This is a genomic window from Amycolatopsis speibonae (assembly GCF_042647925.1).
GTDB classification, from domain to species: Bacteria; Actinomycetota; Actinomycetes; order Mycobacteriales; family Pseudonocardiaceae; genus Amycolatopsis; species Amycolatopsis speibonae.
The window spans coordinates 224,524-280,828 of sequence record NZ_JBHRWK010000022.1; the positions used below are offsets into that span (position 1 = coordinate 224,524).

The 56,305-nt window shown below is 68.4% G+C and carries 54 protein-coding genes (2 of these 54 running past the window's edge); 31 read left to right on the forward strand and 23 right to left on the reverse strand.

Translation table 11 applies throughout. The features are described 5' to 3' along the window. The 3 genes in view from ACFOSH_RS17005 to rsgA are tightly spaced (at most 60 nt apart) and all read right to left on the reverse strand, a layout consistent with a single transcriptional unit that may run on beyond the window. A protein-coding gene (locus tag ACFOSH_RS17005; protein ID WP_378239876.1) for a hypothetical protein crosses the window boundary here: on the reverse strand, positions 1-107 show its start. It extends 766 nt beyond the left edge of the window; only the first 107 of its 873 coding nucleotides appear in the window; the start codon lies at positions 105-107; the stop codon falls past the left edge of the window. Further along, entirely contained in the window at positions 107-1,003 is an 897-nt protein-coding gene (locus ACFOSH_RS17010; RefSeq protein ID WP_378239877.1) for a hypothetical protein, read from the reverse strand. The genes ACFOSH_RS17005 and ACFOSH_RS17010 overlap by 1 nt, the downstream gene beginning before the upstream one ends. 60 nt (positions 1,004-1,063) lie before the next feature. Next, a complete protein-coding gene (gene rsgA / locus ACFOSH_RS17015; protein ID WP_378239878.1) occupies positions 1,064-2,074 on the reverse strand; it encodes a ribosome small subunit-dependent GTPase A in 1,011 nt (336 codons plus the stop codon). A gap of 101 nt (positions 2,075-2,175) precedes the next feature. On the opposite strand from rsgA, the gene ACFOSH_RS17020 reads away from it, so the two are divergent. Further along, a complete protein-coding gene (locus ACFOSH_RS17020; RefSeq protein WP_378239879.1) occupies positions 2,176-2,934 on the forward strand; it encodes an SOS response-associated peptidase in 759 nt (252 codons plus the stop codon). Further along, a complete protein-coding gene (locus ACFOSH_RS17025; RefSeq protein ID WP_378239880.1) occupies positions 2,931-3,539 on the forward strand; it encodes an alpha/beta hydrolase family protein in 609 nt (202 codons plus the stop codon). The genes ACFOSH_RS17020 and ACFOSH_RS17025 overlap by 4 nt, the downstream gene beginning before the upstream one ends. Here ACFOSH_RS17025 and ACFOSH_RS17030 read toward each other — a convergent pair. Both ACFOSH_RS17030 and ybaK read right to left on the reverse strand, forming a co-directional pair. Further along, positions 3,489-4,052: a hypothetical protein gene (locus ACFOSH_RS17030; protein ID WP_378239881.1), complete on the reverse strand. Its 564-nt coding sequence runs from the start codon at positions 4,050-4,052 to the stop codon at positions 3,489-3,491. The genes ACFOSH_RS17025 and ACFOSH_RS17030 overlap by 51 nt on opposite strands. Positions 4,053-4,395: 343 nt before the next feature. After that, positions 4,396-4,872, reverse strand: a complete 477-nt coding sequence (gene ybaK / locus ACFOSH_RS17035; RefSeq protein ID WP_378239882.1) for a Cys-tRNA(Pro) deacylase — start codon at positions 4,870-4,872, stop codon at positions 4,396-4,398. A 190-nt stretch (positions 4,873-5,062) separates the two neighbouring features. Between ybaK and ACFOSH_RS17040 the strand changes: the two genes are divergently transcribed. Further along, entirely contained in the window at positions 5,063-5,701 is a 639-nt protein-coding gene (locus tag ACFOSH_RS17040) for a sigma-70 family RNA polymerase sigma factor (RefSeq protein ID WP_378239978.1), read from the forward strand. Further along, positions 5,698-6,021, forward strand: a complete 324-nt coding sequence (gene rsrA / locus ACFOSH_RS17045; protein ID WP_378239883.1) for a mycothiol system anti-sigma-R factor — start codon at positions 5,698-5,700, stop codon at positions 6,019-6,021. The genes ACFOSH_RS17040 and rsrA overlap by 4 nt, the downstream gene beginning before the upstream one ends. Positions 6,022-6,089: 68 nt before the next feature. On the opposite strand, the gene ACFOSH_RS17050 is transcribed toward rsrA, so the two are convergent. Continuing rightward, complete coding sequence (locus ACFOSH_RS17050) at positions 6,090-6,164, reverse strand: 50S ribosomal protein bL37 (RefSeq protein ID WP_369299112.1); 75 nt, start codon at positions 6,162-6,164, stop codon at positions 6,090-6,092. A 106-nt stretch (positions 6,165-6,270) separates the two neighbouring features. Here ACFOSH_RS17050 and ACFOSH_RS17055 point away from each other — a divergent pair, with 106 nt between their 5' ends. Next, complete coding sequence (locus ACFOSH_RS17055; RefSeq protein ID WP_378239884.1) at positions 6,271-7,794, forward strand: sensor histidine kinase; 1,524 nt, start codon at positions 6,271-6,273, stop codon at positions 7,792-7,794. Positions 7,795-8,121: 327 nt separating this feature from the next. Here ACFOSH_RS17055 and ACFOSH_RS17060 read toward each other — a convergent pair whose 3' ends face one another. Together ACFOSH_RS17060 and ACFOSH_RS17065 are read right to left on the reverse strand one after the other, a co-directional pair. After that, positions 8,122-8,376, reverse strand: coding sequence for a WhiB family transcriptional regulator (locus ACFOSH_RS17060; RefSeq protein WP_026466945.1), 255 nt, complete (start codon positions 8,374-8,376; stop codon positions 8,122-8,124). 273 nt (positions 8,377-8,649) lie between these two features. Beyond that, a complete protein-coding gene (locus ACFOSH_RS17065; protein ID WP_378239885.1) occupies positions 8,650-9,576 on the reverse strand; it encodes a diacylglycerol/lipid kinase family protein in 927 nt (308 codons plus the stop codon). A 301-nt stretch (positions 9,577-9,877) separates the two neighbouring features. On the opposite strand from ACFOSH_RS17065, the gene ACFOSH_RS17070 reads away from it, so the two are divergent. Further along, the gene (locus ACFOSH_RS17070) at positions 9,878-10,381 is read left to right on the forward strand and encodes a hypothetical protein (protein ID WP_378239886.1); all 504 of its coding nucleotides are present in this window, start codon (positions 9,878-9,880) and stop codon (positions 10,379-10,381) included. Here the strand turns inward: ACFOSH_RS17070 and ACFOSH_RS17075 are convergent. Both ACFOSH_RS17075 and ACFOSH_RS17080 read right to left on the reverse strand, forming a co-directional pair. Beyond that, the gene (locus tag ACFOSH_RS17075; RefSeq protein WP_378239887.1) at positions 10,378-10,860 is read right to left on the reverse strand and encodes a GNAT family N-acetyltransferase; all 483 of its coding nucleotides are present in this window, start codon (positions 10,858-10,860) and stop codon (positions 10,378-10,380) included. The two genes, ACFOSH_RS17070 and ACFOSH_RS17075, sit on opposite strands and share 4 nt — an antisense overlap. Beyond that, positions 10,860-11,453: an acid phosphatase gene (locus ACFOSH_RS17080; RefSeq protein ID WP_378239888.1), complete on the reverse strand. Its 594-nt coding sequence runs from the start codon at positions 11,451-11,453 to the stop codon at positions 10,860-10,862. The genes ACFOSH_RS17075 and ACFOSH_RS17080 overlap by 1 nt, the downstream gene beginning before the upstream one ends. Positions 11,454-11,516: 63 nt before the next feature. On the opposite strand from ACFOSH_RS17080, the gene ACFOSH_RS17085 reads away from it, so the two are divergent. Continuing rightward, on the forward strand, positions 11,517-11,987 hold the full coding sequence (locus tag ACFOSH_RS17085; RefSeq protein ID WP_378239889.1) for a hotdog fold domain-containing protein: 471 nt from the start codon (positions 11,517-11,519) through the stop codon (positions 11,985-11,987). A 184-nt stretch (positions 11,988-12,171) separates the two neighbouring features. On the opposite strand, the gene ACFOSH_RS17090 is transcribed toward ACFOSH_RS17085, so the two are convergent. After that, positions 12,172-12,849 (reverse strand): hypothetical protein, encoded by a 678-nt coding sequence (locus ACFOSH_RS17090; protein ID WP_378239890.1) that lies wholly within the window; start codon positions 12,847-12,849, stop codon positions 12,172-12,174. A 168-nt stretch (positions 12,850-13,017) separates the two neighbouring features. Here ACFOSH_RS17090 and ACFOSH_RS17095 point away from each other — a divergent pair, with 168 nt between their 5' ends. Beyond that, complete coding sequence (locus tag ACFOSH_RS17095; RefSeq protein WP_378239891.1) at positions 13,018-14,625, forward strand: GMC oxidoreductase; 1,608 nt, start codon at positions 13,018-13,020, stop codon at positions 14,623-14,625. A gap of 1 nt (position 14,626) precedes the next feature. Here the strand turns inward: ACFOSH_RS17095 and rfbC are convergent, their stop codons facing one another. After that, on the reverse strand, positions 14,627-15,232 hold the full coding sequence (gene rfbC / locus ACFOSH_RS17100; protein ID WP_378239892.1) for a dTDP-4-dehydrorhamnose 3,5-epimerase: 606 nt from the start codon (positions 15,230-15,232) through the stop codon (positions 14,627-14,629). A 376-nt stretch (positions 15,233-15,608) separates the two neighbouring features. On the opposite strand from rfbC, the gene ACFOSH_RS17105 reads away from it, so the two are divergent. Then, entirely contained in the window at positions 15,609-16,784 is a 1,176-nt protein-coding gene (locus ACFOSH_RS17105) for an NAD(P)-dependent malic enzyme (RefSeq protein WP_378239893.1), read from the forward strand. Positions 16,785-17,074: 290 nt separating this feature from the next. Here the strand turns inward: ACFOSH_RS17105 and ACFOSH_RS17110 are convergent, their stop codons facing one another. Continuing rightward, positions 17,075-18,478 carry a bis-aminopropyl spermidine synthase family protein gene (locus ACFOSH_RS17110; RefSeq protein ID WP_378239894.1) on the reverse strand — a complete coding sequence of 468 codons (1,404 nt, stop codon included), beginning with the start codon at positions 18,476-18,478 and terminating at the stop codon, positions 17,075-17,077. Between the two features lie 91 nt (positions 18,479-18,569). Here ACFOSH_RS17110 and ACFOSH_RS17115 point away from each other — a divergent pair, with 91 nt between their 5' ends. From ACFOSH_RS17115 to ACFOSH_RS17130, 4 genes are read left to right on the forward strand one after another with little or no spacing between them, the layout of a single operon-like run. Next, positions 18,570-19,658: an ABC transporter ATP-binding protein gene (locus ACFOSH_RS17115; protein ID WP_378239895.1), complete on the forward strand. Its 1,089-nt coding sequence runs from the start codon at positions 18,570-18,572 to the stop codon at positions 19,656-19,658. Next, positions 19,658-20,341: an ABC transporter permease gene (locus ACFOSH_RS17120; protein WP_378239896.1), complete on the forward strand. Its 684-nt coding sequence runs from the start codon at positions 19,658-19,660 to the stop codon at positions 20,339-20,341. The genes ACFOSH_RS17115 and ACFOSH_RS17120 overlap by 1 nt, the downstream gene beginning before the upstream one ends. After that, entirely contained in the window at positions 20,338-21,027 is a 690-nt protein-coding gene (locus ACFOSH_RS17125; RefSeq protein WP_378239897.1) for an ABC transporter permease, read from the forward strand. The genes ACFOSH_RS17120 and ACFOSH_RS17125 overlap by 4 nt, the downstream gene beginning before the upstream one ends. Next, complete coding sequence (locus ACFOSH_RS17130; RefSeq protein WP_378239898.1) at positions 21,024-21,932, forward strand: ABC transporter substrate-binding protein; 909 nt, start codon at positions 21,024-21,026, stop codon at positions 21,930-21,932. The genes ACFOSH_RS17125 and ACFOSH_RS17130 overlap by 4 nt, the downstream gene beginning before the upstream one ends. On the opposite strand, the gene ACFOSH_RS17135 is transcribed toward ACFOSH_RS17130, so the two are convergent. Continuing rightward, entirely contained in the window at positions 21,929-22,444 is a 516-nt protein-coding gene (locus ACFOSH_RS17135; RefSeq protein WP_378239899.1) for a GNAT family N-acetyltransferase, read from the reverse strand. The two genes, ACFOSH_RS17130 and ACFOSH_RS17135, sit on opposite strands and share 4 nt — an antisense overlap. A gap of 392 nt (positions 22,445-22,836) precedes the next feature. Here ACFOSH_RS17135 and ACFOSH_RS17140 point away from each other — a divergent pair, with 392 nt between their 5' ends. The 3 genes from ACFOSH_RS17140 to ACFOSH_RS17150 all read left to right on the forward strand — a co-directional run bounded on the left by ACFOSH_RS17140 (position 22,837) and on the right by ACFOSH_RS17150 (position 26,657). Continuing rightward, positions 22,837-24,402, forward strand: a complete 1,566-nt coding sequence (locus tag ACFOSH_RS17140; RefSeq protein ID WP_378239900.1) for a S8 family peptidase — start codon at positions 22,837-22,839, stop codon at positions 24,400-24,402. Between the two features lie 435 nt (positions 24,403-24,837). After that, positions 24,838-25,869: an Ig-like domain-containing protein gene (locus ACFOSH_RS17145; RefSeq protein WP_378239901.1), complete on the forward strand. Its 1,032-nt coding sequence runs from the start codon at positions 24,838-24,840 to the stop codon at positions 25,867-25,869. 65 nt (positions 25,870-25,934) lie between these two features. Then, positions 25,935-26,657, forward strand: a complete 723-nt coding sequence (locus tag ACFOSH_RS17150) for a hypothetical protein (RefSeq protein ID WP_378239902.1) — start codon at positions 25,935-25,937, stop codon at positions 26,655-26,657. Here the strand turns inward: ACFOSH_RS17150 and ACFOSH_RS17155 are convergent. Beyond that, on the reverse strand, positions 26,654-27,442 hold the full coding sequence (locus tag ACFOSH_RS17155) for an SMP-30/gluconolactonase/LRE family protein (protein ID WP_378239903.1): 789 nt from the start codon (positions 27,440-27,442) through the stop codon (positions 26,654-26,656). The two genes, ACFOSH_RS17150 and ACFOSH_RS17155, sit on opposite strands and share 4 nt — an antisense overlap. A 125-nt stretch (positions 27,443-27,567) precedes the next feature. Next, positions 27,568-31,281: a multifunctional oxoglutarate decarboxylase/oxoglutarate dehydrogenase thiamine pyrophosphate-binding subunit/dihydrolipoyllysine-residue succinyltransferase subunit gene (locus ACFOSH_RS17160; protein ID WP_378239904.1), complete on the reverse strand. Its 3,714-nt coding sequence runs from the start codon at positions 31,279-31,281 to the stop codon at positions 27,568-27,570. Positions 31,282-31,653: 372 nt separating this feature from the next. Here ACFOSH_RS17160 and ACFOSH_RS17165 point away from each other — a divergent pair, with 372 nt between their 5' ends. Together ACFOSH_RS17165 and ACFOSH_RS17170 are read left to right on the forward strand one after the other, a co-directional pair. Then, complete coding sequence (locus tag ACFOSH_RS17165; protein WP_378239905.1) at positions 31,654-31,920, forward strand: hypothetical protein; 267 nt, start codon at positions 31,654-31,656, stop codon at positions 31,918-31,920. A gap of 322 nt (positions 31,921-32,242) precedes the next feature. Continuing rightward, a complete protein-coding gene (locus tag ACFOSH_RS17170) occupies positions 32,243-32,479 on the forward strand; it encodes a hypothetical protein (RefSeq protein ID WP_378239906.1) in 237 nt (78 codons plus the stop codon). Positions 32,480-32,616: 137 nt separating this feature from the next. Here the strand turns inward: ACFOSH_RS17170 and ACFOSH_RS17175 are convergent, their stop codons facing one another. From ACFOSH_RS17175 to ald, 4 genes are all read right to left on the reverse strand, one after another. Next, positions 32,617-36,339, reverse strand: coding sequence for an ABC transporter ATP-binding protein (locus tag ACFOSH_RS17175; protein ID WP_378239907.1), 3,723 nt, complete (start codon positions 36,337-36,339; stop codon positions 32,617-32,619). Between the two features lie 492 nt (positions 36,340-36,831). Next, entirely contained in the window at positions 36,832-37,716 is an 885-nt protein-coding gene (locus ACFOSH_RS17180; RefSeq protein ID WP_378239908.1) for an ABC transporter permease subunit, read from the reverse strand. After that, entirely contained in the window at positions 37,716-38,885 is a 1,170-nt protein-coding gene (locus ACFOSH_RS17185) for an ABC transporter ATP-binding protein (protein ID WP_378239909.1), read from the reverse strand. The genes ACFOSH_RS17180 and ACFOSH_RS17185 overlap by 1 nt, the downstream gene beginning before the upstream one ends. Positions 38,886-39,410: 525 nt before the next feature. After that, a complete protein-coding gene (gene ald / locus ACFOSH_RS17190) occupies positions 39,411-40,526 on the reverse strand; it encodes an alanine dehydrogenase (protein WP_378239910.1) in 1,116 nt (371 codons plus the stop codon). Between the two features lie 162 nt (positions 40,527-40,688). Here ald and ACFOSH_RS17195 point away from each other — a divergent pair, with 162 nt between their 5' ends. From ACFOSH_RS17195 to ACFOSH_RS17205, 3 genes are all read left to right on the forward strand, one after another. Beyond that, complete coding sequence (locus tag ACFOSH_RS17195; RefSeq protein ID WP_378239911.1) at positions 40,689-41,630, forward strand: zinc-binding dehydrogenase; 942 nt, start codon at positions 40,689-40,691, stop codon at positions 41,628-41,630. Further along, a complete protein-coding gene (locus tag ACFOSH_RS17200; RefSeq protein ID WP_378239912.1) occupies positions 41,630-42,049 on the forward strand; it encodes a pyridoxamine 5'-phosphate oxidase family protein in 420 nt (139 codons plus the stop codon). Before ACFOSH_RS17195 ends, ACFOSH_RS17200 begins: the two co-directional genes overlap by 1 nt. A 117-nt stretch (positions 42,050-42,166) precedes the next feature. After that, on the forward strand, positions 42,167-42,394 hold the full coding sequence (locus tag ACFOSH_RS17205; protein ID WP_005150660.1) for a hypothetical protein: 228 nt from the start codon (positions 42,167-42,169) through the stop codon (positions 42,392-42,394). Between the two features lie 128 nt (positions 42,395-42,522). Here ACFOSH_RS17205 and ACFOSH_RS17210 read toward each other — a convergent pair whose 3' ends face one another. Further along, positions 42,523-44,076, reverse strand: a complete 1,554-nt coding sequence (locus tag ACFOSH_RS17210) for a PucR family transcriptional regulator (protein WP_378239913.1) — start codon at positions 44,074-44,076, stop codon at positions 42,523-42,525. Between the two features lie 233 nt (positions 44,077-44,309). Here ACFOSH_RS17210 and ACFOSH_RS17215 point away from each other — a divergent pair, with 233 nt between their 5' ends. The 3 genes from ACFOSH_RS17215 to metX all read left to right on the forward strand — a co-directional run bounded on the left by ACFOSH_RS17215 (position 44,310) and on the right by metX (position 47,183). Further along, complete coding sequence (locus ACFOSH_RS17215; RefSeq protein WP_378239979.1) at positions 44,310-44,684, forward strand: VOC family protein; 375 nt, start codon at positions 44,310-44,312, stop codon at positions 44,682-44,684. Between the two features lie 79 nt (positions 44,685-44,763). Beyond that, positions 44,764-46,065 (forward strand): bifunctional o-acetylhomoserine/o-acetylserine sulfhydrylase, encoded by a 1,302-nt coding sequence (locus ACFOSH_RS17220; protein ID WP_378239914.1) that lies wholly within the window; start codon positions 44,764-44,766, stop codon positions 46,063-46,065. Beyond that, on the forward strand, positions 46,062-47,183 hold the full coding sequence (metX, locus tag ACFOSH_RS17225; RefSeq protein WP_378239915.1) for a homoserine O-acetyltransferase MetX: 1,122 nt from the start codon (positions 46,062-46,064) through the stop codon (positions 47,181-47,183). The genes ACFOSH_RS17220 and metX overlap by 4 nt, the downstream gene beginning before the upstream one ends. Positions 47,184-47,217: 34 nt before the next feature. Here metX and ACFOSH_RS17230 read toward each other — a convergent pair whose 3' ends face one another. Beyond that, entirely contained in the window at positions 47,218-47,715 is a 498-nt protein-coding gene (locus tag ACFOSH_RS17230; RefSeq protein ID WP_005150645.1) for a hypothetical protein, read from the reverse strand. Positions 47,716-47,772: 57 nt separating this feature from the next. After that, entirely contained in the window at positions 47,773-48,363 is a 591-nt protein-coding gene (locus ACFOSH_RS17235; protein ID WP_378239916.1) for an SACE_7040 family transcriptional regulator, read from the reverse strand. 151 nt (positions 48,364-48,514) lie between these two features. Between ACFOSH_RS17235 and ACFOSH_RS17240 the strand changes: the two genes are divergently transcribed. From ACFOSH_RS17240 to ACFOSH_RS17270, 7 genes are all read left to right on the forward strand, one after another. After that, positions 48,515-49,324, forward strand: coding sequence for an SGNH/GDSL hydrolase family protein (locus ACFOSH_RS17240; protein WP_378239917.1), 810 nt, complete (start codon positions 48,515-48,517; stop codon positions 49,322-49,324). 162 nt (positions 49,325-49,486) lie between these two features. Then, positions 49,487-51,100, forward strand: coding sequence for a carboxyl transferase domain-containing protein (locus ACFOSH_RS17245; RefSeq protein ID WP_378239918.1), 1,614 nt, complete (start codon positions 49,487-49,489; stop codon positions 51,098-51,100). A 2-nt stretch (positions 51,101-51,102) separates the two neighbouring features. Further along, the gene (locus tag ACFOSH_RS17250; RefSeq protein ID WP_378239919.1) at positions 51,103-53,088 is read left to right on the forward strand and encodes an ATP-binding protein; all 1,986 of its coding nucleotides are present in this window, start codon (positions 51,103-51,105) and stop codon (positions 53,086-53,088) included. Further along, the gene (locus ACFOSH_RS17255) at positions 53,085-54,239 is read left to right on the forward strand and encodes an acyl-CoA dehydrogenase family protein (protein WP_378239920.1); all 1,155 of its coding nucleotides are present in this window, start codon (positions 53,085-53,087) and stop codon (positions 54,237-54,239) included. Before ACFOSH_RS17250 ends, ACFOSH_RS17255 begins: the two co-directional genes overlap by 4 nt. 53 nt (positions 54,240-54,292) lie before the next feature. After that, complete coding sequence (locus ACFOSH_RS17260) at positions 54,293-54,805, forward strand: GNAT family N-acetyltransferase (RefSeq protein ID WP_378239921.1); 513 nt, start codon at positions 54,293-54,295, stop codon at positions 54,803-54,805. A gap of 135 nt (positions 54,806-54,940) precedes the next feature. After that, on the forward strand, positions 54,941-55,804 hold the full coding sequence (locus ACFOSH_RS17265; protein ID WP_378239922.1) for an SDR family oxidoreductase: 864 nt from the start codon (positions 54,941-54,943) through the stop codon (positions 55,802-55,804). 117 nt (positions 55,805-55,921) lie between these two features. Further along, positions 55,922-56,305: the 5' end (the start) of an alpha/beta fold hydrolase gene (locus ACFOSH_RS17270; protein ID WP_378239923.1), read on the forward strand. Its footprint extends 672 nt past the window's final position; only the first 384 of its 1,056 coding nucleotides appear in the window; its start codon is at positions 55,922-55,924; its stop codon lies beyond the right edge, outside the window.

The window sequence follows — 56,305 nt, forward strand, 5'->3', positions numbered from 1 at the left end:
AGCTCGCCCCCCTTGTTCTCGGCCGTCGCGTCCGGGCGGGTGCCGCAGCCCGTCACCACGAGGGTCAGGGCCGCGGCCACCGCGGCAAGCTTGAAAGTGGCGCGCATTACCGGCCGCCGGCCTTCTTCGCGAGCTCCGCCATGTCGCCGACCTGGTCGGCGGGCGGGACGGTGAGGTTCACGGGAACACCCCACTCGGTGTACTTGATCGTGGTCTTGGCGACACCGTCACCGGGGGCGCCCATGGCCTTCACGAACGCGGTCTGGTCCGAGATGACCTGCACCGGCAGCTGGTCGGCGTTCAGCCACAGCTCGGTGAGGATCTTGACGTTCTTGCCTTCGAGCTTCGCCTTGAGCTGGTTCACGGCCTCGGCGGGCAGCGGGATGCCGATGTCGCCCATGATGAGCGCGATGGCCTTCTCGGCTTCGACCTCGATGACGTAGTGGTTGGTCTGCTCGCCGTTCAGCTCGACCTGGTCCGACTTCGTGATCTTCCCGGCCTTCGAGATCTGCTCGAGGGTGCGCGACGGGTCGCTTTCCTTGACGGCCTTCGACATCATCTTGCCGAGCAGCTGCGAGAGCGGGTCCTGGCCGTCGGGCGAGATCTTCACGTACGCCTTGTCGGTCTTCAGCTCGGCCTTGTCCTCCGCGTCGAGCTTGAAGTACAGCGCGTTGTCGATGAACAGCATGTCGAGCTTCTTGCCGTCGCTGTCCATGACCATCGCGAGCTTGCTGTTCTCGCCGTCGTACACGCCCTGGCCGGACGCCGTGTTCTTCTGGGTGCCCGCGATGGCCTCCATCGTCATCTTCGACGACTTGGCCTTCTTGGTGCTCTCGCGGCTCAGGGCCGCGAGCTGGATCGGGTCGCCGAGCGGCGACGAAAGCGAGCTCTTCGCTTCGGAAGGAGCGGGAGCAGCCGCGCCGGACTGCTTCTCGCCACCGCAGGCGGACAGCGCCAGGACGGCGGCTGTGGCGACGGCGGCGAGCATGGTTACGCGCTTCAAGAGGACCCCTCAGAAAAGTTGATCTAATCCGAACGGGTTATCGCGCGAGGTCGGAATTAGTTACCGATCGTCCTCATGTCCGGCTCGGGAGCCCAGAAGGCGGCGCAAAGAGGCTAAACGCTCCGAACTTGCGTCACCCTCTGTCACGACGTCGTCGAGCGCGCAGTCCGGGTCCGACGGCGACCCGAGGTGCCCGCAGGCGGACGGGCATTCCTCGGCCGCCGCGGCGAACTCCTCGAACGCGAGCACGATGTCGTCGGCGGTCACGTGCGCGAGGCCGAACGAGCGGATACCCGGGGTGTCGACCACCCAGCCGCCGTCGGGCAGCGGGAGCGCGACCGCCGCGACCGACGTGTGCCTGCCCTTGCCGACCGCGCTGACCACACCGGTCGCCAGTCCGGCGTCGGGCACCAGCCGGTTGACCAAAGTGGACTTCCCGACCCCCGAATGCCCGACCAGCGCGGTGACCCGGTCCTTGAGCCGCCCGACCAGCTCGTCCGGGAACTCGTCGTGCCGGGTGACCACGGCGGGGATGTCGAGGCCCGCGTAGCCGGCGAGGAGTTCGTCCGGGCTCGCCAGGTCGGCCTTCGTCAGGCACAGGACCGGTTCGAGGCCGCCCGCGTAGCAGGCGACGAGGCAGCGGTCGATGAAGCCGGTGCGCGGCTGGGGATCGGCCAGCGCGGTCACGATCAGCAGCTGCTCGGCGTTGGCGACGACCACCCGTTCGTAGGGATCGGTGTCGTCCGCTGTCCGGCGGAGCACGCTGGAGCGTTCCTCCACCCGGATGATCCGGGCGAGGGTGTCCGGCTTGCCGCTCACGTCGCCGACGATGCCGACGGTGTCGCCGACGACGACCGAGACCCGGCCCATCTCGCGGGCCCGCATCGCGGTGACGACCCGCCCCGGATCCGAGTCGATCGCGCAGGTCCAGCGCCCGCGGTCCTTCCCGATGACCATCGCCGTGGAGGCGTCGGCGTGCTCGGGACGACGTTTGCTGCGCGGCCTGGTGCCCTTGCCGGGGCGGATCCGCACATCGGATTCGTCCAGCCTGCGCCAGTCCTTGCCCGTCAAACCGCCTCCTGCTCTTCGAACACCGCGGAACAATGATCCCATGCTGCTCGCCATCGCCTGGCCGGCGTGTAACGATGACTGTCGATTAGGGAGGTTTTCGCATGTGCGGGCGCTATGCCGCCACCAAGGACCCCGCGGCGCTGATCGACGAATTCGCCGCGGTGGACCTGACCGAGGGCCGGATCCGGACCGATCACAACGTGGCGCCGACCAAGGACGTCCCCACCGTGGTGCAGCGCCATCCGCGTGACGCCGACGGCGCGGTGCTCGAAGACGAGCCCGCCGTCCGGTCGCTGCGGATGATGCGCTGGGGGCTGGTCCCGTTCTGGGCGAAGGACCCCGGCGTCGGCTCGAAGATGATCAACACGCGCGCCGAGACGGCGAAGGAGAAGCCGTCCTTCAAGAAGGCGGTCTCCTCGCGGCGGTGCCTGGTCCCGGCCGACGGCTGGTACGAGTGGCGGCGCGACGGCAAGGAGAAGCAGCCCTTCTTCATGACCGGCCCCGGTGACGGATCGCTCGCGTTCGCCGGGATCTGGGAGACCTGGCGGCCGAAGGACGACAAGGACGCCGACCCGCTGATCACCTTCTCCGTGATCACCACGGACTCGGTGGGCAGGCTCGCCGACGTCCACCACCGCATGCCGCTGCTGATGCCGCGCGAGAAGTGGGACACCTGGCTCGACCCCGACCGGCCCGACGTCACCGACCTGCTCGTCCCGCCCGCGGCGGACCTGGTCGACACGATCGAGCTGCGGCCGGTGTCCAGCCTGGTCAACAGTGTCCGCAACAACGGCCCCGAGCTGCTGGACCGGGTCGAGCCCGCCGCCGAAAGCGCGCTCTTCGACCTGCCGAACTCATGACGAAGCTGGAGATCGACACCGCCTACGGCCCCGCGCGGGCCGAACTGCACTGTGCCGAGGAGGGCGTCGCGGTGCTGATGCTCGGCCACGGCGCGGGCGGCGGGATCGGCGCGAAGGACCTGGTCGCGGTCACGCGGGCGGCGCAGGCGGCCGGCGTGCACGTCGCGCTCGTCGAGCAGCCGTACCGGGTCGCGGGCCGCCGGGCTCCCGCTCCCGCCACGCAACTCGACACCGCCTGGCTCACCGTCGCCGACGAGATTTCCGAGCGTTTCGACGATCTCCCGATCGTGTTCGGCGGCCGGTCTTCCGGGGCCCGCGTCGCCTGCCGGACCGCCGCGGCGGGGCAGGCGGTGGCTGTGCTCTGCCTGGCCTTCCCCGAACACCCGCCGGGCAAGCCGGAGAAGACGAGGCAGGGTGAACTGGACGCCGTCGAGGTCCCGACACTGGTCGTGCAGGGCGAACGCGACCCCTTCGGCCTGCCCAAGGCGGGTCCGCATCACGAGATCGTGGTGCTCAAGGGCGACCACAACCTCAGCGCCGACCTCGAAGGCGTGTCACGCGCGGCCGCCGAGTGGCTCGAGCGTGTACTGCGGCCGCTCGCCTGAGAACCGTCGCCGGGCGTAGTGCACGGTGACCGCGGCCAGCAGCGGCCCCCAGAGCAGCAGCGGCGCGTAACAGACGGCCATGACGACGCCGTAGACCGGCGATTCCTCCCAGGTTCCCGGCGGCATCGACGAGCCGGCCCCCACCCGGCGCACCAGCGCCTGGACACTCATCACGGTCAAGGCGATCGCGCCCGCGGCGGCCGGGACGATCGCGGCGAGCGGCGGGATCCTCCGGCCGCGAAGCCCCGGGATCCAGCGCGGCCACACCTCTCCCCACGGCCGGACGAGCCCGAGGGTGAGGAACGCGAGCGACTCGGCGAGGAGGCTCAGCCCGAAGACGTAGGCCGTTCCCCAGCCGGGGATGCCGAACTCGCCCAGACCTTGTTCGGTGAACCCGACCGGGACGCCGAGGCCCATCGCGATCCGCCACAGTCCGGACGGCAGGGTCGTCAGCAATGTCGCGTGGGCGGCGAGGCTCGCCCACCTCGGCACGTCGGGCACGGTCTTGGTCATTTCGTCGCTCCCCAAGGTCGTCGTTCGCTTGCGGACGACGATTCCCGAGCAGGGGCGGGTGATCTTCCCGCTTCGGACCGATCCCGCTCCCTCCCGAGGGTGAACCCTTCCTCCCGCGTTTCGTCCTCTGAACGCGGTGCGGGAGCGACGGACTGTGGATCGTCACGTTCGCCCCAGGCGCGCCATCACGTACTTCAAGCGGGCAGGGCGGCGGTGACGAGTGGGTCGGGGTGGTCGTGAGTGGCAAGTGCCGTTAGAACGACACTTGCCACTCACGACCACCCCGACCCAAGCTCCAGCCGCCGCGTTCAGCCGACTACTTGCGAGAAGCCCGCGCGGGAACTCACCCCGCGATCGGAGCCACCACGGCACCGGTGAGCCGGGCCAGGTCGCCAGGCGCGAGTTCGACCTCCAGCCCGCGGCGCCCGGCCGAGCAGTGCACGGTCTCGAACCGCTCCGCCGAGGCGTCGATCACCACCGGCAGCCTGCTCCGGTGCCCGAGCGGCGAGATCCCGCCGAGCACGTACCCCGTCGCGCGCTGCGCGGCCGCGGGGTCGGCCATCTTCGCCTTCTTCCCGCCCGCGGCGGCCGCCAGCGCCTTCAGGTCCAGCTGGCCGGTGACCGGGACCACGCCGACGGTCAGTTTCCCGTCGACCTCGGCGACCAGGGTCTTGAAGACGCGCGCGGGGTCGAGCCCCAGTGCTTCGACGGCTTCGAGGCCGTACGACTCGGCCCGCGGGTCGTGGTCGTAGGCGTGCAGAACGTGCGCCACCTTCTGCTTCGCCAGCAGCGCCGTCGCCGGGGTTCCCTTGCCTGCCATGGGCGGAGTCTACGAGCGCTCCGGGAATGCCCGGCCGGGCCGCACTGTTGAAAGGCACGTGTCCACCACACTCGAAGCTCCCCGAATCCTGATCCCGCGCACGCCGGGCGGCCAGGTGATCCGTCCGCGCGTAAACTCGACGGCGTCTCATGCGCACAAGCGCATCGACGCCGATCGGGAAGGGAACGGTTTGCCGAGCACGCAGAATCCCGCGCCGGACACGGGCACGGACGCCGAAGAGGCGGCCGCGCGGGCCGAGCGCTTCGAGCGGGACGCGATGCCCCTGCTCGACCAGTTGTACTCGGCCGCCATGCGGATGACCCGGAATCCGGCCGACGCCGAGGACCTCGTCCAGGAGACGTACCTGAAGGCGTACGCCGCCTTCGCGTCCTTCAAGGCGGGTACGAACCTCAAGGCGTGGATGTACCGCATCCTCACGAACACCTACATCAACGGCTACCGCAAGCGTCAGCGCCAGCCGGTGCAGCAGCCCACCGAGGAGATCACCGACTGGCAGATCGCCAAGGCGGAGAGTCACACCTCCAGCGGGCTGCGCTCGGCCGAGGTCGAGGCGATGGACAACCTGCCCGACGTCGACGTCAAGGAAGCGCTGCAGAAGCTGCCGGAGGAGTTCCGCCTCGCGGTCTACCTCGCCGATGTCGAAGGTTTCGCGTACAAGGAGATCGCCGAGATCATGGACACGCCCATCGGCACCGTGATGTCCCGGCTGCACCGCGGCCGCGCCCAGCTCCGTGACCTGCTCGCCGACGTCGCCCGTGAACGGGGCTTCATCCGCGCCGGCAAACAGCAGGAGGTGGCGGGGCGATGACCGACGACTACTGCGCGAGCGCTGACGACAAGGTCAAGTGCGAGGAAGCTCTCGCCGACATCTACCTCCTGCTCGACAAGGAGTGCAGCGCCGAGCGCGACGAGGCCTTGCGCAAGCACATCGAGGACTGCCCGCCGTGCCTCGAGGAATACGGCATCGACGAGCACATCAAGCAGCTGCTCGCCCGCAAGTGCGGTGGTGACCACGCGCCGGACGATCTGAAGTCCCGGCTGCGGGCCTCGATCCGTCAGACCGTGCAGACCAAGGGCGCGATCACCATCGAGCGCACCGAGGTCAAGATCGAGCAGACTTTCGAATAGCCCGGCTCAAGACACGCGAAGGCCCCCGTACCGGATCGGTGCGGGGGCCTTCGCAGTCTGATCGATGATCAGGAGTTGGGCTTCTTGCCGTGGTTCGCGCCGTTCTTCTTACGGTCGCGACGCTTGCGGGCGCGCTTCGACATGTTTCACTCCTCGTCCGAGTGGCCCTCGCGGGGTGGTACGACACCGCTGGGCCAGGGTCAACCTCTCCAGTGTGTCATGCGGCCCTCACCCTGCTTGGATGGGGACGTGTCCACCCTTTCCGATCTGCTCGCGGAGAACACCGGCATGTCCGGTGAAGCCGCGGACCATCTCCAGACCGTGGTCGCCGAGTGGCAGCTGCTGGCCGACCTGTCCTTCGCCGACTTCCTGCTCTGGGTCGCCGTCTCGGAAGAGCTGCAGCCCGACGGCGGCGACTACGTGTGCGTCGCGCACGCGCGCCCGACGACGGCGCCGACGGCCCATCCGGAGGACGTCGTCGGCTCCCGGTTCACCGAGGGCGAGCACCCCCAGCTGGCCAAGGCGAGCCGCGAGGTGCGGATCTGCCGCGAAGAAGACCCGCATTGGTACCGCGACCTGCCGATGCGCCGCGAGGCCATCCCGGTGGTGTTCGGCGGCACGGTGATCGCCGTCCTCAGCCGCGAGACCAACTTGGCGGCTTCGCGGGTGCCGAGCCCGCTCGAAATCGCCTATCTCGGCAGCGCGGGCGACCTGTGCCAGATGATCGTCGACGGCACCTTCCCCAGCCCGGGGAACCAGACGGACACGCACACCAGCCCGCGGGTCGGCGACGGCCTGATCCGCCTCGATCCGACCGGCACCGTGGTCTTCGCCAGCCCGAACGGGCTGTCGGCCTATCACCGGATGGGGCATGAGTCCGATCTCGTCGGCCAGCGACTCGCGCCGCTGACCAGGTCGCTCATCCGCGACCCGTTCGACGCGACCGAGGTGTCGCACCGGATCATCGAGGCGCTCGACGGCAAGCCCAGCAGCCGCACGGAGGCGGATTCCCGCCGCGGTGCCGTCGTGCTGTTCCGTGCGCTGCCGCTGCGCCCCGCCGGGCAGGCCGCCGGCGCGCTGGTGCTCGTGCGCGACGTCACCGAGGTGAAGCGCCGTGACCGCGCCCTCCTTTCGAAGGACGCGACCATCCGTGAGATCCACCATCGGGTGAAGAACAACCTGCAGACCGTCGCCGCGCTGTTGCGGCTCCAGTCGCGCCGGACCTCCAGCGAGGAGGCGCGGCTCGCGCTCGGCGAGTCCGTGCGCCGGGTTTCGTCGATCGCGATGGTGCACGAGGCGCTGTCCATCTCGGTGGACGAACGGGTCGACCTCGACAAGCTGCTCGACAACGTCCTCCCGATGGTCGGCGAGGTCGCGACGGCCGAATCGCAGGTCGGGCTTTCGCGCAAGGGCTCTTTCGGCGTCGTCGTCGCCGAGATCGCGACGCCACTGGTGATGGTGCTGGCCGAACTGGTCCAGAACGCCATCGAGCACGCGTTCCCCGACGGACGGCCGGGCAAGGTCGAACTCGAGGTGGAACGGTCCGCCCGCTGGCTCGACGTCGTCATCCGCGACAACGGGCGCGGACTGCCTTCGGGGTTCTCCCTGGAACGCAGCGACGGTCTCGGACTGCAGATCGTGCGGACCCTGGTGGAGTCGGAACTGCGCGGCTCGCTGTCGATCCGCGGTCTGCGCGGGGAGTCCGAGGAATCCGGCGGCCGCCGGGCGGGAACCGAAGCGGCCCTGCGGATCCCGCTGTCCCGCCGTCTGTGAGTTCGGGAGTCCGCAGTGGACTGTCCCTTGTGATCATCCTCAAGGGACAGTCTCATCCGGACACGTTTTAGGGCCGGCGCCCGAAGAGAAGTGGCGCCGGCCCTGTAACGGTTCCGCGGGAGGACTGGGAAAAAGTCCTGGAAGCCATACCCCGCATAGGGGTGTGTCGGCCTCGCTTGTTAAGCTCAAGTCGGGTAGGTATCACCTCGCAACGCAGGGCCATACAGCCACTGCGCCGCGGGATTTCCCGAAGCTTGGGGTTCTTGCCGAGTTTTTAGGTGCTGCGATGAAGCGTGCTGAGTCTTGAAAAGCTGAGTCTTGAAAAACTCAGGCGGAGGTACGCGTGCCGATGTGCGTACGACGGCGCTTCAGGGCCCGTCGCTCGTCCTCGCTCATCCCGCCCCACACGCCTGCGTCCTGCCCGCTGGCCAATGCCCAGGCCAAGCAGTCGGAAGCGACGGTGCAACGGTGGCACACGGATTTCGCCTGAGTTACCTGCGACAGAGCAGGACCGCTGGTTCCCACGGGGAAGAACAGCTCGGGGTCCTCGTCTCGGCAGGCCGCGTCATGGCGCCAGTCCATGTTTCTGAGCTCCTTCATAACGGCGCGGTACTCCGCGCCATAGTCGTCATGGCGGTCGTTTTTTTGGGTGCTTGTGAATGCTTTCACGAAGCACCCGTTTCGACAAGGGTTTTCTGAAGATCGGTGAGTCAGCTCACCCGGCCGAGCGACGCTTCTGACCTGCGGTTTCGTTCCGAAACGGCCTCCCGAAGGGAAGGCCGATGCGGTGAGCGGAGGTTCTGCGTCGATGAGCGGCAGGTCGTACTTTGCCGCAGGCGATCAGTGGTCCGGTCGTCAGACGATTACCGTCAGTGCTTCCGGGACGCTGAAGAACTCCACTCTTTTCCGCTGGCCGACGAGGTCGCCGTCCACCTGGAAGTTTACCGGTTCAGCAGCGTCGATGCGGATCATCGGCAGGTCATCGTGACGAAGGAGACGTCGTCCGCGTTGGTTGCTCTTCGTGAGCAATGCTTGCCGTACATGCTTGAACACGGTGGGCAATTTCAGACCGCTCAACGCGAAAAGGCCCAATCCGGCGTCGAACGAGCTGCCCGGGTTCAGGTGGACGGGACGGTCCCCCAGGTAACTCCACGGATCGGTGTTCGACACGAAAGCGGTCAGCACTTCGGTGGGCTCTTCACCCGGGATCCTGACGGTGAGGGGCGGACGGCCGAGCGGAGGCCGCAGATGCGACGCCACCGCGGCCCTCACGTAGAGCCCCGTGGTGGTCTGCTTGCCCCGGCGCTTGGCCACGCGGCCGACGACGTCGGCGTCCCAGCCCAGGCCGGCGTTGAAGGTGAACCAGTGGCCGTCGGCGATCCCGAGGCCGACTTTGCGGCTCCGGTCGTTCTCGATGGCGTTGAGGAGCTGATGGGTCGCTTCCACCGGATCGTGCGCGATGCCCAGCGCGCGGGCGAAGACGTTCGCCGAGCCGCCCGGCACGACACCGAGCATGGGGACGCCGCCTACCTTGCCCGGATCGCCGTCGGCGTCCGCGAGGAGGCCGTTGACCACCTCGTTGACCGTGCCGTCGCCGCCGTGGGCGACCACCAGGTCGATCCCGTCACGGGCGGCGGACCGCGCCACGGCCATCGCGTGGCCGCGGTAGTCGGTCTCCACCACGTCGAGTTTGACCTGGCTGGCCAGTGCGTGCGCAAGCACGTCACGGCCACCGGCGGTGGTCGAGGTGGCCTGGGGATTCACGACGAGGATGGCACGCACATACCGCAGGGTAAGTGACTACGGCCCGAAGGTGGGAGCTTCACGTGACGCGAAGCTCAGCCGCGCGAGGCGTCCTCGAAGCAGCACGCCCTTGAGACAGCACCGTGTGGCCCCTGTGGCGGGCGTCCCTCCTTCACTGCCGGTGAGTGACAGCTCAGTCGTGACAAGTGCACCCGGGCCGACCGCCCGCTCATCGACGACACCCTCATTTTTTCCCTGTCGGCGGCCGGACGAAAACGGCCGACCGGGTGGCATACGATCGAAAGTGCTCACGTACGGTGACCCGCCCTGGTGGAGTGCCGTGTCCGGAAGCCTGGAAGGCTGTTTCGCCGTGTCCATCGCCGACAAACTCTCGCCCGCGCCCCGTGAAGTCCGCCTCGCCGGGGCCATCACCGCGCTGCCGGGGCTCGCCCTGATCGTGTTCGCGGTCCTGCTCCTGGTCAACGGCCAGGCCGGACCGGAGAACCTCCTGGCCGAGGTCACCTATTACCTCGTCCTCGCCGCCGGAACGGTGGCCTGCGCGGCCGGGCTGGTGCTGGGGAAGACCTGGGCGAGGTCGCCCGGCGTGGTCGTCGCGCTGATTCTGGTCGGGGTCGGCTGGTACGGCGCGGGCCCGTCCGGGCAGCCGCTGTGGGGCGTGCCGCTGGGCCTGATCGGCGTCGCCGTCCTCGTGCTGCTGTTCCGCCGCCCGTCCCGCGCGTGGGCGCTCGGGCTTCAGGAAGGCGAGACCGAGGAAGAGGCCGCCGAACGTGACGGCGCCGCCGGCCGCGCCGCGCGCCGCGAACGGGAGGAACGCGACTCCTAGATCTGGGCGGCGAGCGCCCTCAGGGGTTCGTCGGTGAGCCGGTCCACGGTCCACTCGTCCATCGGCACCGCGCCGAGCGACTTGTAGAAGCCCTGAGCCGGGTTCCAGTTCAGCACCGACCATTCGAGGCGGGCGTAACCGCGCTCGACGCAGACCGCCGCGAGGGTGGCCAGGAGCGCCTTGCCGAGACCGGAGCCGCGCTGTTCGGGGCGGACGTAGAGGTCTTCGAGGTAGAGGCCGTGCACGCCGCGCCAGGTGGAGAAGTTGAGGAACCAGAGCGCGTACCCGACGATCTCGCCGCCGACCTCGGCGACGTGCCCGAACAGGCCCGGCGCCTCGCCGAACAGTGCGACGCGCAGCTGCTCTGGCGTGAGGTGGCATTCGTCCGGGGCGCGTTCGAACTCGGCGAGGTCGTAGACGAGCTGGACGACGGCGTCCACGTCTTCTTCGCGGATGCGTCGGATCCGTTCGTCGGCCACTAGTCCTCCGTCGTGGGGAGCAGGTTGAGGTGTTCGATCTGGGGCTCGCCGCGTTCGTCGCCGAGCACCGCGACACCCGCCGGGTCGAGTCCGAAGTGGACGCCCGCTGTAGACGGCAGGCCGACCCAGCGCGCGACCAGGACGCGGCTGAAGTGCCCGTGGCCGACCAGGATCACGTCACCCTTGGCGAGCGGTTCGCGGACGCGGTCGATCAGCTTGTCGGCGCGGGCGTTGACGTCCTCCGCGCTTTCGCCGCCGGGGACCGGATGAGACCAGACCGTCCAACCGGGAGCGGTCTCGCGGATCACCGGGGTGGTGACGCCCTCGTAGTCGCCGTAGTCCCACTCGGCCAGTTCTTCGGTGATCTCGTCGACGCGCAGACCGGCCAGCTCGGCCGTCCGCAGCGCGCGGGTGCGAGGGCTGGAAAGGACGAGCGCCGGGTTGCCGCCGAGCACCGCGCGCAGGGTGCCGCCCGCCGCGCGGGCCTGCCCTTCGCCCGCTGTCGTGAGCGGGATGTCGGTGCGTCCGGTGTGCCGTCCGTTGACGGACCATTCGGTCTGGCCGTGCCGGAGGAGGAAGAGCCGATGAGCCACGGTTGCGAATATAGCCTGCGGTCCGGTTATGCTACTGACGAGTAACATGATGAGGAGACCGTGATGGCGCAGAATCCGACCTACGCGATGTGGAACCGGCTGGCCGGGAAGCCGGTCGGCAAACAGCTGTTCTCGGCGGCGATGTGCCTGCGTGTGCCGTACTTCCGGACGGTGCTCCCGTCGGTGCGCGAACTGCGTCCCGGCCGGTGTGAGGTGACGTCCCCGAAGTGGTGGGGTGTTTACAACCACATCAAGACTTTTCACGCGATAGCGGCATGCAACCTCGCCGAGATCGCCATGGGCATGCTCGCCGAGGCGACCGTCCCGACGACGCATCGCTGGCTGCCCAAGGGGATGACGGTCGAGTACGTGGCGAAGGCCGAGACCGGCCTGCGGGCCGTCGCCGAGCTGCCGGAGTTGCCGGAATTCGGCGACGAGGGTTTCGAGCTCCCCGTGCCGGTGACGATCACGGACACGAACGGGAAACCCGTCGTGACCGCGACCATCACCATCTGGGTGACCAAGAAGAAGTAAGCCGCGGTCGATCGGGGGTCACTTCGACTTCATCGAGGGTGTTCCTTGATCGCGTGGCCCGGGTCGCAGCCGTCGGCAGGTCCGGAACCACGCGGTCAAGGCCCTGGCGTCCTCATGCGTTTCGTCCTCTGGATGCGGCCCTTGCGCGTGCGACTACCGCATTCAGAGGACGAAACGCGGGGAGTCAGAGGGGTTTTAACTGGACGTAGGTCACCTGCTTGAAGGTGTTCTCCCCGCTCGGCGACGGCAGGCCGAGCAGCTGGTCGGCCGCTCGCGCCAGGGGGCCGCAGCCGGTCGTGCGCGGCACGGTGAGCTGGGCGTCGACGACGCCGAACTTCACCGTCTTCGGGTTCTGCGAGATCACCTCGAAGGGCACCGTGGGATCGTCCTTGACCACCGAGTGGAGTGGCGCTTCGAGCGTGCCGATCGTGCATCCCTTGGGCAGCAACGGATGCCGCAGGACCGCGTAGAGGTCCAGCTCGCCGCGGCGCTCGTCGTTCGACAGGAAGTCCGAGTAGCCGCCGTACTTCAGCTGCAGGCTCGCGCCGAAAGTGCCGGGGATCCGGGCGGGAGCGTGCCGCAGTTCGCCGAAGACCTGCGCGAACTTTCCGTCCACTTTGCCCTCGGAGAACGTCAGCCGCATCTCCCCGATCGGGATCTCGCGGGCGCCGATGGTCAGGACCCCTTGGGAGACAAAGGCTTCGCAGCGCCAGGTGCCGGGGTCGGCGTCGGCGGGCGGAGCGGGGCATGCGGAGAAGTCGAACTCGGGCACGGGGGACGACGCCGCGGAGGCGTGGCCGGGGAGGGCGACGAGGGCGGCGGCGGAGAGTGCGGCCGCGGCCGCTGCGAGAAGACGTCTCATGACCGGAAAGAGTGGTCTGTGGCGGTCTGGGACACATCGGGGAAGCCACCCAGGGGATCCCTGGAATCACCCCGTTCGAGTGAAAATAAACGGTGTTTACCCAGCTGACGCGAATCCATTTCGGATTCGGTCTTGAAGGTGCCTCGAACGGCGGGCGATCATCGGCCCATGTCCCCACTGTCGCGCCGCAAGTTCCTCGGGTTCACCGCGCTCAACTCCGCCGCCGCTCTCGGGCTCACCACGATTTCCACCGCTCAGGCCGAAGAAACGACCCCGGGCTTCTCGACGGCGGTGGTCGTCGGCACCGGCTACGGCGCCGCGGTCACCGCGCTCCGCCTCGGCGAAGCCGGGATTCCCACCGTCATGCTCGAAATGGGCAAGCTGTGGGCCGACCCCGGCCCGGACGGCAAGGTCTTCTGCGACATGCTCCGGCCCGACCGGCGGGCCGCGTGGTTCAAGGACCGCACACAGGCCCCGCTCGCGTCGTTCCTGTGGCTTGACCTGGCCAACCGGGACATCAAGCGGTACCCCGGCGTGCTCGACAGGGTGAACTACGGCGACATGTCCGTCTACGTCGGCCGGGGCGTCGGCGGCGGTTCGCTGGTCAACGGCGCGATGGCCGTGACGCCGAAGCGCTCGTACTTCGAGGAGATCCTGCCCGACGTCGACGCGGACGAGATGTACGGGACGTACTTCCCGCGGGCAAACCGGACCCTCGGCGTGAACGACATCGACCGGGACTGGTTCGAAACCTGCCGTTCCTATCGCTACGCGCGGGTTTCCCGGAAGGCGGCGGCACGAGCGGGACTCAGGACCGTGTTCGTGCCCAGCGTCTACGACTTCGAGTACATGAAGCGGGAAGAAGCGGGCACGGTGCCGCGGTCGGCGCTCGCGTCGGAGGTCATCTACGGCAACAACCACGGCAAGCGTTCCCTCGACAAGAGCTACCTCGCGGCCGCGCTGGGCACCGGGAACGTGACCATCAAGACGCTGCACCAGGTCCGCGGGATCACCCGCCAGACCGATGGCACCTACGTCCTCACCGTGCACGAGACCGCCGAGGACGGCGCGGTCGTGGCGAGGAAACAGCTCGGCGCGAAGTACCTGTTCCTCGGTGCCGGCAGCCTCGGTTCGACGGAACTGCTCGTGCGGGCCCGCGAGACCGGGACGCTGCCCGAGCTGAACGACGAGGTCGGCCGCGGCTGGGGCACCAACGGCAACGTGATGCTGGGCCGCGCCAACCACGCGTGGGATCTCGGCGGATCACTGCAGTCGGGGATGCCCGCGCTCGGCATCGACGCGTGGGACGACCCGGTGAACCCGGTCTTCGCCGAGGTCGCGCCGGTGCCGGCCGGGATCGAGACGTGGCTGAGCCTGTACCTGGCGATCACGAAGAACCCCGAACGCGGCCACTTCACCTACGACGCCGCGAGCGACTCCGCGCGGCTCCAGTGGAGCGCTTCGCAGGGGAAGCCGTCGATCGACGCGGCGAAGTCGCTGTTCGACAAGGTCAACCGGGCGAATCGCACGATCTACCGGAGTGACCTGTTCGGCGACACGCGGTCGTTCGAGAACCGGTTCACCTATCACCCGCTGGGCGGGTTGGTGCTGGGCAAGGCCACCGACTCGTACGGCCGGGTGAAGGGCTACCGGAATCTCTACGTGACCGACGGATCGCTGATCCCCGGCAGCACCGGGGTGAACCCCTTCGTGACGATCACCGCGCTGGCGGAGCGGAACGTCGAACGCGTGCTGTGGGAGGACGTGCCGCGCTGATTCAGCCCCCGGCCCGCAACTTCTCGTAGTACTTGACGCATTCGTCGTACCGCGGCAGCAATCCCTGTTCCAGGGCCTCTTTCAGGTGGGGCGCGTCGACGTCCTTTTCGGACACCACGGGTTCGATGTCCTGCGGCCACGGCAGCGCGAGATCGGCGTCCATCGGGTTGACGCCGTGCTCGGCCGCCGGGTTGTACGGCTCGGAGCAGAGGTAGGTCATGACCGTGTCGTCTTCGAGCGCCATGAAAGCGTGGCCGAGGCCTTCGGCGATGTAGACGGCCTTGTAGTCGGTGCTGTCGAGCACCACGGACGTCCATTCGCCGAAGGTGGGCGAGCCGACCCGGAGATCGACGATGACGTCCAGGATCGAACCGCTCGGGCAGTACACGTATTTGGCCTGCCCGGGCGGGGTGTCCGCGAAATGCAGGCCGCGGATGGCGCCGCGCCGGGAAACGCTGGTGTTGGTCTGCGCCAGGCGAAGCCGGTGACCGACCGCTTCGACGAAGGCCTCTTCCTGGAACGGCGCCACGAACAGGCCGCGGTGATCGGGGAAAACGCGCGGGGTGAACTCGAAACATTCGGGGATGCTGAGGCGCCTGGCTTGCATACCTCAATGCTAACGAGCCTTTCCCAAGCCGGACGGACGTCTTGGGAAACCTCCTCTGAGCTGCGGAAAGCCGGAGCCGTTTGTGACATGAACCGCACCAGAGGGGCACACTGGTCCGCATGCCTGTCACAATGATCTGACCGCTGCGTCCGCGGCCGTCGCCACACCCACGGCACCGATGGCCGATTGGACGCTTCGCCGACAGGCCGGCGCTACCGCGCTGGGCTGCCGTGTCGGAGGACGAGTTACCCCAGGTGGCCGGGCCATGCCCAGTTTTGGCCTGCTCACCGGCCAGTTCCCCCGCTCGCAGTCCCAGGAGAATCCCATGACCTTCGCTCGAATCGAGACTTCGCCGTCCTTAGACACGGCGGAAGCAATGACGGGAACCACGATGACCACGCCAGTGACGGACACCGAGATCTTCGAGGGGCACGAGGGCGGCAAGCTCTCCGTGGCCGCGACGCGCCCGATCTCCTCGCCCCGTGACCTCTCGGTCGCGTACACGCCTGGGGTGGCGAAGGTGAGCCGGGCGATCGCCGAGGACGCGGCCAAGGCGAAGCGGTACACGTGGGCGGACAGGCTGGTCGTGGTGGTCAGCGACGGTACGGCGGTGCTCGGCCTCGGTGACATCGGCGCGAGTGCCTCGCTGCCGGTCATGGAGGGCAAGTCGGTCCTGTTCAAGACCTTCGGCGGGCTCGACTCGATCCCGCTGGTGCTCGACACCACCGACGTCGACGAGATCATCGAGACCCTGGTCCGGCTGCGCCCGTCGTTCGGCGCGGTGAACCTGGAGGACATCTCGGCGCCGCGCTGCTTCGAGCTGGAGGACCGCCTCAAGGAGGCCCTCGACTGCCCGGTCATGCACGACGACCAGCACGGGACGGCGATCGTCACGCTGGCCGCGCTGCGCGGGGCGAACCAGGTCCTCGGCAAGGACATCTCCGGCCAGCGCGTGGTCGTTTCGGGAGCGGGCGCGGCGGGTGTGGCCTGCGCCAGGATCCTGCAGAACGCCGGCGTCGCGGACGTCACCGTGCTCGACTCGCGCGGCATCATCCACTCCGGTCGCGAGGGCCTGAACCCGATCAAGCAGAAGCTCGCCGAGACCACGAACACGGCCGGTCTGCGCGGCGGCCTCGGCGAGGCGCTCAAGGGCGCCGACGTCTTCCTGGGCCTGTCCGGGGCGACCATCGACGAGTCCCTGCTGGCCGGGATGACCGACGACGCGATCGTGTTCGCGCTGTCCAACCCGGACCCGGAGGTCCACCCGGCCGCGGCTTCGCGGTACGCCAAGATCGTGGCGACCGGGCGCAGCGACTTCCCGAACCAGATCAACAACGTGCTGGCGTTCCCCGGCGTCTTCCGCGGCGCGCTGGATTCCGGCGCGCGGGCAATCACGGAGAACATGAAGCTGGCCGCGGCCGAAGCGATCTTCGCCGTCGCGCAGGACGACCTTGGCCCGGACCGCATCGTCCCGAGCCCGCTGGACCCGCGCGTCGCGCCCGAGGTGGCCGCCGCGGTCGCGAAGGCCGCCGAGGCCGACGGCGTCGTCTGAGGGTCCCTTTCACGCTCGCTCAAGTGCTATGAAAGACCCCTTCATTGCAAATTTTGCAATGAAGGGGTCTTTCATAGCGCGCGGGGGTTGCGCACCTCAGCCGAGCAGCTCCGTCAGCCGGTGCCGCGGCAGGCCGAAGAAGTTCCGGAAGGCGTTGCGAAAGCCACTTTCGCAACGGTCACGTCAGGTGCCAAGGCCGTGAAGGCCTCCTTCACTACCTTCAGGGTAGGGAAGGAGGCCTTCACGGCCAGATGACCACCGCTGTCGCCCACCAGGAACCCGGCCGCACCTCAGCCGAGCAGTTCCGTCAGCCGGTGCCGCGGCAGGTCGATCAGCCGTGCGTCCGTCAGGTCCGAAGGGACGTCCAGGGAGACGTTCGCCAGCCGCGCGTGCGCCCGGGTCAGCAGCTCCTCCTGGTGCTCGACGGCGTCCGCGACGACGACGGCGTGCCGGTTGTCCGGGGTGCTTCGCAGCAGCCGCAGCCGGTACTTCGCCCCGACCAGCCGGTTGAGCGCGCCCTGAGCTTCGGCGTTCGTCAGGTCGGGATGCGAGTTCGGGACCAGCAGCGCCAGCCGTCGCGCGTTGGTGCCCAGCAGGGTCCGCAGCAGCCACGGGCCGGGGTCGGCCGAAAGGTCCATCGCGACAGCGTCGCCTTCCGGCCCGGAGACGGACCAGTCGACCGGCCGCGACTCCAGCGCCAGCCCGCCCTCGGCGGCGATTTCGTGCAGCTTGTCCAGCAGTGACGGCTTGGCCGCGCCGGCGGACTCCACCGACTGCGGTCCGTGCGTGTAGATCGCGGCCTTCCCCTTGCCGCCGCGGTTCTTCTTCGACTTCGCGGTCGGCTGGCAGACGTAGAGGTCCGCCGCGCTCCCGATCGCCTGCGCGCCGAAGTACCGGTTGAAGTCCGGCAGGATCGCCTCGAAGGTCAGTCCGAGCGTCGCGAGCGCCCGCTGCACCTGCGCGCCCAGCGCGGGATGGCGGGGGCTGTAGCCATAGGCCAGCAGCAGCCGCCCGTCCGAAGGTTCGCTGAGCGCCTGGACCCCGCGCGCCGCGAACAAACCCATTCCTTCAGGGGTGTAAGGCGGATCACTGAACACGAGGTCCATCCGCCCGGCCACCGACGGCGGCAGCCCGACGCGCAGATCCGTGTGCAGGGTGCGGATGGACCGCTCGCTGAGTTCGTCGATGTAGGCCAGCACACGGTCGTCGAGATCGACGACGGTGAGATCCGCGTCCGGCCGCAACGCGCGCACGGCCAGCGAAGTGAGGTCGTGGTCACCCAGGAACAGCAGCTTCGCCGTGTCGAGGTCGTACCGCTCGTCCAGCCACAGCGCGCGGTTCAGCACGGTCTCGGGAGTCGCCTGCACGTGGTCGAGCGCGGCCAGCGGCGCGGGCACGTTCTCGACGTAGCTGGTGATGGTCCTCAGCAGGTCGGGATCGGTTTTCCGGTCCCGGGCCCCGAAGCGCGCGTACGTCTCACGGGCGGCCGGGGCCAGCCGGAAACGGGACTCGTCCCGCTCGAGGTCGTCGCCGAGCGCGTTCAGGACGTCTTCGACACTCCGGCGCGGCGCGGTGCTGATCCGGACCAACTCGCCGAGGTCACGCCAATCCGTCCGGAGCAGTGAAATCACCTGATGGAGCGGTCGCACGTGGACACCGTGCGCCGCGAGGACGTCATCGACGGAAGGACTCACGGCCCGCAGCCTAGTGAACCGATCCCTGAGACACCGTGCCAACAGGGCCGATGTGGGCTACGGTTTTTCGACCAGACATGGGGAGAGACACGTGACTATCGAGTTCCGTGGCGTGACCAAGCGGTATCCGGACGGGACGGTCGCGGTCGACGACCTGAACCTCACCGTGGACGACGGCACCATCACCGTCTTCGTCGGGCCGTCCGGCTGCGGCAAGACCACGTCGCTGCGGATGATCAACCGCATGGTCGAGCCGACCTCGGGTGCCGTGCTGCTCGACGGCAAGGACGTCAGCGACGGCGACCCGGCGCTGCTGCGCCGCGGCATCGGCTACGTCATCCAGCACGCCGGCCTCTTTCCACACAGGACAGTCCTGGACAACGTCGCCACCGTGCCGCTGCTGACCGGCTGGGACAAGGGCAAGGCGCGCAAACGCGCGGCCGAGCTGCTCGAGACCGTCGGCCTGCCCGCGGAACTCGGCAAGCGGTATCCCGCGCAGCTTTCCGGCGGCCAGCAGCAGCGCGTCGGCGTCGCCAGGGCGCTCGCGGCGGATTCGCCGGTGCTGCTGATGGACGAGCCGTTCTCCGCCGTCGACCCGATCGTCCGCGAGGAACTGCAGGACGAACTGCTGCGCCTGCAGTCCCAGCTGGGGAAGACGATCGTGTTCGTCACCCACGACATCGACGAGGCCGTGCGGCTCGGCGACAAGATCGCCGTGCTCCGTGTCGGTGGTGTGCTCGCGCAGTACGGCACGCCCTCGGACGTGTTGCGTCATCCCGTCGACGACTTCGTCGCGTCGTTCGTGGGCAAGGACCGCGGCTACCGCGGCCTCTCCTTCCTTTCCGCGGAAGGGATCGTCGTCGAAGAGGTCAAGCGGGTCGAGGTCGGCAAGCCCGCCCCCGGACCGTCCGACGAGTGGCTGGTGGCTGTCAACGCCGAAGGGCAGCCGCGCGGCTGGCTGCGCCCTGGGTCCACTGTGGATGGAGAACTCGCGGAGACCGATCTCGTCGCCGGTGGGTCGCTCTACGTCCAGGGGTCGCCGATCCGCGGCGCCCTCGACGCGGCGCTCTCGTCGCCCGCGAGCCTCGGCGTGGTGGTCGACGACGGCCTCAAGGTCCTCGGCGTGGTCAGAGCCAAGCAAGTCCTCGAAGTGATCGAGGCGCTGCCGCTGGGTTCCTGATGGGGGACTTCTTCGCGGAACTCGGACGCTATCTCGGCAGCGCCAACAACCGCTCGCAGTTCTTCGGCGACCTGCTCGACCACATCTACCTCTCACTGGTCCCGCTGGTGCTGGGCCTGGTGATCGCGGTACTGGCGGGCTGGCTCGGGCACCGGTTCGCCGCGGCGCGTTCGGTGCTGCTGGTGGTGTCGAACCTGCTGTACACGATCCCGTCACTCGCCTTGTTCGTGGTGATCCCGGGCATCATCGGCTCCAAGATCCTCGACAGCCTCAACGTCATCGTCGCGCTCACCGTCTACACCGCAGCCCTGCTGGTGCGCCCGGTGCTGGACGCGCTCGACGCCGTCCCGCCGCACGTCGTCGCCGCGGCCACGGCCGTCGGCTACAAACCCGCGCGCCGATTCCTCAGCGTGGAGCTGCCGCTTTCGATACCGGTGCTCGCCGCGGGCGTCCGGGTGGCCTCGGTCAGCAACATCAGCCTGGTCAGCGTCGGCGCGCTGATCGGCACCGGCGGGCTCGGCGTGCTGTTCACCGACGGCTTCCAGCGCGAGTACTTCTCGCCGATCGTCGTCGGGATCGTCGCGACCCTGCTGCTCGCGCTGATCGTCGACCTGGTGCTGGTCCAGCTTCGCAATCTCCTCACACCCTGGGACCGGGTGGCGACCACGGCGGGGGCGAAATGATCGGCGACGTCCTGAACTGGTTCGGCGACCCGGCCCACTGGCAGGGCACGGACGGTATCCCGGCCCGGCTGCTGCAGCATCTCGGATACACGGTGCTGGCGCTGGTCTTCGCGCTCATCGTCGCGATCCCGCTCGGGCTCTATGTCGGGCACACCGGCCGCGGCGCGGTACTGCTGGTGAGCGGGGGCAACGCGATCCGCGCGCTGCCGACGCTGGGGCTGGTGACCTTCCTGTTCCTGCTCTTCACCGAAAGCGAGATCTCGACGATCATCGGGCTCGTGGTGCTCGCCGTCCCGCCGATCCTCGCCGGGACGTACGCGGGCCTGCAGGCGACCGACCACGGTGTGGTCGACGCGGCGCAGGGCATCGGAATGACCGGCTGGCAACGGTTGTGGAAGGTCGAGGTGCCCATCTCGCTGCCGCTGGTGCTCGGCGGGGTGCGGAACTCGGTACTGCAACTGGTGGCGACGGCCGCCGTCGCCGCGTACGTCGGCCTTGGCGGTCTCGGCCGGTTCCTGCTCGACGGACTGGCCATTTTGGACTACCCCCAGGTGGTCGCGGGCGCGGTCCTGACGACGTTGCTCGCCGTCGTGCTGGATCTGTTCCTGGCCGGTGTCCAGCGGTTGCTGGTGCCCAAGGGAGTTCGGCTGGCGCAGATCGCGAGCGGGAAGAAGGCGGCGGTATGAGGCGGACGGTGACGGCGCTGTTCGCCGGGATCGCTTTGCTTGCGGTGTCGTCGGCGGGCTGCGGCAACCCGCTCGCCGGCGGGGCCGAGGGCGGCGCGACCGGCGACATCATCATCGGCGCGTCCGACGTCGGGGAAAGCCTTCTGCTGGCCCAGATCTACGCGGGAGCGTTGCGCAACGCGGGCGCGGAGAACGTGACCGTGCGCCCGCCGGTCGGCAGCCGTGAGGTCGTCGTCAAGGCACTGCAGGACAAGTCGCTTTCGGTGGTGCCGGACTACAGCGGGAACCTGCTGCGCTACTTCGACAAGGAGACGCAGGCCACCACCCCGCAGGACGTGTACACGCAGCTGAAACAGAAGCTGCCGTCCGGGTTCGAGGTGCTGGAGCAGGCGCCTGCCGAGGACAAGGATCTTCTGGTGGTACGCAAGGAACTCGCCGATTCCGGGATCAGGACCTTCTCCGATCTCGGCAAGCGGTGCAAGGAACTCGTGTTCGGCGGTCCCGGCCAGTGGAGCAGCCGCTGGAAGGAAAAGATCAAGACGCTCTACGGCTGCGAGTTCGCCGAGATCCGCACGACCGACACCGGCGGCCCGGTCACGGTCGCCGCGCTGAAATCCGGCGACATCCAGGTCGCCGACCTGTTCAGCACGTCGTCCACGATCGCCGCGAACGGCTTCGTGCCGCTGGTGGACGACAAGAACATGTTCCCCGCGCAGAACATCGTGCCGCTCGTCGCGAAGGGGACGCTGTCGCCGAAGGAGGTCGACGCGCTGAACCGGGTCTCGGCGGCGCTCACGACCGATCAGCTGACCGAATTGAACGTCCAGTTCAGCGAGGAGAAGCGGAACCCGCTCGACGTCGCCGAGGAGTTCCTGCGGCGGAACAACCTCCTCGCCGGGAGCTAGAGGCGGTCGAAGGCGGGGGAGTAGCGGAAGTCGCCCCGGAGTTCCGGCGTGTACGCGCGCAGGGTGCGGACCTGGAAATGCGGCGCCCATTCCGCGACCGGCGGCGTGATCCCGTACTGATCGGCGAGAACGAAGCCGAAGCGCGAGTAGTAGTTCGGGTCGCCCAGCAGGACGACCGCGCCGTAGCCGAGCGCGTCCGCCGCGCCGAGCACGGCGTGCACGAGCGCGGAGCCGACGCCGGAGGCGTGATACTCGGGCAGGACACCGAGCGGGCCGAGGCCGACCGTCGACTTCTCGTCGGAGCCGAGCCGGGACGGGCTGCAGCAGACGTGCCCCACGACCTTCCCGTCGCGTTCGGCCACGATGGACAGTGCGCCGATCAGATCACCCTCCGCCCGGAGTTCGTCGACGAGTTTCGCCTCGACCACCGGGACACTGTGTTTCGCGAACGCGGCCAGATGGACGGCGTGGATCGGCTCGATGTCGGCCGGGTTTTCCTGTCGGAGCAGCATGCGCCAGAGTGTGCTCCCTCCGAAGGTAGGATGGAAATCGATTTCCGCGCCGGGACGTCGCGACTTTAGTAGGCGGCCATCCGTGTGTACTTCCGTGGCGGTGAAACGATCCGTGGTCCGGAAAACGACCACCGGATGTGCGGATCCCCCATTCTTCGTGGGCCGTACGGGCGCAAAACGCGACTAAAGGCGGGGGCTGAATGGTACCCGAGCTGCGTCGATGTGACGCCCATTACTACCCGGATGTCCGTAATGCAAGGTCTTCCTTGGGGTGAAAACGCGACTTAGTCTCAGCCTGCGTTCGGCGAGTGAACGCGCTTCACCTTCCGATTCACCCAACGATCCGGCGGACATCTCCTGTCCGCGGGTCGACCCTGCCTGGGAGGAATATCTTGAACAATTCCCTGGGATCCTTGAAGAGACGACTGCCGGTGTTCGGTGTCACGGCCGCGGTCGCCGTGCTGACGGCGCTCGGTGGCACGACTGTCGCGTCGGCGGCGGAAGGCTCGATCGTCAACGCGGGCAGCGCGAAGGCGATCAAGGACAGCTACATCGTCGTGCTGAAGGACGGTTCTTCGGTCGAGGCCACCGCGAAGAGCGTGACGAACCGCCACGGCGGCAAGGTCGAGAAGACCTTCGCGTCCTCGGTCCGCGGCTTCTCCGGCGTCCTGACCGAAAAGCAGGCGAAGCGTGTCGCGGCCGACCCCGCTGTCGCCTACGTGGAGCAGAACCAGACCGTCTCGGCCTCGACGGACCAGCTGAACCCACCGTCGTGGGGCCAGGACCGGGTCGACCAGCAGAGCCTCCCGCTGGACCAGAAGTACAGCTACAGCACCACGGCGTCGAACGTCACCGCGTACGTCGTCGACACCGGCATCCTCACCACGCACCCCGACTTCGGCGGGCGCGCGACCCACGGCCGTGACACCGTCGACAACGACAACGACGCCACGGACTGCAACGGCCACGGCACCCACGTCGCCGGCACCATCGGCGGTACCGCGCACGGTCTGGCCAAGGGCGTCAAGCTCGTCGCCGTCCGCGTGCTGAACTGCTCCGGTTCCGGGACGACAGCCGGTGTCATCGCCGGTATCGACTGGGTGACCGCGAACGCCGTCAAGCCCGCCGTCGCGAACATGAGCCTCGGTGGCGGCGCCTCGGCGACCCTCGACCAGGCCGTCCAGCGGTCGATCGCGTCGGGCGTCACCTACGGTGTCGCGGCCGGTAACGACTACGGCCAGAACGCGTGCAACACCTCCCCGGCCCGCACGCCCGAGGCGATCACCGTCGGCTCGACCACGAACACCGACGCCAAGTCCGACTTCTCCAACATCGGCACCTGCCTCGACATCTTCGCGCCGGGCAGCGGCATCACGTCGACGTGGCTGAACAACGGGACCAACACCATCAGTGGCACCTCGATGGCGACCCCGCACGTCGTCGGCGCGGCGGCCCTCTACGCCTCCGCCAACCCGACCGCCACGCCCGCCCAGGTCCGTGACGCCCTGGTCAACGCCGGCACCAAGGACAAGGTGACCAGTCCGGGCACCGGCTCGCCGAACGTGCTGCTCAACACCGGTTCCGGCGGTGGCCCCGGCCCCGAGCCGACGCCGTGTGGCACGCAGACCAACAGCGGCGTCGTCGCCATCCCCGACGCCGGTGCCGCCGTGACGAGCACGGTCACCGTCGCGAACTGCGCCCGCAACGCCTCGGCCACCACCAAGGTCGCGGTGAACATCACGCACACCTACGTCGGTGACCTGGTCATCGACCTGGTCGCGCCGGACGGTACCTCGTACCGCCTGAAGGGTTCGAGCAACGACTCGTCCGACAACATCAACACCACCTACACCGTCAACGCCGCGGCCGAGGCCGCGAACGGCGCCTGGAAGCTCAAGGTGCAGGACGTGTACCGGGTCGACACCGGCTCCCTCAACAGCTGGTCGCTGACCCTCTGATCCACCCCTGGAGTACGTGAAGGCCCCCTTCCTCCTGCTGGGAAGGGGGCCTTCACGTGTCGGGCGCACCGGTTCATTTCCTGACCTGCGTTTTTGTCAAAACCCCGGAACACCTTGCGGCTACAGGGAATCTTTTGTGTCCCGTGGCGGACGGGTGACGAGGAATCCCGAAAGACTGACATCGTCGAACCGGACTGGGCAGGCCCTGTCGCCGAGTGGATACTTCTCGGAGTCGGCGCGCAAAGGGCCTCGGGCATTCACTCATCGCGATTTGCCCCTGGCGGTCGGGAATCAGCGCGATCGACGCGGACGAATTCGCATTCCGTGGCCGAACATGATCGTGGTGCCCGCGCTCGCCTTGGCGCGCCCGTGATCGCCGTGTCGGTGGCACGGGCATGTCCAGTTTTCCGGAGGTGGCACGAAAGGGGCGGCAAGATGGCCGTGCTGGTGCAGAACCAAGTCGACGGGCCGAACTGCTATTGCGCGGGATATGTGGTTCCCGCACAGAATTTCGACTCGGCGAGAGCCGGGGAGATTCACCCGCTGGCGGCTTTGCGGGGTACGTTGAGCGAGGACACCACCCAGACCTTGACGATCGTCGTCGATCACGACGTGCCCTATCTGATGGGCAGCGTGACGACGGACGGCGGAAGCTATCCCGCCGGGGTCAATGTCACCCTGACGGATCCCGGTGGCAATCGGGTGGAGCCGAGTGAAACCGACAGCCGTTTCGTCGTCTGTTCCGGCAACGATCCGACGATGCTCCAAAGCTGCATGATCAAGACTCCCATGCCGGGTACCTGGACAGTCACGGTGCAGAACGCCGACAACAGTTCCTACGTGTTCTTCTCCACCATGCCGACAGCGGCGCAGTACCCCACCATCTACAACACGCTGACCCCGCTCGCCGACAGGGATGCGCTGGGGGCGGGGCCGGAAGGGGCCAGCGGGTGCTGGGGATGCAAGATCACCTGCTGGGTCGTCGCCGTCGCGGCCGCCGCGCTGCTCGGGCTCGCCGCCGCGTTGCTCACGGCCGGCGCCGCCCCTGTCATCGCCTGCGCTGTGTTGATGGGATCGGTCGGTCTCGCCATTTCGGCGGCGGGTGTCGTGGTCATCCTGCAGGCCTTGCTGGCCGGGGCGGGTGCGACGGTCGGGATCATCGTGCTCAACATGTGCTCCTGGGTGAACGCCTGCCCGACCGGGGTCACGGCGATGATCACCAGTCCGGCGACGGGAGAGACGGTCAGGGGGACGATCCTCACGAACGCCACGGCCACGAACACGACCACGGTGGCGTTCTACGTCGCCCAGCAGACCCTCATCGGCACCGCCAACTCCGGTCCGAACTGGAACATCGACTGGAACACGACCAAGATCTCCAACGGGGGACATTCGGTGTCGGCCCTGGCCACCGGGCCGAACGGGGCCGCTTGGTCGGCTCCGGTGAAGGTCACCATCCACAACTAGTGTGACGCGCGCCCATTTGCGGCGTTCGTCCACTAAGGACCGTGGCGGGGCTCTACTCTCTGCTTATGCAGCCCGGACCGCCCTATCAGCAGGGGCCTCAGCAGCCGTATCCGCCGCAGGGCTACCCGGGCTACCCGCCGCCCGGGTACGGCCCGCCGCCGCCCAAGAAGTCGAACACCGGGCTCATCGTCGGGCTCGTCGTCGCCGCGGTGGTGGTGCTCGGCGGCGGCGGGGTCGCGGCCGTCCTGCTGCTCTCCGGTGACTCCGGCTCGTCTTCGTCCGCGGCGCCGACCTCGTCGAAGAAGACCGGCCCGCCGGACAAGTACACCGTGCTGCCGACCTGCGACAAGATCGGGCAGGGCGTGCGGAACCTGCCGCCGCTGGAGAACCCGACAGGGCAGCGGCGCGCGAGCACCTCGGATTCGAGCATCGAGCTCTACGCGTCTGACTGCAGCTGGCGCGAGTACAAGGCGCCTTCCGCGTTGGTCACCATGTACCTCGCGAAGTCGGCGGAACCGGGCACGGGCAACGGAGAGGACACGGCCAAGGCCGGTTACGAGAACGCGTTCGACGACGGCGGCGAAGTGATCCCGAGCCTGGAGAAAGCGACCAAGGCCGCCTACATCACCATGAGTTCCCAAAGCCAGTGCACGATCAGGTTCTACCAGGGCAACGTCGACGCGCAGATCATCGTGACCGGCCCGGACCCCTCCGGGGTCGTCGACCAGAAGGTCTGCAAGGAGAACGCGCTGAAGGTCGCGAAGGCGACCTCTCGCGCGATCGGCTAGGCGAGCTTCTCGACCTGGACCTGCCCTGTCGGCCCGTCGCCGAACGGGTTCTCCCAGCCGTGCCATTCCGCGGCGAGGACGTAGAGCGAACGCCCGTCCTCGCCGCCGATGGTGCAGGAGAAGCAGCCTCGATCGGCCTCGACCTTCTGGAGCACTTCGCCTCCTTCGCGGACGCGGACGCAGTACTTGCCTGCCACGTCCGCGTACCAGACGGCGCCCTCGGCATCGAGGCAGATGCCGTCGGGGTGGTCGTCGCCGAGGTTCGCCCACACCCGCCTGCCGGACAGCGAACCGTCGTCGCCGATGTCGAACGCGGTGAGCCGGCTGCCGTACGACTCGGCGACGATCAGCGTCTTGTCGTCGGGTGTGACGGCCATGCCGTTGCCGAACAGGATCCCCTCGGCGACCTGGCGCACTTCACCGTCCGGGGCGACGACGGCGAGGACGCCGGGCTCCTGGAGGTCGTGCGAGCCGTTGACGAAGGCGTTTCCGCGGCCGTCTGTCACGACCTCGTTGCAGAAGGCGGCGACGGGGCTGAGGTCCGCGTAGACGCTCAGGTCGGCGTTGAGCAGGCGGGCTTCCGGGCCCTGAACGATGATCAGGCGGCCGTCGGGCAGCCAGTCGAACGTGATCGGCATCGTGGTCGGCACGTTCGCGATGACTTCGCGCTCGCCGCCGGGGGTGACCGCGAGGATCTCGCCGCCGCCCCAGTTCGCCAGCCAGAGCCGGCCGTCGCGCCAGCGCGCGGATTCGGGGAGCTTGAGGCCGTCGAGCAGGGTGTTCATGGCGTCTCCTTCGTTCGTTTCCCCCTACACGAACGGGACCGCCCGTTTTCGACAGCCAAATACGTGAAGGCCCCCTTCGCTGCGTCTAGCGCAATGAAGGGGGCCTTCACGTACAGGTCAGGCGATCAGTCGAAGGCCCGCGCGATGAGCGCCTTCTGCTCGACCTCGTGCACCTTGGACGAACCGGCCGACGGCGCCGCCATCGGACGACGCGACACGACGTCCAGGCTGGAGAACACCTCCGGGAGCTTCCGCGGCAGGTTCAGGCCGAAGAACGGCCACGCACCCTGGTTCTCCGGCTCCTCCTGGACCCAGACCGCGGGAGCGCCGTTGTAGCGCTCGAGCGCCGCCAGCAGCTTCTTCTTGGGCAGCGGGTAGTACTGCTCGACACGGACGATCGCGATGTCGTTCGCCTCGCGCTTCGTCCGCTCGGCCACCAGCTCCCAGTAGAGCTTGCCCGACGTCAGCAGGACCTTGCGCACCTTCGACGGGTCGACCACGGCGTCGTCGATGACCGACATGAACTTCGTCTGGCCGGTGAAGTCCTCGACCGCCGAGGTGGCGGCCTTGTTGCGCAGCATCGACTTGGGGGTGAAGACCACCAGCGGGCGGTTGACTCCGTCGAGGGCGTGACGGCGGAGCAGGTGGAAGTAGTTCGCCGGGGTCGACGGCACCGAGACGGTCATCGAGCCCTCCGCGCACAGCGAGAGGAAGCGCTCGATGCGGCCGGAGGTGTGGTCCGGGCCCTGGCCTTCGTGGCCGTGCGGCAGCAGCAGCACGACGTCGGAGAGCTGGCCCCACTTGGCCTCGCCGGAGGAGATGTACTCGTCGATGACGGTCTGCGCGCCGTTGACGAAGTCACCGAACTGCGCTTCCCACATGACCAGCGCTTCGGAGTTGGCCACGGAGTAGCCGTACTCGAAGCCGACGGCCGCGTACTCGGACAGCGCCGAGTCGTAGATCATCACGCGACCCTGGCCCTCGGCCAGGCTGGCCAGCGGCGAGTACTCCTGGCCGGTCTTGCGGTCGATCAGCACCGAGTGGCGCTGGGTGAAGGTGCCGCGGCGGGAGTCCTGGCCGGACAGCCGCACGAGACGGCCTTCCATGGCCAGCGAACCGAAGGCGAGCAGTTCGCCGTACGCCCAGTCGATGCCGCCTTCGCGGGACATCTTGTGGCGGCGTTCCATGACCGGCTTGACCCGCGGGTGCGGGGTGAAGCCTTCGGGGACGTTGAGGAACGCGTCGCCGATGTGCTCGATGACCTCGGTGGTGGTCGCCGTGGGCACCTTCGCCGGGACCTGCTGCTCCTCTTCGACCGAGGGGCTGGCCTTCGCCACGTGCTTTTCCAGTTCGCGGACCTCGTTGAACACGTGCTCCAGCTGGCTGGAGAAGTCGCGCAGCGCGGCCTCGGCCTCTTCGACGGAGATGTCGCCGCGGCCGATCAGCGATTCGGTGTAGGTCTTCCGGACCGAACGCTTCGTGTCGATGATGTCGTACATCGCCGGCTGGGTCATCGAGGGGTCGTCGCCCTCGTTGTGCCCGCGGCGGCGGTAGCAGATCAGGTCGATCACGACGTCCTTGTGGAACGCCTGGCGGTACTCGACGGCCAGCTTGGCCACCCAGTGCGCGGCCTCGGGGTCGTCACCGTTCACGTGGAAGATCGGCGAACCGATCATCTTCGCGACGTCGGTGGCGTACTCGCTCGAACGCGAGTGCTCGGGCGCGGTGGTGAAGCCGACCTGGTTGTTGACGATGACGTGCACGGTGCCGCCGGTGCGGTAGCCGCGCAGCAGCGCCAGGTTCAGGGTCTCGGCCACGACACCCTGGCCCGCGAAGGCAGCGTCACCGTGCATCAGGACCGGGAGGACGGTGAAGCCCTCGCCGCCCTTGTCGAGGATGTCCTGCTTCGCGCGGACGATGCCCTCGAGGACCGGGTCGACGGTCTCCAGGTGCGACGGGTTCGCGGTCAGCGACACCTTGGTCTCACCGTCGCCGAACATGCGGAAGTACTTGCCCTCGGCACCGAGGTGGTACTTCACGTCACCGGAACCGTGCGCCTGGCCCGGGTCGAGGTTGCCCTCGAACTCCTGGAAGATCTGCGCGATCGGCTTGCCGACGATGTTCGCCAGCACGTTCAGGCGGCCGCGGTGCGGCATGCCGATGACGACCTCGTCGAGTTCGTGCTCGGCGGCCTTGTCCAGCAGTGTGTCGAGCAGCGGGATCGCCGTCTCGCCGCCTTCGAGGGAGAACCGCTTCTGACCGACGTACTTGGTCTGAAGGAAGGTCTCGAACGCCTCGGCGGCGTTCAGCTTCGAGAGCACGTACTTCTGGACGGCGGGGTCCGGCTTCTCGTGCGGGATCTCGACGCGGTCCTGGATCCAGCGGCGCTCCTCGGGGTCGAGGATGTGCGTGTACTCGATGCCGACGGTGCGGCAGTAGGAGTTGCGCAGGACACCGAGGATGTCGCGCAGCTTCATCCGCTCCTGGCCGGCGAAACCGCCGACCGGGAACTCGCGGTCCAGGTCCCACAGGGTCAGGCCGTGGGAGAGGACGTCGAGGTCGGCGTGGCTGCGCTGCCGGTAGTTCAGCGGGTCGGTGTCGGCCATCAGGTGACCGCGCATGCGGAAGGCGTCGATCAGCTCGATCACGCGCGCGGTCTTGTCGACCGGGCCGTCCGGGATGTCGGCGACCCAGCGGATCGGCTCGTACGGCAGGCGCAGGCTGGTGAAGACGTCGTCGTAGAAGCCGTCTTCGCCGAGCAGCAGCTCGTGGATGCGCTTGAGGAACTCGCCCGACTCCGCGCCCTGGACGATGCGGTGGTCGTACGTCGAGGTCAGCGTCATGATCTTCGACACGCCGAGATCGACCAGGGCCTTCTCGCTGGTGCCCTCGAAGTGCGCCGGGTACTGCATGGCGCCGACGCCGATGATCGCGCCCTGGCCCGCCTGCAGCCGCGGCACCGAGTGGTTGGTGCCGATGCCGCCGGGGTTGGTCAGCGAGATCGTGGTGCCGGCGAAGTCGTCGGCGGTCAGCTTGCCGTTGCGGGCCTTCTTGACGATCTCCTCGTAGGCCTGCCAGAACTGCATGAAGGTCATGTTCTCGGTGGCCTTGATGGAGGCCACGACGAGCGTGCGGGAGCCTTCCTTGCCCTTCATGTCGATCGCGAGACCGAAGTTCACGTGCTCCGGCGTGATCGCGAACGGCTTCCCGTCGATCAGCTGGTAGTGCCGGTTCATGTTCGGGAAGTTCTTCAGCGCCCGGACCATCGCGTACCCGATGAGGTGCGTGAAGGAGATCTTGCCGCCGCGCGTGCGCTTGAGGTGGTTGTTGATGACGATGCGGTTGTCGGCCATCAGCTTCGCCGGGACGGCGCGCACACTCGTGGCCGTCGGCACGGACAGCGAGGCGTCCATGTTCTTCGCGATCGCCGCCGCGGCGCCACGGAGCTGCTTCGACTCCGGCTCGGCGGCCTTCTCGGCGGGCTTGGCGGGAGCCTTCTCGACCTTGGGCGCGGCGGCCTTCGGAGCGGGCTTCGCCTCAGCCTTCGGGGCCGGCTTCGCGGGGGCTGTCTGCTTCGCGGTGGACTCGGCCTTGCGGACGGTCTGCGGCGACGGCTTGGTGGCCTGGCCGTTGGCGCCCGCGCCCTCCTTGGCGGTCTCCGCGGAGGTCTGACGTGCGTCGTCAGCCTTCGTCTGCGCGTCCTGCGTGGGCTTGAAGTCCGCGAAGAAGTCGTGCCAGGCGGCATCGACTGAGGTGGGGTCGGCGAGGAACTGGTCGTACATTTCCTCGACGACCCACTCGTTGGGGCCGAATTGTGACGCAGGGCTGCTGCTGGACACGGCTTGGACTCGCCTCTATCCGTCTCGAGATCTTGAACACCGCTGATGCGCCTACCAGGCTAACCCCCTCGGTGGCGGCCGTGTGATGGAACTGGCCTGTGTGAGGCGTGGCGCACTAGGCGATGGGTCACTGTCTCGATCAAGAGATCGAAACCCGGACACCCCGCCAACCGGCTCGCGACCGTTCGGGGGAGCGGGGGACCTTTGCTGTCGTTTCGCGGTATGTGCAGGTCAGGTCACTGTTTCGTGGTGAAAGATTGACGGAGTCGTCGTGTCGGGACAGCCTGGAGTTCACGTCGGGGGGCTTTCCTGGGTGGAGGATGCGGCCGGTGTCGTGCCGGCCGCCGATCGCCCGCGAGGTGGTGGCAGCCGATGTGGCTGGACGAGTGCCCGTCGTTCTGGGACGAGGGGCGTGTGCGCCCACTGGTCACCGAGTCCGGCAAGGTCGTCCTGATGTGCGACTCGTGCTCCGCGGTGTGGCCGACGCTCGCCGACTTCAAGGAGATGGAGCACGTCGAGCCCGACGAGCCGGACTGGGCGGTGACGGCCGGCGTGCACGTCCGGCCCGGGACCTTCCGGTGGGCTTCGGCCCAGGACGTCGAGGTTGCCGGGATGAGCGGCCTCAATTGGCGGCCTTAGCCGGGTACGGGCGCTCTGGGGGTAGCAGCGCTTCGGCGTCTTCGATGCGGTCCGCCGCGACCAGGGCGCCGATCTCACGCATGGCCGGGGTGACGCGGTGATCTATTTGTCGACATAGTGATCGAGGGCGAGCCCGCGCTCTTGGTCAGGGCTTCGCGGCCCAGCCGCAGCGGTACGCCATCCAGAGGAAGGCGCGCCGGGATCTCCTCTTCCCTTTGCCGCTCGGCGTGACCGGTGGGGTGTTCCTGCGCGACCGAAATTCCCTTGCCCGTCGGGGCCTGCTGACTCCATGGCATTGCTGCGTAAGGGGTCGCGACGAATCGTGGTCGACGAGGCCGCCTATCGGTGGAACATCCGGCGGAAGCCGACCTATTCGCAAGAGGGCGGATATTTCCTTTCGTACGGGGTGGGACTCGAGGACGCGCGGTGTGCGGTGCTGGTGGTTCAGACGGATCATGCGCATCCGTTGAACTACAGGGGAGTCCCGTCGAAAGCGGTGCTGCCTTCGGATGCCGAACGGGCGATCGGGCTGGCGCTGGAGCGCGGGTGCGGTCCGTGAAGGGCCCCTTGCCTACTCTGAAGGTAGGGAAGGAGGCCTTCACGGACTTCAGGTGGGTGAGGCGGCGGTGACGTGTGGGTCCGGGTGGTCGTGAGTGGCGACTCGGGTTCTAACCCGAATCGCCACTCACGACCCGCTCAGCCCAGGGACCATAGGCGTGCGTAGTGGCCGCCGGCGGCGACCAGGTCCGCGTGGGTGCCCTGTTCGATGATCCGGCCGTGGTCCAGCACCACGATCCGATCCGCCTTGGCCGCGGTGGCGAGGCGGTGCGCGACCACGAAAGTCGTGCGGCGGCGCGCGAGTTGTTCCGTCGCGCGCAGGACGGCGGCTTCGGTGGACGGGTCCAGTGCCGCTGTCGCCTCGTCGAGCAGGAGGACGTCCGGGTCCACGAGTTCGGCGCGGGCGAGGGCGACGAGTTGCCGCTGTCCGGCCGAAAGCGATCGTCCTCGTTCACCGACGGGCTGGTGGAAACCGGCGGGAAGCGCGGCGACACCGTCGAGCGCGCCGACGGACCGGACCGCTTCCTCGACCTCCGCGTCGGTCGCGGAAGGCCTGCCGTAGCGCACATTGTCCGCGACGGTCCCCGAGAACAGATGTGCTTCCTGTGGCACCACGCCCATCCGGGTGCGCAGAGCGGCCAAGTCGTACTCGCGGATGTCGGTTCCGTCGATCCGGACCACACCGCCTGTCGCGTCGTAGAAACGCGCGACGAGCTTCACCGCCGTCGACTTCCCGGCGCCCGTCGCCCCGACCAAGGCGATGGTCTCCCCGGCCGCGACCTCCAGTGAAAGCCGCGTCAGGGCGGGCTCGTCCGTTGCGGTGTAAGCGAAATCGACGTCCTTGAAGGAGACCTCGCCCCGCAGCCGCTCCGGGACCGCGACCGGTTTCTCCGCCTCCGGAACGGAAGTCGGGGTGCGCAGCAGATCGCCGATGCGCGACAGGCCGACCCGCGCCTGCTGGTAGCCGTCGAACACCGAGGACAGTTGCTGGATCGGTGAGAAGAACTGGCCGAGGTACAACAGGAACGCCACCAGGACACCGGCCGACAGCGTGCCCGCCGCGACCCGGTTCGCGCCGACGATCAGCACGACGACCTCGGCCAGTCCGGAAAGCATCGCCGCGAAAGGGAAGTACGTCGCGACGAGGCGCTGGGCGCGAAGCCGTGAACGCCGGTACTCGTCGCTGCGGGACGCGAACTTCTCCGCCGTGCGCTCCTCGCGCGTGTACGCCTGCGCGACCCGCAGGCCGTTCACGTTCTCCTGCATGTCCGCGTTGACGACGCTGACCCGCTCCCGGGCTTCGGTGTACGCCTTGGACGAAGCCCGGCGGAAGATCACCGTCGCCACGACGAGGATCGGCAGCACCGCGAGCGCGTACGCCGCCAGCCCGAGGTCGGTGACCATCAGCGCCGCCGCGATCCCGACCAGGGTCAGCGCGCTCACCACGGCTTGCGCGACACCGGTCTGCAGGAACGTCGAGAGCGCGTCGACGTCGGTCGTCATCCGGGTCATGATCTTCCCGGACAGTTCGCGTTCGTAGAAGTCGAGCCCGAGCCGTTGCAGATGGGCGTAACTGCGCACTCGCAGCGAATACAGCACCGTCTCGCCGACGCGCGCGGTCATCTTGGTCTGGAGGTAGATCACCAGCCAGTCCGCGAGGATCACCAGCGCGCCGATCCCGGCGGCCAGCCAGATCACCGCCTCCGCGCCGGCGCGCACCCCGTTGTCGATGCCGTGCTGGTACAGCGCGGGCATCGCGATGGTGGCCAGCGCGTCCGCCGCGACCAGGCCGATCACCACGGCTAGCGGGCCGCGCACCGGTTTCAGCAGGCGGCCGAGGCGGAACTTCGGTTCGGGCGCGGTGACGTCGGTACCCGGCAACACCGGGACGTCGTTCGCGGGTGGCAGCTTCCGGACGCCTTCGATGAGTTCCTCGCTCGGCGGCAGGTTGACGTCCCACTCGCCGCCGGTGCCCTTCCGCTCGTCCGCCAGTTCGTCGGCCTTGTCCTGCTCCGGCCACAGGGCGGGGGTGATCCCCGCGGGGCCGCAGTCGAGACCCTCGCAGCGATGCGGTTCCTCGACGTCGTCACCCGGCCCCGCGACGAGTTCGCGGAACAGCGGGCAGCGGGCCAGCAGTTCTTCCTCGGTGCCGATGTCGACGACGCGGCCCTTGTCCAGCACGGCGATCCGGTCGGCGAGGGCGAGGGTGGAGCGGCGGTGCGCGATCAGCAGGGTCGTCCGGCTCGCGGTGACCGAGCGCAGCGTGTCGTGGATCGCGGCCTCGGTGACCGTGTCGATGGCGGACGTCGCGTCGTCGAGGACCAGCACGCGTGGATCGGTCATCAGTGCCCTGGCCAGGCCGAGCCGCTGCCGCTGCCCGCCCGACAACGTGAGGCCGCGCTCGCCGATGAGCGTGTCGTAGCCGTCGGGAAGCCGCTGGATGAACTCGTCCGCTTCCGCCGCCCGCGCGGCCGCGCGGATCTCCTCGTCGCTCGCGTCCGGCCTGCCGTAGGCGATGTTGTCGCGCACCGACGAGGAGAAGAGGAACGCTTCCTCGAAGACCACGCCGATCACGCTGCGCAGGTCGTGCTGCCGCACGTCGCGGACGTCGAGGTCGCCGACCTGGACCGAACCGCTGTGCACGTCGTAGAACCGGGGCAGCAGCAAGGAGATCGTCGACTTGCCCGAACCGGCCGTACCGACCAGCGCGAGCGTCTCGCCCGGCAAGGCCTCCAGGGTGAGCCCGTCGAGCACAGGATCCGACCGCGTGTAGCCGAAGGAGACGTCCTCCAGCCGGACGCCGAGAGGGCCTTCGGGCAGCGGCCGCGCGTCCGGGCTGTCGACGACGTCCGGCTGCGCGTCGATCAGTTCGTTGACCCGCTCCGCGCCCGCCCTGGTCAGCTGGGCCTGGACGACGAGACTCGAGATCATCCGCGCCGGGCCGATCAGGATGGACAGATAGGTCGCGAAGGCCAGGAAGGTGCCGAGGCTGACTTCGCCCTTCAGCGCCAGAACGCCGCCGACCGCCAGCACCGCGACCTGACCGGCCGCGGGCAGCGCCGCTGTCGTCGCCGTGGGCAAAGAGGACAGCCTCGCCGCGCGCATGCGTTCCGCGAAGAGCTTCTTCGCCGTCTTCTCCAGCTTCGCGACTTCGCGCGCTTCCTGGCCGAAGCCCTTCACGACGCGTACGCCGGTGACGGTCTCCTCGACCTGCTGCGCGACGTCGGCCGCGCGCTGCTGGGCCGCCCAGGTCGCGGGGAAGAGCCGCTTCCGGCTCACGGCCATGATGATCGCGATCGCCGGGGCGACCACCATCGCGATCAGGGTCAGCGTCGGTGACATCCACAGCATCGCGCCGAGCGACAGGAGCGCGAAGATCACCGACCCGGCCGAGAGCGGCACCTGCATCAGGACCGACGTGACCAGTTGCAGATCGGAGATCGCGCGGGAGGCGACCTGCCCGGTGCGCAGCGCGTCCTGCTTGCCGCCGTCGAGCCGGGAGACCGCGTTGAAGACCTGGCGGCGCAGATCGTGCTGGACGTCGAGGGCGAGCCGCCCGCCGACGTACCGGCGGGCGAAGGCGTTGCCGAAGGTCAGCACCTGCAGCACCGCCATCACGGCGGCGAGGAGGCCGAGGTTGGAGGTGTCGCCCGCGACGGCGCCGTCGAGCGCCTCGCGGATCAGCAGCGGACCGGCGGCCTGCAGCCCGACGCCGATGATCGCCGCGCCCAGCGACAGTACGACCAGCCAGGGGTGTTTCCAGCATGAAGCGGCCAGGCGGCGGATCCAGCCTCCGGCGGGTGCGGGGGTGGTCTCACGAGCCGGACTGGCTTGACGCGGACGAGGTGGAGCAGTAGTCACCCCGTCAGCCTAGGCGGCCCCACCGACATGATCGGCCGGTTCGCGGAGGGCCGAACGCCATGAAAGGTCCTTTCCTTGCCAAATTTGCAAGGAAAGGACCTTTCATGGCACACGTGGTGGAGCCGTGCCCCACGTCCAGCAGTGAGGTGGACCCACGTCGAGCAGGGAGGTGCCCCACGTCCAGCGGGAGGTGATCCATGTAGAGCGGGGCGATAGCCCACGTCCGGCAGGGCGAGTGCCGCACGCCCGGTGGTGAGGTAGCCCACGTCCGGCAGAGCGAGTGCCGCACGTCCGGCGAAAAGGTGACCCACGCCGACGCCCCCGAACGGACTCCCCAAGGGCACCCCGCGCCCGACGGAGACTTCACCCGTCGCGCGCCCTCTTTCGGGCCGAAGGCCCACGTAAACGTGATGAAGGGGCGCCTTCCCACCCAACCCGCAGGTTGAAGCGGTCCGACGCCCCTTCGGCACGTTTACGTCAGCGCGCGATCAATTAAGTGATGTCCTTCTTCTGGTTCACGGCCCAGCCGGCGAGGAAGAAGACCATCGTCCAGCCGAAGAAGATGAGTGCCGAGGCCCACCACGAGAACGCGCCGGGCGCTCCGGCCGCGTACTGCAGTGCCCACGCCGTCTCGTCCTGCAGGCCGGGCACCTTCACGCCGGCGGCACCGAACGCTTCGGCGCCGATGGCGCCCACGATGCCGTTGACCGTGCCGTTCGGCAGGACCCCGCCCAGCCACGTGATGTCCCAGGCGCCGAAGGACACGAACACCAGGACGTTCTCGACCACGAGCATCCAGATGGTCAGCGTGATGATGCTGCCGATCACGCTGCGCCACACGGCGCCGACCCCGATGCCGAACAGGGTCGCCAGGATCGTCGCGAGGACACCGGCGCCGAGCACGCCCAGCCACTGGCCCGCCGTCGGCAGGCGCTCGCTGTCGACCGTGATCACGGTGCCGAGGCTCGCCGCGGCCACGATGATCACACCGTAGATCGCGCCCCACGCGACGTAGGTGATCATCTTCGCGCTCAACGCCGAAACCCGGTTCGGGGCGGTGAGGAACGTCGTGGTGATCGTCTTCTTCGTGTACTCGCCGGCGAGGGCGAAGACACCGAAGATGATCGGGATCATCGTGCCGATGTTGATGCCGTGCCCGAGGGCGAGCAGGCCGACGGGCAGTTCGCCGGTCGAGATGCCGAGTGCTTCGGTCAGTTCACGGGTGTCCGAGCGGCCGAGGAAGTCACTGAAGTCGTTCGTGACCATGCCCCAGAACAGGGCGAACGCGAACGCGAAGACCACCGCGGGGATCATCAGCGCCCACCACGCCTTGAGCGTGAGCGTCTTGCGGAACTCCGCCTTGATCAGGTTGCCCATCAGCCCTGGCCTCCCCAGCCCTCGTTCTGGCCCTGCTGCGGCGCCTGCTGCTGAGGCGGCGCCTGCTGGTACTGCTGCTGTTGCTGCGGCGGCTGACCCTGCTGCTGGTACTGCTGCGGAGGCGCGAAACCGGGCGGCGGCGTGTTCTGGGGCGCGTATCCGGGCGGCGGCCCCTGGTATCCGGGCGGCGGGCCCTGATAACCCGGGGGCGGACCCTGGTAGCCCGGCGGCGGGCCCTGCTGCTGGAAACCGGGCTGCGGCGCGGAGTACTGGCCCTGCGTCAGCTGGAAGAACATCCGCTCCAGATCCGCTGTCTCCTCCTGCATGCCGTAGACCGCGATGCTCGCCTTGGCGGAGATGTCACCGATCTGCTGCACCGTCGCACCGGAGACCGCGACCCGGCCGTCCGGCATCGGCGAGACCTGCGTGATGCCCGCCTCCTGCAACGCGGCGACGAGGCCGTTCGCGTCGGCGGACTGCACCAGCACGCGGGACTGGTTGCTCTTGCGCAACTGGTCCAGCGAGCCGTTGTAGCGCGTCATGCCCTGGCTGATGATCACGACCTGGTCGATCGTCTGCTCCACCTCGTTCAGGAGGTGGCTCGAGACCAGCACCGTGCGCCCCTCACGCGCATACGCGCGCAGGAAGTTCCGCAGCCACAGGATGCCTTCGGGGTCGAGACCGTTCGTGGGCTCGTCCAGCACCAGCACCTGCGGGTTCCCCAGCAACGCCGTCGCCAGCGCCAGCCGCTGCCGCATACCGAGCGAGAACCCGCCCGCCTTGCGGTCCGCCGCCGACGAGAGGCCCACCAGGCCCAGCACCTCGTCCACGCGCTGATCCGGCATCCCGATCGCCGCCGCGTACACGCGCAGGTGATTCCGTGCCGTGCGCCCTGGGTGGAAACCCTCGTTCTCCAGCACCGAACCGACGACCCTTGCCGGATTCCCCAGCTGGTCGTGCGGGCGCCCGTTGATGGTCGCCGTGCCGTTCGTGGGCGTCACCAGCCCGAGCAGCATCCGGAGCGTCGTGGTCTTCCCGGCCCCGTTGGGCCCCAGGAAGCCGGTCACCGAACCGGGCTCCACCGTGAAGCTCAGATTCTGGACCGCGTTGACCGCGCCGAACTGCTTGCTCAGGTTCTGCACCGCGATGCGGCCACTGCCGTCGTGCATACCGTCCCCTTTTGTTGACGAAGGCCGATCACGCGACATCCTGCCTCACGGGGTGTGTCCGCACTCGCGGAAGGGGTCAATCCGCCGAAAGCGACGTTCGTCACGTTCGACGCGGTGACGACTCCGTCCCTCAGCGCACCCGGAACTGGGCCGAATGGCCGCTGACTACGGGATATGTGTCGTAGAGCGCGGAAAATCACCGACTGCCGGGGTGGTCCGTGAAGAAGTAATTCCGAAGACATGGCAACCCCATGCAGCGCGGCGGCGACTTATTACCTACGATGTAGGAGGCGGCCCGCTCCCAATGACCCCCAGGTTGGTTGAGCGGGCCGCCGTTATTTCTGGGGCCCGAGCCCCAGACCCCACGGTGCGGTCTGCGGCGGTTCGCGAGGTTTACTCGGTTCCGAGGGGTTGAACGGTGTTTTGGTCCCGTCCCGAGGTTCACCCGTGTACACGAAAAGGAGCGAGGGACCTTTGCCCACTGGGGTGGCAAAGGCCCCTCGCGTAGGAGGGTGGCTTGGGGGATCAGGCCAGGACGGCGGCCAGATCGGTGGCGGGCAGGCCGTGCGCGGCCGCGACAGGGGCGTTCGTGAGGGCGCCCGAGTGCGTGTTGAGGCCCTTCGCCAGCGAAGCGTCGGCCTGCAGCGCCTTGTGCCAGCCGTGGTCCGCGAGCTGGACGGCGTACGGCAGCGTCACGTTGGTCAGCCCGTAGGTCGACGTGCGGGGCACCGCGCCCGGCATGTTCGCGACGCAGTAGAACACTGACTCGTGGACCTTGTAGGTCGGCGCGTCGTGCGTGGTCGGCCGCGAGTCGGCGAAGCAACCGCCCTGGTCGATCGCGATGTCCACCAGCACACTGCCCGGACGCATCCGCGAAACGAGGTCGTTCGAGACCAGCTTCGGCGCCTTCGCGCCGGGCACGAGCACCGCGCCGATGACCATGTCGGCCTCCAGCACGGACTGCTCGACCGACAGCGCGTTCGAGGTCACCGTGCGGATGCGGCCGCCGAAGTCGTTGTCGATCTGGCGGAGGCGGTCGACGTTGGTGTCGAGGATCTCGACGTCCGAGCCGAGGCCGAGCGCGACCCGCGCCGCGTTGATGCCGGCGACACCGCCGCCGATCACGACCACACGCGCCGGGTGGACACCGGGGATGCCGCCGGGCAGCACACCGCGGCCCCCGCTCGGCTTCATCAGGGAGTACGCGCCCACCTGCGGCGCCAGCCGTCCGGCGACCTCGGACATCGGCGCCAGCAGCGGCAGCGCGCGGTTCGGGGTCTGCACGGTCTCGTAGGCGATCGCGGTGGTGCCCGCGGCCAGCAGCGCGTCGGTCAGCGGCCGGTCCGCGGCGATGTGCAGGTAGGTGAACAGCACCTGGTCGGCGCGCAGCCGCGGGTACTCCTCGGCGATCGGCTCCTTGACCTTGAGCACGAGTTCGCCCTCGGACCAGGTCTCCTCCGCCGTCGCGAGGATCTTCGCGCCCGCGGCGAGGTACTCCTCGTCGGTGATGGACGAGCCGAGGCCGGCGCCGGTCTCGACGAAGACGTCGTGGCCGCGCCCGGTCAGTTCGTGCACGCCCGCCGGGGTGAGCGCCACCCGGTACTCGTGCCTCTTGATTTCACGGGGGACGGCGATACGCACGGAGTGCCTCCTGCGGCGGGTCTACGACAAGTGCTGCCACTCACGGTGATGTACCCGGACGGCGGTGTCATCGTGTGCCCGGGACAAGATTGAGAGCCGATCATGGTTTTCCCGGCACAATCGCTTGACCTCCAGTCAAGTCGAGCTTGCACCTTGGGTCACATGAGAGCGGTGTGGTTGAAAGAGTTCGGCGGGCCCGAAGTGCTTGTCGCGGGCGACGCTCCCGATCCGGTCCCCGGGGCGGGGCAGGCCCTGGTCGAGGTGGCGTTCGCCAACATCACGTTCGTCGAGACGCAGTTCCGCGCCGGCGGCGGCGGGCCGTTCCGGGCCGAACCGCCGCTGATCCCCGGCAACGGTGTCGGCGGCGTGATCAGCGCTGTCGGCGACGGCGTCGACCTCGATCTGGTCGGAAAGCGCGTCGTGACCTCGACAGGCGGCTCCGGCGCGTACGCGGAACGGGTCGCCGTCGCCGCCGATTCCGTCTTCGAGGTGCCGGACGGCCTGGCCCTCGACGCCGCGGTGGCGATCCTCGCCGACGGCCGCACGGCGACGGCGCTGGTGACGGCGGCGGGCATCCGGCAGGGGGAGCGCGTGCTGGTCGAGGCCGCGGCGGGCGGTGTCGGCGGGCTGATCGTCCAGCTCGCCAAGGCCGCGGGCGCCGAGGTCGTCGGCGCGGCGGGAGGCCCGGCGAAGGTCGAGCATGTCCGGGAGCACGGCGCCGATCTGGCTGTCGACTACCGCGAGCCGGACTGGGCGGCGAAGGCGGGTGAGGTCGACGTCGTGTTCGACGGGGTCGGAGGCGAGATCGGGACGACGTCGTTCGGGCTGCTGAAGCCCGGCGGCCGGATGCTGATCTACGGGCTGTCGAGTGGTTCGTGGACGGAGGTGTCCGAAGAGGACGCCGCCGCGCGCGGGGTCACGGTGATCCGGGACCTCGGCGGACCGGCCGAGATGCGGGCGTTCACCCGGTCCGCGCTCGCCGAGGCCGCCGCCGGGCGGCTGGAACCCGTGATCGGCCAACGGTTCCCGCTCGCCAGGGCGGCGGACGCGCACGCGGTCATGCAGTCGCGTGGCGCGATCGGCAAGACGGTGCTCGAGATCTGATGTTCGACGTCGACGAATTCCTCGCCGGTCCGCTGACGGCCAGGGTCGCCACGGCCGGGCCGACCGTGCGCCCGACCTGGTATCTCTGGGAGGACCGGGCCTTTTGGATCCTCACCGGACCGTGGGCGAAGTTGGCCGGTCTCGTCCGCGAAGCACCGTCGATCGCGGTGACCGTCGACGTCTGTGACGTCGGCACCGGCCTGGTGCGGCAGGTGCTCGCGCGGGGCGAGGCGGAGGTGCGGCCGTTCGACGTCCCTCGTGGACGGCGCCTGCTGAGCCGGTACCTCGGGTCCGACGAGGGCAAATGGGATGCGCGTTTTCTTTCTTACCTGCACGATGATCCCGAGGCCAAAGGGACGGTGTGGCTCCGGATGGTGCCGAAGCGATTCGTCGCCGACGACCTCGGTTATCGAGTATGACGCACGGCCGCGTTCGCTGGGGGTGGACGCGGCCGTGCAACCTGCGAAACGGTAAATGCAGCACGATCGAGTCAAGATGTTGATCTTACTGGCCGGTAAGCTGCCATTCTGTTGCGCATGACAAATCAGGACTGGCGGCGGGAGCGGCGTGTCCGCACCGTCGACACCGAAGGCAATCCGGCTGATGTCGTTGTCGGCCTGGTCGAAACCCCTGGGCACGGCTACGAAGCCGCGCTGCGGGTCGACGGCGGCCCCGGTGTGCTTTTGCCGCTTTACCCCGGTGCCGATCTGCTCGCCGCGGTACGGCAGACCATTGAGGACGGATATCGCGCCAGCGCGCACTAATCTGTCGGATGTCATGAAAGGGTCTTTCAAGACGTTTTTCGTCCTGAAAGACCCTTTCATGACGTCTGCGCACAGTTTCATCGCACTACAAAGTGTTCGTCAATGAACAGTTTCTCGTGGAATGCGGATCAGCTCCAGCGCAGGGAAACGAGTTGCGTGATCAGCGCCAGCCGGACGTCGGGATCGTCGAGGTCCAGTGGGACGAGGTCGAGCAGCCGCCGCATGCGGTATCGCAAGGTGTTGGGGTGGATCCGAAGTTCTTTCGCGGCCGCGCGCGGGTCGCCGGGATACCTCAGCCATTGGTAGAGCGTGTCGACGTAGCCGCTTTCGTGGGCTTCGTCGTGCGCGCGCAGCAGGCCGAGCGGGCCGAGTTCGGCGACCTTCGCCGTACTCGCCGCGGTCGCTCCGCGGTGCAGCGAAAGGGCCGTCCACGCCTCGTCGAAGACCACGACACGGCCAGGAACGAGCTTCGCGCGAAGCAGGCTCAGAGCCTCGTCGGCCTGGACCCGCGACGTCGCGAGCTCGCCAATCTCGCAGGCCGAGCCCGCGGCCGCTCGCGGGGTCCCACCCTTCCTCGACGACGGCAGGGCTTCGAGCGCGGCCCGGAGTTCGCTCCAGCCATCGCCGTCCGGGACGACGGCGTAGAGCACGCCGCCGAGTTCGGTGGCCACCGGCCGCCTGCCGACACCCTGCGAGATCCGTTCGAGAAGGGCGAGCCGCAGCCCTTCGTCGTCGCGCCCGTCGCCGCCGGAGACTTCGATGACGACGACGCGGTGCGGCTCCTCGGACAGGTCCAGTTCCGCGATCGCCTTGCGCGGACTGGCTTTCCCTTCGAGCACGGCACGCAGGAGCTCGGCCGAGACCCGGCGCTGGGAATCGGTGTGCGCGCGGCGGCGCAGCAGGTGCAGCGCGACGACGGGCGCCGCGTCGGCGAACGCGGCCGCGCGTTCGTCGGAGACCGGGCCCGCGACGACCGCCCACATCGACCCCAGCAGCTCGCCGCCCATCCGGATCGGCACGATGAGCCGGGGCAGGGTGCCGTCACGTTGCGCGGGCACGAAGATCGTTTGCCGCCCACGGGAAAGCTCGCGGAACACCCCCCGTGACCGGAACCGCGCGAGCACGTCGTCGGGAATGCGGCGGCCCATGATCGTGGACACGCGAGCCGAGTCGGTCAGGTCCTGCCGGGCCGAGTAGGCGAGTACCCGCGAGTTGGTGTCCTCGATCGTCACCGGCGCGTCGACCACCGAAGCGACGGCGTCCGCGAGCCGGAACAGGTCGCCGGAACCGGGGCCGCCGCCGTCCTCCAGGGCGTCCGACTCGTCGGCCAGCGCGTCGAGAACCGTCCTGAGCAGCCAGACGAGTTGGGCCCACGACGTCGCCGACCGCACTTCGATCAACGCGATGTCCGCCGACTTCGCCGCCCGCTTCACCGACGGTTTCGCCGCGAGCGGCGGCTTCAGCAGGACGGCGGCGGCGCCTTTGGCCGCGCTGTGCTTGACGAGTTCCGCGGCGTCCGCGGTTTCGGTGATCGCGACGCCGAGGACGAGGTCACCCGCGGCGAGGGAGTTGCCGGGTTCGGCGATGACGACGTCGCCGACGGCGGGGGACTCCTCGGGGACCTGGAGGGCGTGCAACAGCGTCGGTCCCACCCGGTCGACGACACTGCGCACCGAAACCATGCTTGCGATTGTCCAGCAGGTGGGAGCGCCGCACACCTCAGACCTCGGGTGGTGTCCTCGCGTCGATGTCTTCGGGGGTGAACCGCTCCCGTTCGGTAGCGCGGGCAGGGTCCGGAACGCCGCCGGGGCGAGCTGCGGGTTGCCGACGGCCGTCGAGGAAGCCTACGCTCCGACTTGTTATATCCATGGTGGATACAAAGGAGCCGGACGTGGCGATTCGAGGCGTGCACTAGATCGTCGTCGAGGTGAGCGATCAAGAACGGGCGAAGAAGTTCTGGACCGAGGTCGTCGGATTCGAGGTCACCACCGACGCGCCCTACGGTGACGACGGGGGCAGGTGGGTCGAGGTGACTTCAGCCGATGGGATGACGGCTCTCGTCTTGAGCACCGTGTCGGAGTACGTCAAGAACCCCGAGGTGCGCGACGAACTCCCGACGGCCAACTTCTTCTTCTACGCCGACGACATCGAAAAGACGTACGAGGAGCTTTCCGCGAAGGGCGTCGAATGCCAGGCCCGCCCGGAGAAGCAGCCGTGGGGCTGGTGGTCGATGTTCACCGATTCGGAGGGCAACAGGTTCGCCCCGCAGGAGAAGAATCCCACGTCCTGAGAGCGGTTGGGTGCTCCGTTCGGCGGAGCTAGCTTCGGTGGCAACAGCCGAAACCCTTTGAACCGCTAGGAGAATCGCGATGAGCGCGGACGGATGGTCGTTCGAGACCAAGCAGATCCACGCGGGTGCGGCGCCGGACACCGCCACCGGCGCGCGGGCGACCCCGATCTACCAGACCACCTCGTACGTGTTCCGCGACAGCCAGCACGGCGCCGACCTCTTCAGCCTCGCCGAGCCGGGCAACATCTACACGCGGATCAACAACCCGACGCAGGACGTGCTGGAGCAGCGGCTCGCCGCGCTCGAAGGCGGTGTCGCGGCGCTGGCCTTCGCCTCCGGGAGCGCGGCCACGACGGCGGCCATCCTCAACCTCGCGAACGCGGGTGACCACTTCGTCTCCAGCCCGGCGCTCTACGGCGGCACCTACAACCTTTTCCATTACACGCTGCCGAAACTCGGCATCGAGGTCTCGTTCGTCGAGGACCAGGACGACATCGAGCAGTGGAAGGCCGCGGCCCGGCCCGACACCAAGCTGTTCTTCGCCGAGACCCTGGCCAACCCGGGCAGCAACGTCCTCGACATCCGCAAGGTCGCCGACGCCGCGCACGAGGTCGGTGTCCCGCTGGTCGTGGACAACACCGTGCCGACCCCGTACCTCGTCCGCCCGATCGAGCACGGCGCCGACATCGTGGTCCACTCGGCGACCAAGTACCTCGGCGGCCACGGCACCACGGTCGCCGGTGTGCTGGTCGACGGCGGAACGTTCGACTTCGGCAAGGACCCGGCGCGGTTCCCCGGTTTCAACGAGGCCGACCCGAGCTATCACGGTCTCAAGTACTGGGAGGCGCTCGGCCCCGGTGCGTACGCCGCCAAGGCCCGCGTCCAGATCCTGCGTGACACCGGTGCGGCGATCGCGCCGCTGAACAGTTTCCTGATCCTGCAAGGGATCGAGACGCTGTCGCTGCGCTTGGAGCGGCACGTGTCCAACGCGCAGGCGCTGGCCGAATGGCTGGAGCAGCGCGACGAGGTCGAGAAGGTGTACTACGCCGGGCTGCCGTCGAGCCCGTTCCACGAGGCCGCGAAGAAGTACCTGCCGAAGGGCGCAGGCGCCGTGCTGTCGTTCGACCTGCGCGGCGGTGTCGAGGCCGGGCGGGCCTTTGTGGACGGTACGGAACTGCACAGCCAGCTGGTCAACATCGGCGACGTGCGCAGCCTGATCGTGCACCCCGCCTCGACGACGCACAGCCAGCTGACGCCGGAGGAGCAGGTCTCCAGCGGTGTCACGCCGGGTCTCGTGCGGCTCGCCGTCGGGCTGGAAGGCATCGAGGACCTCAAGGCCGATCTCGAGGCCGGATTCCGGGCGGCCAAGGCGGCTCTGTGACGCAGGCTCCCGATCCCCCTCCCGCCACCGGTGCGTGGCGGGAGGGGGATCCGCCCGGCCGCCGCCGGTTCGTCACCGGCGTCCAGCCGCTCGAAACCGGGGGCGAGATCCCGTTCACGCTCGCCTACGAGACCTGGGGGACGCTGAATTCGGGCGCCTCCAACGCGATCCTCGTCGAGCACGCGCTCACCGGGGACAGCCATGCCGTCGGACCGGCGGAGGAAGGCCACGTCAGCCCTGGCTGGTGGGACGGCCTGATCGGACCGGGCAAGGCGATCGACACCGACACTTTCTTCGTCGTGGTACCGAATGTGCTCGGCGGCTGCCAGGGCTCGACCGGCCCGTCCTCACCGCATCCGGACGGAAGTCCTTGGGGCGGCAGGTTTCCCGCCGTGACCGTCCGGGACCAGGTGGCCGCCGAGGTCGTCCTGGCCGACGCGCTGGGCATCGGCCGGTGGGCCGCGGTGCTGGGCGGTTCCATGGGCGGGATGCGCGCGCTGGAATGGGCGGTGAGCGAGCCCGGCAGGGTCGCCGCGCTGCTCGTGCTGGCGTCGACGGCGCAGGCGTCGGCGGACCAGATCGCCTGGGCCGCGCCGCAACTGCACGCCATCCGCTCCGATCCGGGCTGGCACGGCGGTGACTACTACGACGTCCCCGGCGGCGGCCCTCACGCCGGTCTCGGCGTCGCCCGCCGGATCGCGCACGCGACCTATCGCAGCGAAGCCGAGCTGGCACAACGCTTCGGCCGCGACTACCAAGACGGCGAAGACCCGCTGCGCGGCGGACGGTTCGCCGTCGAGTCCTATTTGGACCACCATGCCGGGAAGCTGTCCCGCCGGTTCGACGCCGGCAGTTACTTGGTGCTCACCGAATCGATGAACACCCACGACGTCGGCCGCGACCGGGGCGGCGTCGCGAACGCGCTCGGCCGGATCACCGCGCGCACTGTCGCCGCCGGAGTGGACAGTGACCGGCTCTATCCGCTGTACCAGTCGCAGGCGATCGCGGACGGGGTCGACGGGGCGGAATTCGCCGTCATCGGCTCGCCTTACGGGCACGACTCGTTCCTGATCGAGACCGAGCAGATCGCGCGGCTGGTGAAACTCCTGCTCGGCTAGCGACGCCTTCTGGTCTCCACCACTCACGACCGCCCTAGTCCGCGACGGCGTCCGAAATCCAGGGCGCCACCGGCAGGTCCCGGTCCAGGCATTCCGCCGACAGCCGGATCGTCCAGCGCAGCGCCTGCAGCACCAGGCTGTCCACCTCGTCCGGCGCGGCGTTGGCGAGCGCGATCTCGACCTGCTCCTGCGCGGCCTCGCTGTTGCCGTGCACTTCGGCGAGCAGGGTGCGCACGGCCGTCCGCACGGGCGGGTCCGCCTGGTCGATCGAGACCTCTTCACCGTCCTCGTCGAACACCTGCACCTTGACCGGCGCACTTCCTCCATCACCCAGCGTCGACACCATGGCGCTGCATTCGCCGAAGAGCATCATCACGAGCTCTTTGGTCTCTTCGGAGCGGGCGCGGGGCTCGACAGCGGTCGGAGTGAGCTCGTCGAGCGCTTCGGCGTCCTCCCCGAGGCTGATCGCCACGAGCGCACGCTGCGCCTTTTCGACGAGCCTCCGCTCGTACTCGCTCCTGTCCGGCTCCACGTGCCTATCAAACACCAGAGGACGGAAAAGTGGGGATAGGCCGAAACCCGGACGTGGTCACATCGCGGCGTGCAGTGCACCCAGCGCGAGACGGCAGAGCATCTCGGCCAGTTCGCTGTCACCGAGATGGCGGTTGTACGGCGTCGAGTTGATCAAGCCGAAGACCGCGTGCGCCGCCGAGCGTGCCTGCCGTTCGCCGATGCCGGGGACGGCGTCGCTGATCGCGCGCACCCAGACCTCGACGTACTGACGCTGCATGGCGCGGACCTGCTTGCGGTCACTGTCGGTGAGATTGGCGAGGTTGCGCTCTTGGACGGTGATCAACGCGGGATGCGCGAGCGCGAAGTCCACGTGAAAATTCACCAGTGCTTCGAGAACCTCGCCCGGCTCGTCCCGCTGGCTCGCCCTGGCCGTCCCGCCGTCGAGGAGGTAGTGGCTGATCGAGTTCAGCATCTCGCCGAGGATGGCGTCCTTGCTGCGGAAATGCCGGTACAGCGCCGGGCCGGAGATGCCGACGGCCGCGCCGATGTCGTCGATGCCGACGCCGTGGAAGCCGTGGTGGGCGAAGAGCTCCGCGGCGGCGGCCATGATCTGTTCGCGCCTGTTCGCCTTCTCGCCGTTCACGAGTGGGGTGGGGTTCGCCGGCATCTGGCCATATTAGGGCCGCGTGTTAGCGAGCGCTAACACGCGGCCGTACTTCCAGCCTGAGCCAAGCGGGTTACCTGGGGAAATGACCCTTTTGCGTGGGGCTACCACCTGGTAATGCTGTGACTCGTTAACTTGTCACAAAGGAGTGACCATGTCCGTCCCTGCTCGGATCAAAGCACTTTCCTTCACTCGTTTAGGTGCGGCCCTGGGGGTCGCTGTACTCGCCACGCTCGGTCTCGCGGGCACCGCCCAGGCGGCGACCAACTACGTGGCGCTCGGTGACTCGTACTCGTCCGGCGTCGGTGCCGGCAGCTACGGGAACTCGGGCGATTGCATGCGCAGTGCCAACTCCTACCCCCAGCTGTGGGCCAACGCCCACGCCGGGACCACCTTCAAGTTCGTCGCGTGCTCGGGGGCGCGCACCGGCGACGTCCTCAATCAGATCGCGAACGTCACCTCCAGCGCCACGCTGGTGACGGTCTCGGTCGGCGGCAACGACGCCGGGTTCGCCGACGTCATGACCAGCTGTACCACCGGCAGCGACCAGACCTGCGTCAACCGGGTCAACACCGCGAAGACCTACGTGAACAACACGCTTCCCGGGCTGCTGAACAACGTTTACAGCAAGATCAAGTCGAAGGCGCCCAACGCGAAGCTGGTCGTCCTCGGGTACCCGCGCTTCTACACGGTGCCGGGTTCGTGCTCTGTCGGGCTGAGCGACACCAAGCGCTCGGCGATCAACTCGGGCTCCGACGCGCTGGCGTCGGTGCTGTCGGCCCGGGCCTCCGCGGCCGGTGCGAAGTTCGTCGACGTGCGGAGTGCCTTCACCGGGCACAACATCTGTTCGTCGGCCGACGACTACCTGCACAGCCTCACCTGGCCGATCGTGAACTCGTACCACCCGACGGCCACCGGTCAGCGCGGTGGCTACTACAACCCGCTGGTCTCCGCGATCGGCTGATCGTTTCGCGCGTGAAGGCCCCCTTCCCTCGGCTGGTCATTCAAACCCATGGCCGAGGGAAGGGGGCCTTCACGCGCATACGGGGTGCGGTGGACAGACTGGGTTAGTAGGCGTTAACCTGACGACGCGAGTTAACGACGGCTAACTTGGCGACGAGGAGCCATGGACACACCCGTACTGAGCACTTCCGCCGACCCCGGCAGCGACGAATACGCCCGCGGTGTCACCTCCCACGCCGAGCTGGTCGAAGACCTGCGCGAGCGTCTCGCCGCGGCCCGGCTCGGCGGCCCGGAGAAGTCCCGGATCCGCCACGTCGAGCGGGGGAAACTCCTGCCGCGCGACCGGGTCGACACCCTCCTCGACCCGGGTTCGCCCTTCCTGGAACTGTCCCCGCTGGCCGCCACCGGACTGTACGACGACGAGGCGCCGTCGGCCGGGATCATCACCGGGATCGGGCGGGTCTCGGGCCGCGAATGCGTGATCGTCGCCAACGACGCCACGGTCAAGGGCGGCACGTACTACCCGCTGACGGTCAAGAAGCACCTGCGCGCGCAAGAGGTCGCGCTGCACAACAACCTGCCGTGTATCTATCTGGTGGACTCCGGCGGCGCGTTCCTGCCGAGGCAGGACGAGGTCTTCCCGGATCGTGAGCACTTCGGCCGGATCTTTTTCAACCAGGCCACGATGTCCGCGCGCGGCATCCCGCAGATCGCGGCGGTGCTCGGGTCCTGCACCGCGGGCGGCGCGTACGTCCCGGCGATGAGCGACGAAGCGGTCATCGTGCGCAATCAGGGCACGATCTTCCTCGGCGGCCCGCCGCTGGTGAAGGCCGCGACGGGCGAGGTCGTCACGGCCGAGGAGCTCGGCGGCGGCGACGTCCACTCGCGCCAGTCCGGCGTCACCGACCACTTGGCCGAAGACGACGCGGACGCTCTGCGCATCGTTCGCTCGATCGTGTCTACTTTGGGCCCGCGCGCGCCGCGCCCGTGGGACGTCCTCCCGACGGAGGCGCCCGTCGCCGATCCGAACGAGCTTTACGGCGTCGTCCCGACCGATCCGCGCGTGCCCTACGACGTCCGCGAGGTCATCGCGCGCATCGTCGACGGCAGCCGGTTCGGCGAGTTCAAGAAGGAGTACGGCTCGACGCTGGTCACCGGGTTCGCCCGGATCCACGGCCACCCCGTCGGCATCATCGCGAACAACGGCGTCCTGTTCGCCGAGTCCGCGATGAAGGGCGCGCACTTCATCGAGCTGTGCGACAAACGCTCCATCCCGCTGCTGTTCCTGCAGAACATCACCGGTTTCATGGTCGGCAAGGCCTACGAAGCCGGCGGCATCGCCAAACACGGCGCGAAGATGGTCACCGCGGTGGCCTGCGCCCGCGTACCGAAGCTGACCGTCGTCATCGGTGGCTCGTTCGGTGCCGGCAACTATTCGATGTGCGGCCGCGCGTACTCGCCCCGGTTCCTGTGGATGTGGCCGAACGCGCGGATCTCGGTGATGGGCGGTGAGCAGGCGGCTTCGGTGCTCTCGACCGTCCGCCGCGACGCCATCGAGTCCCGCGGCGGCGAGTGGTCCGCGGAGGACGAAGAGACCTTCAAGGACCCGATCCGCGAGCAGTACGAGGCGCAGGGCAGCCCGTACTACTCGACGGCGCGGCTGTGGGACGACGGCGTGATCGACCCGGCGGACACCCGCACGGTGCTCGGCCTCGCGCTGTCCGCGACGGCCAACGCGCCCTTGTCCGATGTCAACTACGGCGTCTTCAGGATGTGAGCATGTTCGACACGGTTCTGGTCGCCAACCGCGGTGAGATCGCCGTCCGCGTGATCCGTTCGCTGCAGGGGCTCGGCATCCGCTCGGTCGCGGTGTACAGCGACGCGGACGCCGACGCCCGGCACGTCCGCGAGGCGCATACGGCTGTCCGCATCGGCCCCGCCGAAGCGGCGAAAAGCTATCTGTCCATTCCGGCGATCGTCCAGGCAGCGCTCGACACCGGCGCGCAAGCGGTCCACCCCGGCTACGGCTTCCTCGCGGAGAACGCGGAATTCGCCCGCGCCTGCGCCGAGGCCGGGCTGGTCTTCATCGGCCCGCCGGTCGAGGCGATCGACGCCATGGGCGACAAGATCCGCGCCAAGGCGACGGTGTCCAAGGCAGGCGTCCCGGTGGTGCCCGGAGCGTCCGATGTGGACATTCCCGAAGGAGGTTTCGCCGCCGCCGCTGAGAAGGTCGGGTTCCCGCTCCTGCTCAAGCCGTCCGCCGGTGGTGGCGGCAAGGGGATGCGGCTCGTCGCCGAACTGTCCGAATTGGACCCCGCCATCGAATCCGCGCGCCGCGAGGCCAAGGGTTCCTTCGGTGACGACACGCTGCTCATGGAGCGGTTCGTCACGACACCGCGCCATATCGAGATCCAGGTGCTCGCCGACACCCACGGCAACGTGATCCACCTCGGCGAACGCGAGTGCAGCCTGCAGCGGCGGCACCAGAAGATCATCGAAGAGGCGCCGTCCGTTCTCCTCGACGAAGCCACGCGCGCGAAGATGGGCGCGTCCGCTGTCGAGGCCGCACGCTCGGTGGGCTATGTCGGCGCGGGGACGGTTGAGTTCATCGTGTCGGCCAAGGCGCCGGACGAGTTCTTCTTCATGGAGATGAACACCCGACTGCAGGTCGAGCATCCGGTGACCGAATTGGTGACCGGCCTCGATCTCGTCGAGTGGCAGGTCAAGATCGCCTCCGGTGACGTGCTCACCGTGGCGCAGGAGGACGTCCGGCTGGACGGTCACGCCGTCGAAGCCCGTGTCTACGCCGAAGACCCCGCTCGCGGATTCATCCCGACGGGCGGGACCGTGCTCGCGGTCCACGAACCGTCCGGCGAGGGTGTCCGCGTCGACTCGTGGATGAGCGAGGGCGCGGTCATCGGGTCGAACTACGACCCGATGCTGGCCAAGGTCATCGCCTGGGGACCGGACCGCGCGGCCGCGCTGCACCGGCTGGATCTGGCACTCGCCGACACCGCTTTGCTCGGCCTCGGCACGAACGTCGCCTTCCTGCGCGGGCTTCTCGCCGACGGCGACGTCCGTGACGGCAAGCTCGACACCGGCCTCGTCGACAGGCAACTGTCCACTTTGGTCTCCGAAGAAGTGCCGCCGGAGTTCTTCGTGGCAGCCGCGCTCGACAGACTGCTTTCCCTGCAGCCGCAAGGATCCGTCGTCGATCCGTGGGACGTTCCCGACGGCTGGCGGCTCGGCGCGTCCGGCGGGATCGATTTCGCCCTGAAGTCGGGAAGTTCCGAGGCCGTCGTGCGCGTGCAGGGCACTCCGGCGAACGCGCTCGTCAGCGTCGACGGCGCCGAGGCCGTCCGGGTTTCCGCGCGGCGCGAGGGTGACCTGCTGGAAGTCCGGCATCCCACCGGTTTCCACCGGTACCGGCACGCGGCCGGCAGCGGGAAGACCGTGTGGCTCGCGCGTGACGGCCACAGCTTCGCGATCGGCGAGCGCGAAAGGCTGCGTTCGGCCGCCGGTGCCGCGGGCGGCGCCGGACCGGTGACCAGCCCGATGCCCGGGACCGTGCTCGTGGTCAAGGTCGCCGCGGGCGACGTCGTGAGCGCCGGGACGCCACTCGTGGTCGTCGAAGCGATGAAGATGGAGCACACGATCACCGCGCCGATCGACGGCGTGGTCAGTGAACTCCCCGTCCGGGCGGGCCAACAGGTCGCGCTGGACGAAACGGTAGCCGTTGTGACACCCCAAAAGGATGGCCAATGATCGACTTTCGGCTGGATGACGAGTACGAAGCGCTGCGGAAGACGGTCGAGGAATTCGCGCGCTCCGAGATCGCCCCGGTCATCGGCGACCTGTACGAACGGGAGGAGTTCCCGTACGAGATCGTCGCGAAGATGGCCGACATGGGCCTGTTCGGCCTGCCGTTCCCCGAGGAATACGGCGGCATGGGCGGCGACTACTTCGCGCTTTGCCTGACGCTGGAGGAGCTCGCGCGCGTCGACTCCTCGGTCGCGATCACCGTCGAGGCGGGCGTTTCCCTCGGTGCCATGCCGATCTACCGGTTCGGCACCGAGGAACAGAAGGAGAAATGGCTGCCGGAGTTGTGCGCGGGAACCGCTCTCGGCGCCTTCGGGCTCACCGAACCCGGCGGCGGCTCGGACGCCGGCGCCACCCGCACGCGTGCGAAACTCGACGGTGACACCTGGGTGATCAACGGCAGCAAGTCGTTCATCACCAACTCCGGCACCGACATCACGAAACTGGTCACGGTCACCGCCGTCACCGACGTGAAGGAGAACGGGCGCAAGGAGATCTCGGCGATCATCGTCCCGGCGGGCACGCCGGGCTTCGCCGTCGCGCCGAAGTACTCCAAGGTCGGCTGGAACTGCTCGGACACGCACGAGCTTTCGTTCGACGACGTCCGCGTCCCCGCCGAGAACCTGGTCGGCGAACGCGGCCGCGGCTACGCCCAGTTCCTGTCCATTTTGGACGAAGGCCGGGTCGCGATCGCCGCGCTGAGCGTCGGACTCGCACAGGGCTGTGTCGACGAATGCCTCAAGTACGTCAAGGAACGCGAGGCCTTCGGGCACAAGATCGGCGAGTACCAGGCGATCCAGTTCAAGATCGCCGACATGGAGGTGCGCACGCACACCGCGCGGCTGGCGTACTACGCGGCGGCGTCGAAGATGCTGCGCGGCGAGCCGTTCAAGAAGGAGGCGTCGATCGCGAAGCTCGTCGCGTCGAACGCCGCCATGGACAACTCGCGCGACGCGACGCAGATCTTCGGCGGGTACGGCTTCATGAACGAGTTCCCGGTGAGCCGCTTCTACCGGGACGCGAAGATCCTGGAGATCGGGGAAGGGACCTCGGAGGTGCAGCGGATGCTGATCGCGCGGCACCTCGGCGTCGCCTGACACTCGATGCGACGAAATCCCCGCGCCCCATCATGATGTTGTAGAACGGAAGCATGAGCGACTTCATCATCCGCCAGGGTGGTTCCGGGGACTTCCAAACCTTGCTGGACATGTTCGACGAGGCCGTCGCGTGGCTGGCCGGACGGGGCAGCGCGGGCCAGTGGGGGACCGAGCCGTGGTCCACGATCCCGAAGCGGATCGAGCGGGTCCGCGGGATGGCCGACGGGCCGGGGCTGTACATCGGCGAGGTGGGCGGCGAGGCGGCCGGGGCGATCGTCCTCGGTGACCGCTTTCCGCACGTCTCGCCGGTCGACGAGCCGGAGATCTACCTCGGGCTGCTGCTGACCTCGCGCCGGTTCACCGGGCACCGGGTCGGGTCGCGGCTCATCGAGTTCGCGCTGGCCGAGGCGCGGGAACGGGGGATCGGGCTGGTGCGGGTCGACTGCTGGGCCGGCGGCGACGGCGACCTGCAGCGGTACTACGAAAGCCAGGGCTTCAAGCCGACAGAGCAGTTCGACGTCAAGGGCTGGATCGGGCAGGTGTTCGAACAGCGGCCGCTGATTTAGGCTCGGGAGCGCAGCTCCTCCGTTGAGGGTGGTGGCGGGGGCATGGATGGATGGCGTCCTCGCGGCTTCGGGTGCACCATAGTTGACACATCGCCAACAGTGCTCCGGACAGCGAAGGTCGCAGAGGAGGCCCCCGTGGCCAAGCGTGAACGTTCCCTGGCAGGCAAGGTCGTCGTGATCACCGGAGCGGCGCAAGGCATCGGCGCCAGTACCGCGACGGCGCTGTCCCGGCTCGGCGCCAAGGTGGTCATCGGCGACCTGGACCAGGTCCTCGCCGAGAAGACCGCGGCCGAACTGGGCGCGGAGGCGCTGCCGCTCGACGTCACCGACACGAAGGGCTTCACCGAGTTCCTCGACGAGGTCGAGCGGCGCGTCGGCCCGATCGACGTGCTGATCAACAACGCGGGCATCATGCCGCTCGCGCCGCTCGAAGAAGAGGAGGACGCGGCGACCCGGCGGCTCCTCGAGATCAACCTGCACGCGGTCATCCACGGCACCAGGGAAGCCGTGAAACGGATGCGCCCGCGTGGCACCGGCCACATCGTCAACATCGCCTCGATGGCGGGCAAGTCCGGATTCCCCGGCGCCGCCACCTACTGCGCCACCAAGCACGCCGTCGTCGGTCTGTCGGAATCGGTGCATCTGGAACTGCACGGAACGGGCGTGCTGGTGTCCTGCGTGATGCCCGCGGTGGTGCGCACGGAACTGGCCAGCGGACTCGGCGAGGCGAAGTTCTTCAAGTCGGTGCAGCCCGAAGATGTGGCGCAGGCCATTGTCGATGCGTTGCGCCGTCCCAAGTTCGACGTCTTCGTTCCCGCATCGCTGGACGCCATGGGCAGGATCACACGGCTGCTTCCGCGCCGCCTCGGCGAAGGGCTGCTTCGCGCACTCGGCGGCGACAAGATTTTGTCCTCCGCAACGCATTCCAGTGCTCGTGCCGAGTACGAGTCGCGTGCCGCGCGTAGTGCCCCGGCGGCGGAAAAGGACGCGGATTCTTAACTCGGACGGCCTAGCCACTGTCCGAAATGGACGGCCTGTGACGGCGGTGGTGTTGAGTCGTGCGCCTCCAGGCGGCAAGATTACGTCTTACCGCGTTGATTCCTCAGGAGGCACCTCATGGCCACACCCCCGGCACGGCTCGCCGCCGCCGCGTCGAACGTCGTCGGGAAGGTGCTGCACGGTGGTGTCGCCGATCTCCGCCCTGTTCCGCGTGTCCTGATCGACCAGGGCCCCAACCGGTCGGTGTACCGGCTGACGAACGGCAAAGGCCCGGAGTCCGGCCCGCCGGTGCTGCTGGTGCCGCCGCTGGCCGCGCCCGCGCTGTGCTTCGACCTGCGCCGCGGCTGCAGCCTCGCCGAGCACCTGGTCGAAGGCGGCCGCAACACCTACCTGGTCGACTACGGGAACGTCGCCTTCTCGGACCGGCGCCTCGGCATCGAGCACTGGATCGAAGAGGTGCTCCCGCGGGCGATCCGCAAGGTCAGCGAGGACTCCGGCGGC

Bases quoted from the DNA above. Each gene is read 5' to 3' on its own strand.
- ACFOSH_RS17165 (WP_378239905.1), top strand. From the start codon at position 31,654: ATGTGGCTGGACGAGTGCCCGTCGTTCTGGGACGAGGGGCGTGTGCGC.
- ACFOSH_RS17205 (WP_005150660.1), top strand. From the start codon at position 42,167: ATGACAAATCAGGACTGGCGGCGGGAGCGGCGTGTCCGCACCGTCGAC.
- ACFOSH_RS17145 (WP_378239901.1), top strand. From the start codon at position 24,838: ATGGCCGTGCTGGTGCAGAACCAAGTCGACGGGCCGAACTGCTATTGC.
- rfbC (WP_378239892.1), bottom strand. From the start codon at position 15,232: ATGCAAGCCAGGCGCCTCAGCATCCCCGAATGTTTCGAGTTCACCCCG.
- ACFOSH_RS17255 (WP_378239920.1), top strand. From the start codon at position 53,085: ATGATCGACTTTCGGCTGGATGACGAGTACGAAGCGCTGCGGAAGACG.
- ACFOSH_RS17060 (WP_026466945.1), bottom strand. From the start codon at position 8,376: ATGGACTGGCGCCATGACGCGGCCTGCCGAGACGAGGACCCCGAGCTG.
- ACFOSH_RS17245 (WP_378239918.1), top strand. From the start codon at position 49,487: ATGGACACACCCGTACTGAGCACTTCCGCCGACCCCGGCAGCGACGAA.
- ACFOSH_RS17150 (WP_378239902.1), top strand. From the start codon at position 25,935: ATGCAGCCCGGACCGCCCTATCAGCAGGGGCCTCAGCAGCCGTATCCG.
- ACFOSH_RS17235 (WP_378239916.1), bottom strand. From the start codon at position 48,363: ATGCCGGCGAACCCCACCCCACTCGTGAACGGCGAGAAGGCGAACAGG.
- ACFOSH_RS17200 (WP_378239912.1), top strand. From the start codon at position 41,630: ATGTTCGACGTCGACGAATTCCTCGCCGGTCCGCTGACGGCCAGGGTC.
- ACFOSH_RS17090 (WP_378239890.1), bottom strand. From the start codon at position 12,849: ATGAGACGTCTTCTCGCAGCGGCCGCGGCCGCACTCTCCGCCGCCGCC.
- rsrA (WP_378239883.1), top strand. From the start codon at position 5,698: ATGACCGACGACTACTGCGCGAGCGCTGACGACAAGGTCAAGTGCGAG.
- ACFOSH_RS17180 (WP_378239908.1), bottom strand. From the start codon at position 37,716: ATGGGCAACCTGATCAAGGCGGAGTTCCGCAAGACGCTCACGCTCAAG.
- ACFOSH_RS17130 (WP_378239898.1), top strand. From the start codon at position 21,024: ATGAGGCGGACGGTGACGGCGCTGTTCGCCGGGATCGCTTTGCTTGCG.
- ACFOSH_RS17195 (WP_378239911.1), top strand. From the start codon at position 40,689: ATGAGAGCGGTGTGGTTGAAAGAGTTCGGCGGGCCCGAAGTGCTTGTC.
- ACFOSH_RS17220 (WP_378239914.1), top strand. From the start codon at position 44,764: ATGAGCGCGGACGGATGGTCGTTCGAGACCAAGCAGATCCACGCGGGT.
- ACFOSH_RS17155 (WP_378239903.1), bottom strand. From the start codon at position 27,442: ATGAACACCCTGCTCGACGGCCTCAAGCTCCCCGAATCCGCGCGCTGG.
- ACFOSH_RS17085 (WP_378239889.1), top strand. From the start codon at position 11,517: ATGGCGCAGAATCCGACCTACGCGATGTGGAACCGGCTGGCCGGGAAG.
- ACFOSH_RS17030 (WP_378239881.1), bottom strand. From the start codon at position 4,052: ATGACCAAGACCGTGCCCGACGTGCCGAGGTGGGCGAGCCTCGCCGCC.
- ACFOSH_RS17260 (WP_378239921.1), top strand. From the start codon at position 54,293: ATGAGCGACTTCATCATCCGCCAGGGTGGTTCCGGGGACTTCCAAACC.
- ACFOSH_RS17125 (WP_378239897.1), top strand. From the start codon at position 20,338: ATGATCGGCGACGTCCTGAACTGGTTCGGCGACCCGGCCCACTGGCAG.
- ACFOSH_RS17250 (WP_378239919.1), top strand. From the start codon at position 51,103: ATGTTCGACACGGTTCTGGTCGCCAACCGCGGTGAGATCGCCGTCCGC.
- ybaK (WP_378239882.1), bottom strand. From the start codon at position 4,872: ATGGCAGGCAAGGGAACCCCGGCGACGGCGCTGCTGGCGAAGCAGAAG.
- ACFOSH_RS17185 (WP_378239909.1), bottom strand. From the start codon at position 38,885: ATGCACGACGGCAGTGGCCGCATCGCGGTGCAGAACCTGAGCAAGCAG.
- ACFOSH_RS17120 (WP_378239896.1), top strand. From the start codon at position 19,658: ATGGGGGACTTCTTCGCGGAACTCGGACGCTATCTCGGCAGCGCCAAC.
- ACFOSH_RS17095 (WP_378239891.1), top strand. From the start codon at position 13,018: ATGTCCCCACTGTCGCGCCGCAAGTTCCTCGGGTTCACCGCGCTCAAC.
- ACFOSH_RS17210 (WP_378239913.1), bottom strand. From the start codon at position 44,076: ATGGTTTCGGTGCGCAGTGTCGTCGACCGGGTGGGACCGACGCTGTTG.
- ACFOSH_RS17025 (WP_378239880.1), top strand. From the start codon at position 2,931: ATGACGAAGCTGGAGATCGACACCGCCTACGGCCCCGCGCGGGCCGAA.
- ACFOSH_RS17240 (WP_378239917.1), top strand. From the start codon at position 48,515: ATGTCCGTCCCTGCTCGGATCAAAGCACTTTCCTTCACTCGTTTAGGT.
- ACFOSH_RS17020 (WP_378239879.1), top strand. From the start codon at position 2,176: ATGTGCGGGCGCTATGCCGCCACCAAGGACCCCGCGGCGCTGATCGAC.
- ACFOSH_RS17105 (WP_378239893.1), top strand. From the start codon at position 15,609: ATGACGGGAACCACGATGACCACGCCAGTGACGGACACCGAGATCTTC.
- ACFOSH_RS17135 (WP_378239899.1), bottom strand. From the start codon at position 22,444: ATGCTGCTCCGACAGGAAAACCCGGCCGACATCGAGCCGATCCACGCC.